The organism is Acidocella sp. (genome assembly GCF_050253495.1).
Lineage (GTDB): Bacteria > Pseudomonadota > Alphaproteobacteria > Acetobacterales > Acetobacteraceae > Acidocella.
Map to the genome: position 1 here is coordinate 1 of NZ_JBFWIX010000016.1, position 57,671 is coordinate 57,671.

Annotated in this window: 51 protein-coding genes and 1 tRNA gene (1 of these 52 running past the window's edge); 25 read left to right on the forward strand and 27 right to left on the reverse strand. The window is 57.4% G+C overall.

Features of this window, described 5'->3' with window-relative positions; genetic code table 11:
- Positions 1–138 precede the first annotated feature (138 nt).
- The 6 genes from AB7D48_RS12265 to AB7D48_RS12290 all read left to right on the forward strand — a co-directional run bounded on the left by AB7D48_RS12265 (position 139) and on the right by AB7D48_RS12290 (position 5,509).
- Positions 139–471, forward strand: coding sequence for a glutamine amidotransferase (locus AB7D48_RS12265; protein ID WP_427979627.1), 333 nt, complete (start codon positions 139–141; stop codon positions 469–471).
- Positions 472–546: 75 nt separating this feature from the next.
- A complete protein-coding gene (locus AB7D48_RS12270) occupies positions 547–1,494 on the forward strand; it encodes a ribokinase (protein WP_427979496.1) in 948 nt (315 codons plus the stop codon).
- A 109-nt stretch (positions 1,495–1,603) separates the two neighbouring features.
- The gene (locus tag AB7D48_RS12275) at positions 1,604–2,593 is read left to right on the forward strand and encodes a ribose-phosphate diphosphokinase (RefSeq protein ID WP_427979498.1); all 990 of its coding nucleotides are present in this window, start codon (positions 1,604–1,606) and stop codon (positions 2,591–2,593) included.
- A 23-nt stretch (positions 2,594–2,616) separates the two neighbouring features.
- On the forward strand, positions 2,617–2,862 hold the full coding sequence (locus tag AB7D48_RS12280; RefSeq protein WP_427979500.1) for a tautomerase family protein: 246 nt from the start codon (positions 2,617–2,619) through the stop codon (positions 2,860–2,862).
- Positions 2,863–2,972: 110 nt separating this feature from the next.
- Positions 2,973–4,340 (forward strand): ammonium transporter, encoded by a 1,368-nt coding sequence (locus tag AB7D48_RS12285; RefSeq protein ID WP_427979502.1) that lies wholly within the window; start codon positions 2,973–2,975, stop codon positions 4,338–4,340.
- Between the two features lie 275 nt (positions 4,341–4,615).
- The gene (locus AB7D48_RS12290) at positions 4,616–5,509 is read left to right on the forward strand and encodes an alpha/beta hydrolase (RefSeq protein WP_427979504.1); all 894 of its coding nucleotides are present in this window, start codon (positions 4,616–4,618) and stop codon (positions 5,507–5,509) included.
- 78 nt (positions 5,510–5,587) lie between these two features.
- On the opposite strand, the gene AB7D48_RS12295 is transcribed toward AB7D48_RS12290, so the two are convergent.
- The 4 genes from AB7D48_RS12295 to AB7D48_RS12310 are packed head-to-tail and all read right to left on the reverse strand — an operon-like array spanning position 5,588 to position 11,238.
- Positions 5,588–6,991 carry an amidase family protein gene (locus AB7D48_RS12295; protein WP_427979506.1) on the reverse strand — a complete coding sequence of 468 codons (1,404 nt, stop codon included), beginning with the start codon at positions 6,989–6,991 and terminating at the stop codon, positions 5,588–5,590.
- A 12-nt stretch (positions 6,992–7,003) separates the two neighbouring features.
- Complete coding sequence (locus tag AB7D48_RS12300) at positions 7,004–8,593, reverse strand: gamma-glutamyltransferase family protein (RefSeq protein ID WP_427979508.1); 1,590 nt, start codon at positions 8,591–8,593, stop codon at positions 7,004–7,006.
- An 8-nt stretch (positions 8,594–8,601) separates the two neighbouring features.
- Positions 8,602–9,780 (reverse strand): M20 aminoacylase family protein, encoded by a 1,179-nt coding sequence (locus tag AB7D48_RS12305; RefSeq protein WP_427979510.1) that lies wholly within the window; start codon positions 9,778–9,780, stop codon positions 8,602–8,604.
- Positions 9,781–9,795: 15 nt separating this feature from the next.
- Entirely contained in the window at positions 9,796–11,238 is a 1,443-nt protein-coding gene (locus tag AB7D48_RS12310; protein ID WP_427979513.1) for an amidase, read from the reverse strand.
- A 383-nt stretch (positions 11,239–11,621) separates the two neighbouring features.
- On the opposite strand from AB7D48_RS12310, the gene AB7D48_RS12315 reads away from it, so the two are divergent.
- The 3 genes from AB7D48_RS12315 to AB7D48_RS12325 all read left to right on the forward strand — a co-directional run bounded on the left by AB7D48_RS12315 (position 11,622) and on the right by AB7D48_RS12325 (position 14,279).
- Positions 11,622–12,545: a 2-hydroxyacid dehydrogenase gene (locus AB7D48_RS12315; protein WP_427979515.1), complete on the forward strand. Its 924-nt coding sequence runs from the start codon at positions 11,622–11,624 to the stop codon at positions 12,543–12,545.
- Between the two features lie 123 nt (positions 12,546–12,668).
- Positions 12,669–12,866, forward strand: a complete 198-nt coding sequence (locus AB7D48_RS12320; RefSeq protein ID WP_427979517.1) for a DUF3311 domain-containing protein — start codon at positions 12,669–12,671, stop codon at positions 12,864–12,866.
- A 12-nt stretch (positions 12,867–12,878) separates the two neighbouring features.
- Positions 12,879–14,279: a sodium:solute symporter family protein gene (locus tag AB7D48_RS12325; protein ID WP_427979520.1), complete on the forward strand. Its 1,401-nt coding sequence runs from the start codon at positions 12,879–12,881 to the stop codon at positions 14,277–14,279.
- Positions 14,280–14,330: 51 nt separating this feature from the next.
- On the opposite strand, the gene AB7D48_RS12330 is transcribed toward AB7D48_RS12325, so the two are convergent.
- The gene (locus AB7D48_RS12330; protein ID WP_427979523.1) at positions 14,331–14,798 is read right to left on the reverse strand and encodes a MarR family winged helix-turn-helix transcriptional regulator; all 468 of its coding nucleotides are present in this window, start codon (positions 14,796–14,798) and stop codon (positions 14,331–14,333) included.
- A gap of 363 nt (positions 14,799–15,161) precedes the next feature.
- On the opposite strand from AB7D48_RS12330, the gene AB7D48_RS12335 reads away from it, so the two are divergent.
- The 6 genes from AB7D48_RS12335 to AB7D48_RS12360 all read left to right on the forward strand — a co-directional run bounded on the left by AB7D48_RS12335 (position 15,162) and on the right by AB7D48_RS12360 (position 23,199).
- Positions 15,162–15,995, forward strand: a complete 834-nt coding sequence (locus AB7D48_RS12335) for an ABC transporter substrate-binding protein (protein ID WP_427979525.1) — start codon at positions 15,162–15,164, stop codon at positions 15,993–15,995.
- A 14-nt stretch (positions 15,996–16,009) separates the two neighbouring features.
- Positions 16,010–16,762 (forward strand): amino acid ABC transporter permease, encoded by a 753-nt coding sequence (locus tag AB7D48_RS12340; protein ID WP_427979527.1) that lies wholly within the window; start codon positions 16,010–16,012, stop codon positions 16,760–16,762.
- Positions 16,763–16,764: 2 nt separating this feature from the next.
- A complete protein-coding gene (locus AB7D48_RS12345; RefSeq protein ID WP_427979529.1) occupies positions 16,765–17,541 on the forward strand; it encodes an amino acid ABC transporter ATP-binding protein in 777 nt (258 codons plus the stop codon).
- A gap of 57 nt (positions 17,542–17,598) precedes the next feature.
- Complete coding sequence (locus tag AB7D48_RS12350) at positions 17,599–19,188, forward strand: gamma-glutamyltransferase family protein (RefSeq protein WP_427979531.1); 1,590 nt, start codon at positions 17,599–17,601, stop codon at positions 19,186–19,188.
- Between the two features lie 108 nt (positions 19,189–19,296).
- On the forward strand, positions 19,297–20,757 hold the full coding sequence (locus AB7D48_RS12355) for a sensor domain-containing diguanylate cyclase (RefSeq protein ID WP_427979533.1): 1,461 nt from the start codon (positions 19,297–19,299) through the stop codon (positions 20,755–20,757).
- Positions 20,758–20,883: 126 nt separating this feature from the next.
- Complete coding sequence (locus tag AB7D48_RS12360; RefSeq protein WP_427979535.1) at positions 20,884–23,199, forward strand: adenosylcobalamin-dependent ribonucleoside-diphosphate reductase; 2,316 nt, start codon at positions 20,884–20,886, stop codon at positions 23,197–23,199.
- A 22-nt stretch (positions 23,200–23,221) separates the two neighbouring features.
- On the opposite strand, the gene AB7D48_RS12365 is transcribed toward AB7D48_RS12360, so the two are convergent.
- The 4 genes from AB7D48_RS12365 to AB7D48_RS12380 are packed head-to-tail and all read right to left on the reverse strand — an operon-like array spanning position 23,222 to position 26,821.
- A complete protein-coding gene (locus tag AB7D48_RS12365) occupies positions 23,222–23,962 on the reverse strand; it encodes an SDR family NAD(P)-dependent oxidoreductase (protein ID WP_427979538.1) in 741 nt (246 codons plus the stop codon).
- Positions 23,955–24,659 carry a GntR family transcriptional regulator gene (locus tag AB7D48_RS12370; RefSeq protein ID WP_427979540.1) on the reverse strand — a complete coding sequence of 235 codons (705 nt, stop codon included), beginning with the start codon at positions 24,657–24,659 and terminating at the stop codon, positions 23,955–23,957. The genes AB7D48_RS12365 and AB7D48_RS12370 overlap by 8 nt, the downstream gene beginning before the upstream one ends.
- Positions 24,637–25,842: an aspartate aminotransferase family protein gene (locus AB7D48_RS12375; RefSeq protein WP_427979542.1), complete on the reverse strand. Its 1,206-nt coding sequence runs from the start codon at positions 25,840–25,842 to the stop codon at positions 24,637–24,639. The genes AB7D48_RS12370 and AB7D48_RS12375 overlap by 23 nt, the downstream gene beginning before the upstream one ends.
- Positions 25,835–26,821: a phosphotransferase gene (locus tag AB7D48_RS12380; protein ID WP_427979545.1), complete on the reverse strand. Its 987-nt coding sequence runs from the start codon at positions 26,819–26,821 to the stop codon at positions 25,835–25,837. Before AB7D48_RS12380 ends, AB7D48_RS12375 begins: the two co-directional genes overlap by 8 nt.
- Positions 26,822–26,977: 156 nt before the next feature.
- Here AB7D48_RS12380 and poxB point away from each other — a divergent pair, with 156 nt between their 5' ends.
- Positions 26,978–28,699, forward strand: coding sequence for a ubiquinone-dependent pyruvate dehydrogenase (poxB, locus tag AB7D48_RS12385; RefSeq protein WP_427979547.1), 1,722 nt, complete (start codon positions 26,978–26,980; stop codon positions 28,697–28,699).
- Between the two features lie 144 nt (positions 28,700–28,843).
- Here the strand turns inward: poxB and AB7D48_RS12390 are convergent, their stop codons facing one another.
- From AB7D48_RS12390 to AB7D48_RS12430, 9 genes are all read right to left on the reverse strand, one after another.
- Complete coding sequence (locus tag AB7D48_RS12390; protein WP_427979549.1) at positions 28,844–30,772, reverse strand: peptidoglycan D,D-transpeptidase FtsI family protein; 1,929 nt, start codon at positions 30,770–30,772, stop codon at positions 28,844–28,846.
- Positions 30,773–30,791: 19 nt separating this feature from the next.
- Positions 30,792–31,640 (reverse strand): N-acetylmuramoyl-L-alanine amidase family protein, encoded by an 849-nt coding sequence (locus AB7D48_RS12395; protein WP_427979552.1) that lies wholly within the window; start codon positions 31,638–31,640, stop codon positions 30,792–30,794.
- A gap of 406 nt (positions 31,641–32,046) precedes the next feature.
- Positions 32,047–33,135 (reverse strand): ACR3 family arsenite efflux transporter, encoded by a 1,089-nt coding sequence (gene arsB / locus AB7D48_RS12400; protein WP_427979554.1) that lies wholly within the window; start codon positions 33,133–33,135, stop codon positions 32,047–32,049.
- Between the two features lie 10 nt (positions 33,136–33,145).
- On the reverse strand, positions 33,146–33,556 hold the full coding sequence (locus tag AB7D48_RS12405; protein ID WP_427979556.1) for an arsenate reductase ArsC: 411 nt from the start codon (positions 33,554–33,556) through the stop codon (positions 33,146–33,148).
- A 75-nt stretch (positions 33,557–33,631) separates the two neighbouring features.
- Positions 33,632–33,988, reverse strand: coding sequence for an ArsR/SmtB family transcription factor (locus tag AB7D48_RS12410; protein WP_427979559.1), 357 nt, complete (start codon positions 33,986–33,988; stop codon positions 33,632–33,634).
- A gap of 64 nt (positions 33,989–34,052) precedes the next feature.
- Complete coding sequence (locus tag AB7D48_RS12415; protein WP_427979561.1) at positions 34,053–35,162, reverse strand: ABC transporter permease; 1,110 nt, start codon at positions 35,160–35,162, stop codon at positions 34,053–34,055.
- Positions 35,163–35,165: 3 nt separating this feature from the next.
- Complete coding sequence (locus tag AB7D48_RS12420; RefSeq protein ID WP_427979563.1) at positions 35,166–36,287, reverse strand: ABC transporter permease; 1,122 nt, start codon at positions 36,285–36,287, stop codon at positions 35,166–35,168.
- On the reverse strand, positions 36,284–38,059 hold the full coding sequence (locus AB7D48_RS12425; protein ID WP_427979565.1) for an ATP-binding cassette domain-containing protein: 1,776 nt from the start codon (positions 38,057–38,059) through the stop codon (positions 36,284–36,286). Before AB7D48_RS12425 ends, AB7D48_RS12420 begins: the two co-directional genes overlap by 4 nt.
- Positions 38,043–39,104 (reverse strand): efflux RND transporter periplasmic adaptor subunit, encoded by a 1,062-nt coding sequence (locus tag AB7D48_RS12430; RefSeq protein ID WP_427979567.1) that lies wholly within the window; start codon positions 39,102–39,104, stop codon positions 38,043–38,045. The genes AB7D48_RS12425 and AB7D48_RS12430 overlap by 17 nt, the downstream gene beginning before the upstream one ends.
- 373 nt (positions 39,105–39,477) lie before the next feature.
- Here AB7D48_RS12430 and AB7D48_RS12435 point away from each other — a divergent pair, with 373 nt between their 5' ends.
- From AB7D48_RS12435 to qhpR, 7 genes are all read left to right on the forward strand, one after another.
- Positions 39,478–40,350: a hypothetical protein gene (locus tag AB7D48_RS12435; RefSeq protein ID WP_427979570.1), complete on the forward strand. Its 873-nt coding sequence runs from the start codon at positions 39,478–39,480 to the stop codon at positions 40,348–40,350.
- On the forward strand, positions 40,347–41,039 hold the full coding sequence (locus AB7D48_RS12440) for a protein glxC (RefSeq protein WP_427979571.1): 693 nt from the start codon (positions 40,347–40,349) through the stop codon (positions 41,037–41,039). Before AB7D48_RS12435 ends, AB7D48_RS12440 begins: the two co-directional genes overlap by 4 nt.
- Positions 41,024–42,445, forward strand: a complete 1,422-nt coding sequence (locus AB7D48_RS12445) for an FMN-binding glutamate synthase family protein (protein ID WP_427979574.1) — start codon at positions 41,024–41,026, stop codon at positions 42,443–42,445. The genes AB7D48_RS12440 and AB7D48_RS12445 overlap by 16 nt, the downstream gene beginning before the upstream one ends.
- 106 nt (positions 42,446–42,551) lie before the next feature.
- The gene (locus AB7D48_RS12450; protein ID WP_427979577.1) at positions 42,552–43,856 is read left to right on the forward strand and encodes a glutamine synthetase family protein; all 1,305 of its coding nucleotides are present in this window, start codon (positions 42,552–42,554) and stop codon (positions 43,854–43,856) included.
- Positions 43,857–43,859: 3 nt separating this feature from the next.
- Complete coding sequence (locus tag AB7D48_RS12455; RefSeq protein ID WP_427979580.1) at positions 43,860–44,273, forward strand: Rid family hydrolase; 414 nt, start codon at positions 43,860–43,862, stop codon at positions 44,271–44,273.
- Positions 44,270–45,556 carry an NAD(P)/FAD-dependent oxidoreductase gene (locus AB7D48_RS12460; RefSeq protein WP_427979582.1) on the forward strand — a complete coding sequence of 429 codons (1,287 nt, stop codon included), beginning with the start codon at positions 44,270–44,272 and terminating at the stop codon, positions 45,554–45,556. The genes AB7D48_RS12455 and AB7D48_RS12460 overlap by 4 nt, the downstream gene beginning before the upstream one ends.
- A gap of 213 nt (positions 45,557–45,769) precedes the next feature.
- Positions 45,770–46,702, forward strand: coding sequence for an AraC-like transcriptional regulator QhpR (qhpR, locus tag AB7D48_RS12465; protein WP_427979584.1), 933 nt, complete (start codon positions 45,770–45,772; stop codon positions 46,700–46,702).
- A gap of 10 nt (positions 46,703–46,712) precedes the next feature.
- Here the strand turns inward: qhpR and AB7D48_RS12470 are convergent, their stop codons facing one another.
- The 4 genes from AB7D48_RS12470 to AB7D48_RS12485 are packed head-to-tail and all read right to left on the reverse strand — an operon-like array spanning position 46,713 to position 50,808.
- Positions 46,713–47,798, reverse strand: a complete 1,086-nt coding sequence (locus AB7D48_RS12470; RefSeq protein ID WP_427979587.1) for an ABC transporter ATP-binding protein — start codon at positions 47,796–47,798, stop codon at positions 46,713–46,715.
- Between the two features lie 9 nt (positions 47,799–47,807).
- A complete protein-coding gene (locus AB7D48_RS12475; RefSeq protein ID WP_427979629.1) occupies positions 47,808–48,629 on the reverse strand; it encodes a carbohydrate ABC transporter permease in 822 nt (273 codons plus the stop codon).
- Between the two features lie 5 nt (positions 48,630–48,634).
- On the reverse strand, positions 48,635–49,507 hold the full coding sequence (locus tag AB7D48_RS12480) for a carbohydrate ABC transporter permease (RefSeq protein WP_427979589.1): 873 nt from the start codon (positions 49,505–49,507) through the stop codon (positions 48,635–48,637).
- Positions 49,504–50,808: an ABC transporter substrate-binding protein gene (locus tag AB7D48_RS12485; protein WP_427979591.1), complete on the reverse strand. Its 1,305-nt coding sequence runs from the start codon at positions 50,806–50,808 to the stop codon at positions 49,504–49,506. Before AB7D48_RS12485 ends, AB7D48_RS12480 begins: the two co-directional genes overlap by 4 nt.
- A gap of 376 nt (positions 50,809–51,184) precedes the next feature.
- Between AB7D48_RS12485 and AB7D48_RS12490 the strand changes: the two genes are divergently transcribed.
- Positions 51,185–51,886 carry an HAD family hydrolase gene (locus AB7D48_RS12490; RefSeq protein WP_427979593.1) on the forward strand — a complete coding sequence of 234 codons (702 nt, stop codon included), beginning with the start codon at positions 51,185–51,187 and terminating at the stop codon, positions 51,884–51,886.
- A 67-nt stretch (positions 51,887–51,953) separates the two neighbouring features.
- Here AB7D48_RS12490 and AB7D48_RS12495 read toward each other — a convergent pair whose 3' ends face one another.
- On the reverse strand, positions 51,954–53,321 hold the full coding sequence (locus AB7D48_RS12495; protein WP_427979595.1) for a mannitol dehydrogenase family protein: 1,368 nt from the start codon (positions 53,319–53,321) through the stop codon (positions 51,954–51,956).
- Between the two features lie 18 nt (positions 53,322–53,339).
- Between AB7D48_RS12495 and AB7D48_RS12500 the strand changes: the two genes are divergently transcribed.
- Positions 53,340–53,600, forward strand: a complete 261-nt coding sequence (locus tag AB7D48_RS12500) for a hypothetical protein (protein WP_427979597.1) — start codon at positions 53,340–53,342, stop codon at positions 53,598–53,600.
- Positions 53,601–54,372: 772 nt separating this feature from the next.
- On the opposite strand, the gene AB7D48_RS12505 is transcribed toward AB7D48_RS12500, so the two are convergent.
- From AB7D48_RS12505 to AB7D48_RS12520, 4 genes are all read right to left on the reverse strand, one after another.
- Positions 54,373–54,447, reverse strand: a tRNA-Thr gene (locus AB7D48_RS12505).
- 131 nt (positions 54,448–54,578) lie between these two features.
- Entirely contained in the window at positions 54,579–55,853 is a 1,275-nt protein-coding gene (locus AB7D48_RS12510; RefSeq protein WP_427979599.1) for an NAD(P)/FAD-dependent oxidoreductase, read from the reverse strand.
- Positions 55,846–56,250 carry a hypothetical protein gene (locus AB7D48_RS12515; RefSeq protein WP_427979601.1) on the reverse strand — a complete coding sequence of 135 codons (405 nt, stop codon included), beginning with the start codon at positions 56,248–56,250 and terminating at the stop codon, positions 55,846–55,848. The genes AB7D48_RS12510 and AB7D48_RS12515 overlap by 8 nt, the downstream gene beginning before the upstream one ends.
- A gap of 93 nt (positions 56,251–56,343) precedes the next feature.
- Positions 56,344–57,671 carry the 3' portion of a [protein-PII] uridylyltransferase gene (locus AB7D48_RS12520; protein ID WP_427979631.1) on the reverse strand. The gene runs 1,462 nt beyond the window's last position, so 1,328 of the gene's 2,790 nt are visible here — the last part of the coding sequence; its start codon lies beyond the right edge, outside the window; the stop codon is at positions 56,344–56,346.

Genomic DNA, 57,671 nt, shown 5'->3' on the forward strand with positions numbered 1-57,671 from the left:
CGCGTCGTTGCCTTATGCGGTTACGCTGGTCGGTGTGCTGGGCGGTGCGCTGGCATTTGGCGCGTTGGGAATATTCCTGGGACCGGTATTGCTGGCACTAGGTATTGCCATGGCCGAGGAATATGCCATGATGACCGCATCGAGAGCTCGCAAGGAGTTACAGTCGAGGTATGCAAACCAGAGCACCCTGCTCTTGGCGGTACACCGGCGGACTGGCCTCAGCTTCTCGGCTATAACAAACTCATCTCGAAACAAAATGCCACGGTCGTGGCGCGGACTGGGGAAGACCCAATGCTTGTCGTCGGCGAGTATGGCCAAGGGCGGACCGCCGCGTTTGCGTCCGATCTGGCTCCGCACTGGGCCCCGCAGGCGTTCCTCGACTGGCCCCACTATGCTGGCTTATGGGCTGCCATCCTCTCATGGACGGCGCAGGCACAGCAGGAGCTGGTCGAGCAGGCATCAAGCATCTGAGCCAAGCGACATGATGCCATCCCCTCAAACAAGCAAGAGAGCGAGAGCATTGAGATGCCGTTCAGCGGATCAAGCATGACCGGGCGGTTGCTTGTGGTCGGTGCCGTGAATGTTGACATGGTGGTGATGGCGCAGAGGCTGCCAGGACCAGGCGAGACCGTTGTCGGGAAAGACCTGCAACGTCACGGCGGCGGCAAGGGCGCGAACTCGGCTGTTGCCGCGGTGCGTTCGGGAGCCGAGGTCCGGTATGTTGGCGCCGTGGGAGACGATGAGTTCGGTAGAACCGCACTGGCCGAATTGCGTGCCGAGGGCATCGATATCGCCGATGTGACAATCAAGGAAGACGTGGCCACGGGGGCCGCCCTCATCGTCGTGGACAGCACTGGCGAAAACCAGATCGCCGTTGCCGCCGGTGCAAACGCCGCCATCACGGCCAAGGATGTCGGCACCGCGCTGGCGAGAGCGGACGGTTGGCCTGGATGTGTGCTCGTCAGCACCGAGATCTCGACCGAAGCGGTCATCAGCGTGGTCGAGGGGGCTTTCGAGAGAGGCTGGCCATGCGTGCTGAATCCAGCTCCAGCTATTTCCTGTATCCGACAGCTTCTCGATCTTTCGCCTATTCTGACGCCGAACCAAGGTGAACTGCACGACATATACCATCTGCTCGGCGGTACGGGGGGGGCAACGGTGGAAAGCGCGGCGGCCATGCTGGCTGTTCGCACCGGGGCGCCAGTGGTTGTTACGCTGGGTGCCGACGGCGTGCTCGTCTGTGATGCTCATGGAGTCAGCACAAGAATCCCAGCAAGGCCGACTTATTGCGTTACAGATACTACGGGGGCTGGCGATACATTCAACGGCGTGTTCACCGCCTGCCTCGCCGCTGGACAGGATATACTCAGCGCGGCCCGTCGCGGCGTGACGGCCGCTGCCTTGTCGGTCGAGACGGCGGGAGCGCGCACGAGTATGCCACGCGCTTCGGCGATCGACGCGGCACTCGCAACCGCTGATCATGTTAGCCCATGATCCGGACCAATCATCCTCAATACTCCAGAAAGGCCGCTACGTCATGAATCATAGTCCGCAGGGGAACGGAGCATTGCATACGCGCCAAGGTGACGCTGCTAAAGGAGCCGTGAGGGCATTGCTGCAACCAGGTTCGAAGCAACTCATGGTATTCTCTGGACGCTCCAACTCGCCGTTGGCGGATGCCATTGCGGATCGTCTCGAACTCGAACTCGGAAAAGTCACGCTTAAGACGTTTTCCAATGGAGAAGTCTATGGCAGGTTTGATGAGTCGATCCGTGGTGCGGATGTCTTTATTGTCCAACCAATGTGCGCGAATCCTAAAACCGGCGTTAATGCCAATGATTCGCTTCTCGAACTTCTCGTGATGGCCGACGCCGCTGTTGGTGCGAGCGCGCATCGGGTGATCGCTGTAACGCCGTGGTATGGATATTCACGTCAGGACAAAAAATCAGCTCCACGTGAGCCCATCTCCGCGCGTGTCGTCGCGCGAGCGCTTGAGGCGACGGGCGTCGACCGTGTGCTGACGATGGATCTGCATGCCGGCCAGCTTCAAGGCTTTTTCGGCATTCCAGTGGACCACATGACGGCTCTCGGCATTTTGGGCGACTATTTTAGCGGCTTCGACGATGACCTGGTGGTTGTCGCTCCGGATGCCGGGCGTGTTAAGCTCAACAAGCAGTTTGCGACTCAGATAGGCGCCAGGCTCGCGATTCTCGATAAGGAACGGCCACAGCAGCAGGTTGCCGAGATCAATACCGTTATTGGTGACGTGCATGGGAAGACCGCGATTGTGATTGACGACATGATCGACACGGCAGGAACATTATGCGCCGCGGGTGAGACGCTCATGAGAGCTGGAGCGCGTCGGGTACTGGCCGCGGCGACCCATGGCGTCTTCAGCGGGCCTGCATTTGAGCGTCTCGCGGCATCTCCGTTCGAGCAGGTTGTTGTTACGGATACCATCCCGTTGCGAGACGGCGCTCCGGACAAGATTAAAGTTCTCTCTTGCGCCACGCTGCTAGCGGAATCAATCAGCAGAATCTTCACTGATGACTCCGTGAGTGCGGTCTTCGGCGGCAAAAACCACACATTCTAGTCAAGACAGAAGGAAAGATTACCATGCCTCATATCGAAGCTTCGTTTTTTGCTCATCGGTTCGATGACGATACGTTTAGCGCGCGGATGATCGAGGCGCTGACCGAAGCGGTTTGCTCGGTTATCGGTGAAGAGGCGGGAAGAGATGCAACGGTTGTCCTCCATGGTATCGACCCATCCCGTTGGGGATATCGTGGCAAGCCGCTGGCAGGAAGAGTGCTCCTCCACAAGGCGGGGCTAGCGGATACCACGACCGACACAAGTGATTAAAAAGCAAGATAACTGATTCAGACTTCAAAAATTATAACCAGGCGACCAATCATGTCATTGATAAGGTCATCGGCGACACGGCTCAACCCTAACAGTTAAAGGAGCTATAAATGGCAAGCGAAGCCAAGATATTTATGGATCAGGTTGCGCTTTCTGGCTATCTGGAAGCCGTTTTCTACATTCTCGCGACGCTGGGAGTCATGATTGCCATCGCCGGAATCATCCTTATCGACGTGAGTCTCGTGAAGAAAGAAAATATCGTCGATACCGCTGTGCAAAAGATCTTGTGCGTGTTCATCGGAGGCGCATCATTCATGGTGGTCGGCTATGCAATCTGGAATTGGCAATATGACCAAGCATTCGCTGTTCCAAATAGTTTAGGACAAGCGATTTCAGATTGGTCAATCTTCGGAACGGCGCTAACGCATTTTTCACAAAATCTCGATCCCGCGGCTTATCCAACCGCAGATACATTTCAGATATTCAGCATATTCTTTTTTTGTTTCGCCGGTTTGGCGGCGGTTCTCTTGCACGGTGCCGGCCTCGAACGGATCAAGCCGCGCGCGGCCTATGCCACCGTTATCATCATGGCCGGTATTGTTCTGCCGGTTGCTGAATATCTAACCTATGGCTCGGCAAGTTTCCTTACGAATATGGGCTTGCATGATTATGTTGGCGCTTATTGCGTTTATATGGTGGTTGGCGTGTGGGCTGTTGTTCTGGCCTGGCGCCTTGGTCCGAGATTAGTTATTCCCAGCGGCCCAAACGATTTTACGATGCTTTCGGTCGGGGTTTTGCTGTTGCTCATTGGCATTCCGCTCTTTGTGGTCGGGTGTGGTTTTCTTGTGCCAGGGCAGGGGTTTTTTGGACCCTCAATGTCCACTTCTGGTCTTGGTATCGTTTTTACCAATGTGTTCTTGGCATTCAGCGGCGGTGCGGTTGCTGGTGGCTTGATTTCCTATCGTACACGCAAGCCAGCCTATATTCTGCTTGGCCCGGTCGCGGGTTATGTTGCATGCACGGCATTGTTCGATATCGCTTTGCCATGGCAAGCTTTTATCATTGCGTTGTTTGGCCCCGTGATCTTGTACGCTGGCGAGGCGGTTTTGAGGCGCTTTAAGATCGACGATGCGAAAGTTGCACCGCTTGCTCTCGGGCCTTCAGTGTTCAGCGCAATCGTTGCCGGGATAATCGGACGGGGGATACCTCAGGGTGGTTATTTTGGTCTCAAGGATGGAAGCTTTGCATTTCAGCATGCTCATATCTCACTGGAAATGCAGCTTCTGGGGATAGCCGTGATTGTAGGTGGCACTGCAATCATAGCTTTCATCGTGACGGTGCTGATTGAGAAGACGATCGGGTTGCGTCTAGCGGAAGGAGAAGAAAAATTAGGACTTGATGCTTCTTTCTGGACCAAGCCAGCCATGCCACAAATGACCGACATGCCTTTTGTGCCTGAGCCAGTTTCAGACAATTAAGACTCGGAAACATCCAGGGTTCGAAAGCGGTGGAGTGACGGCTCCGCCGCTTTTTGGATGGCTTGTGATATGATGACGGCGTTGTTGAAACTATAGCCTTATATCATAAAGCTATTTGCGTGGATGGTGACTATGGTAGTCATGATTCGATCGGCCGCTATGTGCGGCAACGAGTTACATTAGCGATATCGACCAAGAACTGTGTCCCTTTCTTCCAGAGGTCAGAGCAATCGCCACAAGACGCTGTGCCTTCAATTGTTTCTAAGGATGTCCGCATGCCCCTTTATCGTGACTTTAACAGTCAGGAAGAATTGGATTGGGAGTATTGTCCGGAGGCGAGGCTCGATGATCCGAAGGCCTTCGACAAGATTATCGAAAGTCGGAAGATATTGGCGGAAGAGGCCAGGAAGGAATTAACGCATCGGCAGACCGATATATATTACGGCCCTACGTTACTTGAAAAGATGGATTTCTATCCGGCGGTGGCAGGTGGCCCGGTCATGATTTTTATCCATGGTGGCTACTGGTTCGATACGCGCCTCAAGAAGGAAAACTACATATGGATTGCCAAGGGGCTCAATCGAGCCGGTGTCAATGTGTTTATTATCGACTACCAAGTTTGCCCAATGGTGACGGTTGATGAAATCACCCGTCAATGTCGTGCGGCGGTGGCCTATGTGTATCGTAATGCCGGACATTTCGATGTCGACCGGGAAAGGCTTCATGTCACGGGTAATTCAGCTGGTGGCCATCTAGCCGCGATGATGGCAATTACTGATTGGACCGGTGAATACGGACTTCCCGCAGATATTATTAAAAGCGGTTATCCGATCAGTGGTCTTTACGATCTTGAGCCGTTCCAGTGGAGCTGGCTGCAACCGAAGATCCAGTTTAATGGCCAGCAGATTCGCCGCAATAGTCCGATGTTCATGGTGCGTGAAAAATTGCCGCCAATGCTGATTAGTTGGGGAGCGGAGGAAAGCGGGGAGTTCTGGCGCCAGTCGGAGGAGTTTGGGGTAGCCTGGGGTGCCAAGGGGAACGATGTGTTCTTGTATCCCCAACCTGGATGCAACCATTCTTCCGCCATCGACGGTTTCGCCGATGCGGGGAGTGAACTCTGCAGAATGGTTATACACCATATGAAAAAATCGTGGGCTTCAGTGGCTTGAAGAAAATTGCGTATCGCCCACGAAGTGACACGGTCCGTTGCCGGACCGCAGACGAGGTTGTGCGAGATCTTGGCTGGATTAACGCATGGCGATGCTGACCGGGGCTTGGCGGGCCTCGATTGCCTCCGCGGCGGCAAGGATGACGTCTTCCCGGTATTGCCCACCGACGAGTTGGACGCCAATAGGCGTGCCCGTGGCGTCTAGCCCCGTATTCAGGGCCAGGCTTGGCAAACCCGTCACGGGCAGGCCGATCATCGTCATCTGTGCCGTCCATACGCGCGCATAATCTTCCGGGCTTCGCAGATCGAGATCGTCGGCGAAGGGAAGTTCAGCGCTGGGTGGCAACAGCACCACGGAATAGCGCTGCATGAACATGCTCCAGGCGCGGGCGATACCAAGCCGGCGCGACAGCGCGGCCGAGAAATCAGCTAGGCCGACTGAAAGTGCCAGTTCCTTCTGGCCTGCCAATGCCGCGATGGCGCCGGGGTCGCCTTCTTTTTGCGCGGCGGCGACAAGACCGGCATAATCGTCGCCAAACCAAAGCGTGAGTTGCACGCCAACCGCCTCTTGAATAGGAGGTAGGGTATCGCATTCTTCCACCAGCCAGCCCGCATCGCGCAGTTTTTCCGCCGCCTCCAGTAGGGCTTGCTGCAATTGCGCGCATGTGTCCAAACCATCGGGCCGTAGGCAGAGCGCGGCACGCCGTGGCGCGGGTGGTCCCACAAGAGGGGCGGGCACCCACCAGGGGTCACGCGCATCAGGCCGGGCCATGGCCTCCAGTGCCAAGCGCAAATCATCGACCGTGCGTGCCAGCGGGCCTGAAACCGCCATGACCTGTCCGCCAATGCCACGATCTTTCCCCGAGGCGTTATAGGCGGCGACGCGCCCGAGTGAGGGCCGCAGGCCATGCACGCCGCAAGCATAGGCGGGGTAACGTATGGAGCCGGCAATATCCGTGCCGTGACCAATGGCCCCGATGCCGGCCGCCACCGCGGCACCCGCGCCGCCAGATGAGCCGCCGGGTGTGAGATCACGCCGGCGTGGATTACGGGTATGGCCGTGCAGCAGGTTGTTGGTGAACCAGCGATAGCTGAAGGCCGGCGTATTTGTCCGCCCGATGGGCACGGCTCCCGCGGTGAGGAAACCATCCACCACGGGGCTGTTGGTCTTGGCGATCAGATCCTTTTGCGCCCGAATGCCGTTGGTGGTGGCATAACCCTGCTGATCGACCGTGACCTTGATCGTCACCGGCACGCCCGCAAGCGGACCGGGGTCGTGCCCTTCCGTCAACGCCCGGTCGATACCGGCCGCGATTTGCAGCGCTTCGTCCGGACGGTATTCCACAACGGCGTTGAGGGCGGGATTCACCGCCTGTAGCCGCGACAGCGCGGCATGCGTTACCTCCGTGGCCGAGACGGCGCGGGCGCGGACCAGCGCGGCGATCCGGCTGGCGGGGAGACTCCAAAGTTCTTCTTTGGTCATATATCGTTCCTCTCAGGGCAACAGGTCTTCGCCTTCCTCGACGGCATCGGCCCAGGAATGCCAGGGCTCGGTCATGCCTTCATTGATGCCATCCCTGCGGCGCACCGCGCCCAGCGTGGTAAAGCTGTTGGGATGTTCCTGCCGCTCACTCAGCACCAGCGGAAAATGCCGGGCGAGTTGGGCAAGGGTTTCGGCGTCTAGCCGGGCATCCGCCACCAGCGTGGGCGGGGCCGAAAGATCGTAACGCGGTGCTGAAATGGCTTGTTCGAGATCCTGTTTCCCCTCCGCGACATGGATCAGCGCCTGATAGATGGCGGGCAGAATCTTGCGGCCGCCGGAACCGCCGATCGCGATGACATCCTCTCCCGGTCCGGTCATCATCATCGGCGCGTAATTCGCCAGGGCTTTCCGCGCGGGGGCAATGGCATTGATTCGCCCGGGGCGTGGGTCGAACCAGTTCATGCCATTGTTCAGAAGGATGCCGGTACGGGGCGACACCACGCCCGAACCGAACAAGGACAGCAAGGTTTGCGTTTGCGTCACCGCCATGCCGTCCCGGTCGATGACCGAAATATGCGTGGTGCAGCTTGGCAGGGTGCGTTCCGCCCCGTCGCCCAAATGGGAAAAACGGTGTTCCCAGGCCTTGGCCATGGCCTGGGCGCTGGCCAGCACGGCCTGTGCTCCGGTGGCGGGGGGAAAGGCGTTGAGCAGCCGCAATGCCATCGCCACCGTTATCCCGCCATTGAGGTCCGGTACCAGATGCACCGTGTGGCCGCGGAACGCTTCGCGCGTCGCCTCAGCTTCAATGGCGGTGAACCCCGCCAGATCCTCCGTGCCGAGATAACCGCCCAGTTCCCGCACATCCTCGGCCAGCGCTTGAGCAAGGCCGCCGGTATAAAGCGCACCTGGGCCCTCCGCGGCGATTTGACGCAGCGTTGCCGCCAGCGCCTTGTTGGGTAGGCGTAAAACCCGGCCGGTAACAGCGGCGGGCGCGGCGGGAGGCAGACCGCCCGGCAGAAACCAAGCGGCGCAGGCGGTGTTGCGGCGCAAGCGCGCCATGTCCTGAGCAATCCAGAGCGTGGTGGCGGCATCTACCACGGGGCCTTTTTCCGCCAATGCCACGGCGGGCTCCACCAGGGCTGCCCAAGGCAGCCGGCCAAAGCGGCCATGCGCGGCTTCCAGCCCACGCAGCAGGCCTGGAACGCAGATGGATTTCGCGCCGATGACATTGCGGTCCTCCAACACATTCGGCCAGCCGAACAGATCGGCGTCCTTCCCTTCCGTCAGCGGAAAATCAGCTGGGTCGAGCTTGGCGGGAGAACGCGCCCCGGCATCGAAGGAGGTGACGCTTCCTCCCGCCGGGCGAACCAGTAGCGCACCCACGCCGCCAATGCCGCTCATCCATGGTTCCAGCACACCGACCGCGAATGAGGTGGCAATGGCGGCATCGACGGCGGAGCCGCCGGCCCGCAGTATTTCCGCGCCGATATGAGCAGCCTGGCGGTTTTGCGCGGTGACGATGCCGCCCTTGCCGCGCCGCGCGGGTTTAGACAGCCGTAGGCTCCGCGAGAGATTGGGGGACCTGATGTCGGTAATCTGCATCTCTGCTCTCATGTGGGAAGGGAGGTGGCGCTGGCCGAGCCGCGTGTCTCGACAAGCCGTGCCAGCAAGCTGGCACCGATCGGCAGGATGCGGTCGTCCAGAACATAGCCAGGATTGTGCAGTGGCACCTGGCCACCATGGCTCAAGGTGAAATAAGCGCCGGGAACCAGCCTGAGCATATCGGCCATATCCTCGGATTCCATTTGTGGAAGGCTTTTTTCCATGGCGGCATTCTCGCCGACGATGTCCGCCGCCACTTCTAGGCATTTCGCGGCCAGGGGCACGTCGTTTTCCAGCACGTCGAAAACGTTCCAGATTTTCGCTTCGATCTCGCACCCATGAGCGAGGGCAAACCCGGCGCAAATCTGGCGGATGCGCGTGGCGATCGTGGTGCCGGTCTCCTTGCTGAAATAACGCACGGTGCCGCCAAGCAGGGCGGTTTCAGGAATGACGTTATAAGCGAGGCCGGCATTGAATTTAGTGACGGAGAGCACGGCCGGAGCGAGCGGCGCGATATTACGGGAGACGATTCCTTGCAATTCCTTCACCAGCCCTGAACCAATGACGATGGGGTCTTGGCTGAAATGCGGATTGGCGCCATGGCTGCCCCGGCCCTTGATGGTGATGTCGAAAAAATCCGCTCCGGCCATCGCGGGGCCAGGTTTCACGCCGACATGTCCCAGCCTGCCGTCAGGCTCGTTATGCAGTCCGTAAAGCTCATCGCAAGGAAAGCTCTGGAACAGCCCATCTCGGATCATGGCTCGCGCGCCACCGAGCCCTTCTTCCGCCGGTTGGAAAATGAAAACGGCCCGCCCTGCGAAGTCGCGCGTTTCCGCCAGATAACGGGCCGCGCCAAGCAGCATGACGATGTGCCCGTCATGGCCGCATCCGTGAAACATGCCGGGTGTTTTCGAGGCCCAAGGCAGATTTGTCATTTCCTGCATGGGCAAAGCATCCATATCGGCACGCAGGCCAATCGTAAGGCCGGGGCGGTTGCCTTCGAGCAGCCCGACAATACCCGTTCCGCCAATCCCCTTGGTCACCTGGATGCCATGTTTTTCCAGTTCCTCCGCGACGATGCACGAAGTTCTGTGCTCTTGGAAACCAATTTCGGGATAAGCGTGAAGATCATGGCGCAAGGCGGTCAATTCATTGGAATAGCCGGCTATACGATCAATGACGGGCATTGGCGCTCCTTCTGGTCATGGGGTTGATGAACCAGCGCATGGCGCATGGCGTGTCCAGCCTGTTGCCTCATCATAAGCCATGGCGAGTTGCAGAAGCTCAAGCTCTCCGCGTGGCTTGCCGATCAGTTGCATGCCCATGGGCCGGCCTTGTTCGTCGAACCCGACAGGCACGCTCAGGGCTGGCAATCCACCCAGCGTGGCGGGCGTTACCACTTCCATCCAACGATGATAGCTGTCCATTGCCACGCCATTGATGGTGTGCGGCCAATGTGTTTGCGCCGGGAAGGGAAAAACCTGCGCGGCGGGTAGAACCAGATAGTCATAATGCTCGAACAGGTTCAGGGCATGGCGGAACCAAGCGGTGCGCTCATCGATAAAATGCGCGACATCCAATGCCGAGAGACGCAGCCCCTGTTCGGCTTCCCATTGGGCCTCCGGCTTCAGCACGTCCCGCTGATGTGGATTGCGCATCACCGTATCCAGCTTATGGGCGATGCCCCAGGCGCGTAGACCTGACCAGCTCCGCCAGATGCGCTCCTGCGCGAAGCCCAATTCGGTTTCCTCTATCTTCGCGCCCAGCGTCGCGAGGGTTGCCAGAGCGGCCTCGCATAAAGCGAGAATACCAGGTTCGACCTGCAACTGGCCCGCAAGATCGCCAAGCCAGCCAATGCGCCGGCCGGAGATATTGGCGCGCAACTGGTTGCTGAAGGTGAGGCCGCCTTCAGGCCATGAGACTGGAACCGCTTTGTCGGCTCCGGCCTGCACTGAAAGTAGCAAGGCAAGATCGGGGATGTTGCGCGCCATCGGGCCCAATGTGGAAAGGCTGAGTGTGAAGGCGTCGCCGCTGAGGCTTGGAATCAGCCCTGGCGTGGGGCGGAAGCCAAATATATTATTGAAGGCAGCCGGGTTGCGCAAAGAGCCGCCATGGTCGCTGCCATCCGCCAAGGCCAGCATGCGGGTGGCTAGAGCGACGGCGGCTCCCCCGCTGCTGCCGCCAGCCGTTAACGCATGACAATAAGCATTTCGGGTCGGACCAAAGATCTCGTTATAGGTTTGTGAGCCAAATCCAAATTCAGGAACATTGGTTTTGCCGATGATGAGAGCGCCTGCCGCACGCAGGCGCGCGACCATAAGGCTGTCGGATTCAGGAATATGGTCTTTATATAAAAGTGAACCATATGTGGTGCGCAACCCGGCGGTTTCTTCCAGATCCTTGACGGCGAAGGGCAGCCCATGCAGAGGCCCGCATGGTTGTCCGGCCGCCAGTTCCTCATCCGCCCGCCGTGCCATGGCGAGAGCCCGATCTTCCGGCAACAAGGTGATGATGGCGTTGACTAGCGGATTGACCTTATTGATGCGTGCATAGGTCAGCCGCATTAGATCTACGGCGGAAAATGTTTTCGCGCGGATAGCTAGGAGCAGATCCCGTGCCGATGAATTCAACAAATCTCGTGTCAAGACAACATATCCAATTCAGGTGACACGAAGCTATTATGAATGACGGTTTTTAATCAACCCAAGGGTGGGGGAGGAAGGGTTGCTTCAAGAAGGCAGGATTTGCCTAGTAATTGCGCCGGCTTGTTTCGAGTTGGCCGGTTTGGAATGTGGAGTGGACTTACAAAACCAAGAGCATTCATGTTGGTATGGATTATGCTTAAGGTTGTATCGCGGGCCATCCGCCATGATTGGTGGCCTCAGATCCATGAGTTTGATTGATCTTTGTGTTTTTTTCGGGGTGGGTATGAGAAATTCACAAGTAACTGGTTTGCATATGGGTAGTGCACGCCGGAATGCGGTATTTTCATGTGTTTGCCAATGACGACGTTTCTTGAGTCCAGTTTATGAGTTTTCTGTTCAAGTACGGCACGGAGGAGGGGCAGATATGGGCGCGGGCTTTTGCCGAGGCTCTGCCGGGTATCTCCTTCAAATTGTGGCCCGATATAGGCAAGCCAGAGGAAGTCCGGTTTCTGTTGTTTTATGAACCTATCGAGGATTTGTCGATTTTTCCAAATCTCGAAATTCTTTTCACGATGAGTGCCGGTGTTGAGCAGGCGTTGCGTTTGTCCTTGCCGGCGCATCTTAAACTCGTCCGTATGGTTGAACCTGGCCTGACCGCCAGCATGGTCGAGTATGTGGTGGGATCCGTGCTGGCCCTGCATCGAGAGTTTCCGAAATATCTGACAAGACAGACTAAAAAAATCTGGCAAGACGACCCCGTGCCACGTGCTGGAGAACGTCGCGTGAGCGTTATGGGCGCGGGCGTGTTGGGGGTTGCTTGCCTTGAAGCGTTGAAGCCGTTTGGGTTTCCCTTGTCGGTATGGAGCCGTTCGCGCAAGAATATCGAAAATGTGGATTGCCATGCGGGCATGGAGGAATTGTGGAGGTTTCTGGCGCGGACGGACATATTGATCTGCCTATTGCCGTTAACATCCTCAACCCGAAATATTTTGAATGCCAGAACTTTCGGCGGGTTGCCCCGTGGAGCAAGCCTGATCAATGCCGGTCGAGGTGGGCACCTGGTCGAAAGCGATCTTTTGGCGGCATTGGAAACGGGGCAGTTGGACCATGCCATTCTGGATGTATGTGCAGAGGAACCCTTGCCAGGGACATCATTGCTCTGGGACCATCCGCAAGTCTGGATTACGCCGCATATTGCCAGCAATACGCAGGCTGGAACAGGAGCTGATGCGGTGATTCAAAACATCAAGAATTATTTGAATAATCTGCCGCTCACAGGTTTGGTAAACCGGGAGCAAGGCTATTGAAGCCTCGATGTGCCCATGGGAAGATTGTATTTCGATCTCAGGCTGATCCGATGAATGGACAAGCTTGTGCGAATAAATTCATGGGTCTTTCCGGCATAAAGTATTTTTAAAAGGAACCAGGGGATGTTGAAATTTTTTATAGGAATTGGAATTCCGTTCATTGCCGTGGCGGGACTGCTGCCGTTTGTTAATTCAGTGCAATGGACATTCATGAATGTTCCGTTCGCATATTTATGGATCTTTCTGTGGTTTATCCTCACGACGGTTTGCCTGTTCATATGCTGGTTCTGTTTCGACCGTCACTCCACCGAAACGCATTGAAGGGAAATCGTCGTGGCGACATTCGTATTTCTGCTGATCATCGCAGCCTCCCTAGTCGTCGCTTTGCGTGCGAAGACGGGGCATAATACACAAGAGCTGGGCGAGTATCTGGTTGCATCCCGGCATTTTGGCAGTGGCTTGTTTTTCTTTCTTGCCGTTGGGGAAATTTACAGCCTCGGTACCATGTTGGGTTTTCCAGGCGGTATCTATTCCAAGGGCATTACCTATGGCGTTTGGTTCATGGGGTATATTCTGTTGGCTTATCCGGTCGGGTATTTTTTGAATCCTTGGATTTGGCGGGCTGGCAATATTTATAACGCCATGACACTGCCAGACTTGTTCAAGGGCCATTTCAATAACCGTGCTCTTGAGTTGACCGTGACAATCACCGCGGTGCTGTTCATGATCCCTTGGGGACAGCTACAATTCACGGGACTTATCATTGCCTTGCACGCGCTTGGTTGGCATTTGAATCCGGTTGTACTTTCCGTTCTTGCCGCATGCTTGGCTTTTGCTTATATCGCCTCTTCAGGCATTCGCGCTCCTGCGATGGTTTCCATCATCAAGGATATTCTGCTGGTGGCAGCACTGGTGGTGACTGGCGTGGCGGCGATGTCAAGCGTGGGTGTAAGCCATATTTTCTCAGCGGCGAACAGCCACTTTACCAACAAGATGACGGATAAGGAACTGCATTTCTCCATCACGACGATTATTTTTCAGGCGCTTGGATTCTATATGTTTCCATTCAATATTCCTACTGTATTCACGGCCAAAAGCCCAAATACCATTCGCCGTAGTCAGATTATCATGCCGTTATACATGCTGATGTTCCCGTTTCTTGTGGTTTCAGCTTATTACGCGTTGGGGCAGAATATTAAACTGCCTTCCGCCAACCAGGCTTTCATGGCGGCGGCGATAGGGCTTTTGCCCCATTGGTTGCTGGGCATGGTCGCGGCTGGTGCCGCCTTGTCTGGCTTGGTCGTGCTCTCTGGCATTTGTCTGTCCATTGGACCGCTCATCACACGCAATATGATCGGCCATCTTCCGGAATCGACTCAGCGGCGTGGCGCTCAGATCGTGATTTTGTGTTATCTGGCTTTCTCCATCGCGTTTACCCTGTTTACCCCTTCACTGATGGTAACACTCATCAATACCGCTTACTTTGGTATAACGCAGTTTTTTCCAGGTATCATGGCCTTGCTCTTTCTCAAGAAAACCAGTCCTTGGGCGGTTATGGCAGGGATCATTTGTGGGGATATCCTGGCGGTTTCAATGTATCTCATGCATGTGAATATTGGCGGGCTGAATATCGGTTTCATCTGTCTGCTTATCAATATTGCGATTGTCCTGATAGGAACGGCTTTGTTTCCAAAGAACGATATTGAGTCCGTGGCGAGGAAAATGGTGGCCTAGAAGAAGGTTTGGGTATGGAAAACGGAAGCCGACAAACTATGCGGTTGTATTTTAGCCAAGTCGCAACGGTGCACGCCCATATTCATTGCCAGAATCAACAAGGCATTTAAGTGCCGCCATGAAAGCGTGCCGTTCCGCCGGCGCCAGAGCGGCGATGGTACGCTGGTGGGCGCGGGTCACGGCATTGTCCATTTGCGCGACGGTATGTTGTCCGACGACCGTCAGGTGAACGCATTTCAAGCGGTGGTTTTCCTTTGAGCGTGTGCGGCGGAGTAATTTTCGTTTTTCGAGCCGGGCAACGACATTCGCCAGCGTGGTTCTGTCCACGCCGACTTCGTGGGCAAGAGTGGTTTGGTCTAACCCTGGGTATATTGCTGCCACGCTCATGATGCTGAATTGCACGGGGGTGATATCGAAAGCCGCGCATTCCTCAGCAAATAGCGCCTGGTGGATCTGGTGCAGGCGGCGGACCAGAAAACCCGGGCGTTCGGTCAAGGGAGATGTTTCTGGCTTGTTCATGATGGAAGGCTAAACAATCATGTCGGGAAAGACCAGGGCGCAATAAGTGTGCTGATTGAGAAGAGGGCTTATAGACGCTCTGGCCTTTGGCGGCTCGTGGATTGGCGGTGCGGCATCAAGGGGTTTGTGGGTTGATAAAGCAAGTTATGGCGTGGGCTGTGTGATTAAATCATCATCAACATGCACATTTATTCGTCTTGGTGGGCGTGAATGGGTTCTCTGGATGATTTGTATGCTGATTTTGTCCGCAAAATGCCGTTGCTAAATAATGGTATACAATTTACGCCTTTGGTCGGGGTGATGAGTCTGCGTGGCAAGAGGCTGCGCGGCTCATCCGTATAACCAGCATGTGAGTGGATGCAGATGAAGATTTTTCCTAAAATCCAGAAACAGGCTTTGTCGATGGCGGTGGGAGCAGCCCTTGCCTTACCGGGCGTGGCTGTGGCGGCACTACCGGCTTCGATTATGTCCACCAAGACCATTACTTATTGTAGTTCCCTCACTCAACCACCGATGGAGTTCGTGAACGCTCAGCAAAAACCAGAAGGCGCGGATATCGAGCTTGGCGATTTATTGGCCCAACGCCTGGGATTGAAGACAAAATGGGTGAATATTCCCTTCGCGGGGCTGATTCCCGCCTTGCAGGCCGGGGAGTGCGACGCGATCATTTCCCAGCTCTTTATCAAGCCCGCGCGCCTGCAGGTGATCGATGAGTTGCCCTATATGTATTCGCAGGAAATCATTCTCTTTAAGAAGGGCTCGCCCACGGTGGATACGCTGTCCGGGCTTTCGGGTAAGAAAGTGGCGAGTGTTACAGGCACCACGGCAACGGTGCTGCTGCAAGCGGAGAATGAGAAGCTGAAGCAGGCGGGCGCCCCCCTGATCAAGATCGTCGACTTCCCATCCAATACGGCTGCCTTGCAGCAGTTGCAGTTCGGTCAGGTGGCGGCCTATGGCGTCTCATATGAGATCGGACTTTATTATAATCAGACCGCGCCTGGAGAGTTTCAAATTGGAGGCAAACCCTACTTCAAAATCCTCACGGGCATAGGCATTCGCAAGAGCGATTCGGGGCTGCGCGACGCATTGCAAGCCACGCTGGCCGATACGATGAAGGATGGTAGCTATGCCGCCATTTTCAAGAAATGGAACCTTGCCACGGATATGTTGCCGGCGCCGATGAAGGCGCAACCCTGAAACGGATTTGAATCGTGCATTTTGATTGGCCCTATTTCTGGAGCCAACTGATCACACCGAGCAATGCGTTTCTGGTTGGTCTGGGGCTCACGGTCGCAATGGCGGTCTCGGCGGAGATTATCGGTGTCGCGCTTGGGCTTGCCGCCGCCGAGATGCGTCTTTCACGCTATCGTCTGCTGAAGGCGGTCGCTGCTTTTTATGTGTGGGTGATACGGGGCACGCCGTTGTTGGTGCAAATCGTGTTCATCTACACAGGCCTCGCGGCGGCGGGGATCATGCGTTTTCAGGATGTGACCATTGCCGGGTTGACCATCCCGGGTAATCTTCAGGCTGGGATTCTGGCCCTTGCCCTGCATGAGGGCGCCTATATGGCGGAGATTTTTCGCGCTGGGATTTTGGCCGTGGATATCGGTCAGTTTGAAGCCGCGAAGTCGTTAGGCATGCCGCCTTGGATGATGATGCGTCGCGTGATTTTGCCGCAGGCCTTGCGGGTGGTGCTGCTGCCGATCGGTAACCAGTTTAATATTCTACTCAAGAATACCACCCTGGTCAGTGTTATCGGTGTATCGGAAATGCTGTTGGTGACGGAGACGATCAACTCCGCGACCTTTCGCACTTTTGAACTTTACGCGGTCCTTGGCATTTATTTCCTCATTCTCACCAGTGCCTGGACTGTATTCATGAATTGGGCGGAGAAACGTCTGGCGCTTGGCAGCAAGGTGATTGTGCGCGGTGTGCGGGTTTCCGGACAAGAGGCGGAGTCCTGACCATGGCGAAGTCCGATGGCATATTGGTTGAAATGCAGAATGTCGATAAATATTTTGGCGCCAATAAAATCCTCGATAATGTGAATTTCAACGTGCGGCGAGGGGAGGTCGTGGTTCTGATCGGCCCTTCGGGGTCGGGTAAAACCACGCTGCTGCGTTGTATCAATCATCTCGAAAAGATCGAGCACGGGCGCATCGTGGTGAATGGCAAGATGATTGGCTACCGCGAGATTGGCGGGCGGCTGGTCGAGGACAGGGAGCGCAACATCGCCGTGCAACGCCGTGATGTGGGCATGGTGTTTCAGCGCTTCAATTTGTTTGCCAACATGGATGTGTTGCGCAATATTACCATTTCCCCGCGCTTGGTGAGCGGTGTGCCGGAGGCCGAGGCGTTGGCGCAGGCCCGGGCACTGCTTAAGCGTGTTGGGCTGGCGGATAAGGAAAACGCTTTTCCCACGGAACTTTCCGGTGGGCAGCAGCAGCGTGTGGCTATTGCCAGGGCTCTGGCGATGAATCCGGCGATCTTGTTGTTCGATGAACCGACCTCCGCGCTTGATCCGCAAATGGTACACGAGGTTTTGGCGGTGATGCGCGAGATCGCGCGGTCGGGCATGACGATGGTGGTGGTGACGCATGAGATGGGGTTTGCCCGGCAGGTGGCCGACCGCGTGGTGGTCATGGCTGCCGGGAAAATCATAGAGGAAGGAGCACCGGAACAGATATTCACCGCGCCGCGCCACGAATTGACCCGGGCATTGTTGTCAGCCGTCCTGCATTGAAGGCGGGGTGGTTTGTGCGTACAAAACAGCGAATATAAATTCAGGAAACACGGATTCATGCGGGACTTCCACACAGCCGGGCGTGGCCCGGCTTTTGCCACTAACGCCATGGCGGCGACTTCCATGCCGGAGGCGACGCTCACCGCCATCGAGGTGATGAAGGCCGGTGGCAATGCGCTTGATGCCGCCATTGCCGCCGCCGCGGTGCTGGCGGTGGTGGAGCCGCAGTCCACCGGTGTCGGCGGGGATTTGTTTTGCCTCTATTCCCCTGCTGGCAGCGGCAAGGTGATCGCGTTGAACGGTTCCGGTCGCACGCCGGCGGGCTTGTCGCTCGATGCCCTGGCAGCCAAGGGCGTGTCTTCCTATGAAGCCAGCTCCGTCCATGCCATCACCGTGCCGGGAGGTGTCTGCGCTTGGGAAACGCTGGCCAAAACCCATGGCCGCAAAGGGCTTGATGAGTTGCTTGCGCCCGCCATTCGCTTTGCCGAAGGAGGCTATGTCGTGACGCCGCGTGTGGCGGCGGACTGGGCGGAAGCGCCGGTCGTAGCCAAGCTGAAGAAGAATGGCGCTGGAATTTTCTTGCCTGGTGGATCTACGCCGGCTCCCGGTACTGTCATGCGCAACCCGGATCTTGCCGCCACTCTGCGGGCCATCGCCAAGGAGGGCGCGAAAGCTTTCTATACCGGCCCCATCGCGGCGAGGATCGTGAAGGATCTGCAAGCGCGCGGCGGGTTTCATACCGAGGAAGACTTTGCAGCCGGGCTGTCCTTGGCCGAGTTCGTCACCCCCATCTCACGTTCCTTCGCCGGGCACGAGATATGGGAGTGCCCGCCTAACGGCTCGGGTATCATCGCACTGATGCTGATGGGCATCATGGATGGGTTTGCCCCCAGTGCCGATCCTCTGGACCCGTTGCGTCTGCATCGCCATGTGGAGGCGGCACGCCTCGTTTATCGTGATCGCGATGCCTTCCTGGGTGATCCGGCTTTTTCCGAGGTGCCGGTGGCGCATCTGCTGAGCGATGATTACATCTCCGGCTTGCGGGGGTTGATTTCCGATGAGCGGGCGTTGGAGACACTTCCCGCCGCTGGCAGTCTGCACAAGGACACGGTTTATATCGCTGTGGTCGATGCCGAAGGCAATTGCTGCAGTTTCATCAATTCCATCTTCCAGAGCTTCGGCTCGGGCATTGTCGCGGGCGATACCGGGGTGGTCATGCATAATCGTGGTTTCAGCTTCAGCATGCGCCGTGGCCACCCCAATGAGGTGGCTCCCAACAAACGCCCCATGCATACCATTATTCCCGCCATGGCATTTAAAAATAATCAACCGCAGATTGTGTTTGGCGTGATGGGCGGGCAATACCAGCCCATGGGCCAGAGCTGGGTGGTGGCCAATATGCTGAATTATGGCATGGATCCGCAAGCGGCCCTGGACCTGCCGCGTATTTTCCCCTTCGCGGGGCGCGTGGAGGTCGAGCGGGGGATTTCCGCGTCTGCCCGCGCGAAGCTGGAGGCGAAGGGCCACAGGCTGGCGGAGATTGACTTGCCGCATGGCGGCGGTCAAGTGATCAGGCTTGATCATGAGCGTGGCATTCTCATTGGCGGCTCGGACCCGCGCAAGGACGGCTGTGCCCTGGGGTATTGAACCCAGATGACATGGTAATGAGTTGGCCAAGTTGATTTTCTTATATTCTCCCTGGTCCTCGCCAAGACGTGTTTTGACCGCAGGGGCGTAATCTGGGATTGGTGAGCCATGGTTGTCTCGCTTTCCGATCCTGACGATAGCCTCTTCGAGCGGATGCCCGTGGCGTTGTGGGAAGAAGATTTTAGTGCGTTGAAGGCACTATTCGATGGCTGGCGCGCGGTGGGGGTCCAGGATCTCAAGCTTCATCTCCAGACTAACCCAGACGATGTGCGACGTTGCGCGCATTCCATCAAGATCAAGCGGGTGAATCAGCGAGCCCTGGACATGCTGGGTGCTGCCAGCGAGGAGGAGTTGAAAGCGCATCTTTCCGTTATTATCCGTGACGATGCGCTGCTGCCTTATACTCGTGAATTACTGCAGATTTGGGATGGGCAGACGAATTTCACCACAACGACGATGAATTATCGCCTCGATGGCACCAGGATCGACATAAGGGTCAATGGCAGTATCCAGCCCGATGAACAGGATAGCTGGTCCCGCGTGATTGTCGCCATCGAGGATGTCTCGGCCCAGGAGGATGCGCGCCGTGCCTTGCTTGCCAGCGAGGCCGAGGCGCGCGCATTATTCAACGACTCACCGGTATCCATCTGGTTGGAGGATTTCAGCTTGATCAAGGCGCGGCTGGACGAGCTGCGCGGCCGGGGGATTGTGGATTTCCGGACCTTTATCGATGTGCATCCTGATTTTGTCGAGATGTGCATGCGCGATATTCATGTGCTGGATGTCAACCAGCATACGCTTGCCTTGTTCGGCGCGCCGGACAAAGCTTCGCTGCTCAAACGGATCGGAGAGGTTTTCCGCGACGAAATGCGCGGGTTTTTCGCCGGTCAGCTCGCCGCCTTGTGGGAAGGCCGGTTGCATCATGAGCGCGAGGTGGTGAATTACCGTCTTGATGGCGAATTATTGAACTTGATTCTCCAATTCTCGGTCATGCCGGGACGGGAGCGCGACTGGTCCAAGGTTCTGATTTCGCTGACGGATATCACCGCCCGCAAGAAGGCGGAGGCCTATCTCGAATATCTAGGCAAGCATGACGTGCTCACGGGGCTCTATAACCGCTCTTATTATATGGACGAACTCAACCGGCTGGAGCGCCGAGGGCCGTTTCCCGTCGCGGTCATTCTATTCGATCTGAACGGCATGAAGCTGGTGAACGATGAATACGGACATGGCGCGGGCGATGCGATGCTGCGCCGGGTCGGGGAGATTTTGGAGCAGGTGGTCGAAGAACCGGATTGCGCCGCCCGAATCGGCGGGGATGAGTTCGTGATTCTCTTGCCGGGTAAGAGCAGCGCGGATACGAAGGCCGTTCTTTCGGATTTGGCGCGCGTGACAGCCTTGAACAACCAGTTCCACTCCCATGCCACGCCGATCGTTTTTTCGGTCGGCACGGCGACGTGCACGGTGGGAGAAAAGATGGAGACCGCGATCCAGCGAGCGGATCTCGCCATGTATGAGAATAAGCGGGCTTTTTATCTGACCTCGCCGGATTTCGACCGCCGCAGCTAACTCTGAGGCCAGCTTGTCGGTGCTATATGACATATGGCGGTTCAGGGGGGGGCTTGGTATGCTGGCCACCCGGCCGAGTCACCGCGCCCCGTGCCGGCGGCAGGCTGCCAGACCGGAGAGAACGACATGGATATTCCCGCGGATTTTTCCGCCCCAGGGAGCAATCGCGCTTCCGTGCTTGAGACGATGGCGCCCATTTCCGCCCAGATATGGGACGCGAAATACCGCTTGAAGGACGAGGAGGGAGCCCCCCTCGACCGTACGGTGGAGGATATGTGGCACCGCGTCGCGCGGGCTCTGGCCGAGGTGGAGGCGGAGCCTGAGAAATGGGAAACGCCGTTTTACGAGGCGCTTGAGGATTTTCGCTTCATTCCGGCGGGACGTATTCTCTCCGGCGCGGGGGCCAACCGGCGCGTGACATTGTTCAATTGTTTCGTGATGGGGGACATAGAGGACGATCTCGGCCAGATTTTCACGCATCTGCGTGAAGCCGCGCTGACCATGCAGCAGGGCGGTGGAATTGGATATGATTTCTCCTCTTTGCGGCCAAAGGGGGCGTTGGTGCGCGGTGTGGGGGCAGATGCCTCAGGCCCGCTCTCCTTCATGGATGTGTGGGACTCGATGTGCCGCACCATCATGTCCGCTGGCGCGCGCCGGGGGGCGATGATGGCGGTGATGCGCTGCGATCATCCAGACATCGAGGATTTCATCGCCGCTAAGCGTGAGCCGGGACGGTTACGGAATTTTAATCTGTCCGTGCTGGTGACGGATGCGTTCATGCAAGCGGTGGAAACCGGCGCGTCGTGGGATCTGGTCTTTGCCGGTCAGACCTTCCGCACCGTCCAGGCCCGTGCGTTGTGGGACAAGATCACGCGTGCCACATATGATTACGCCGAGCCGGGGGTGATCTTCATCGACCGGATCAATACCCGCAATAATCTTTATTATTGCGAGACCATCCACGCCACCAACCCGTGCGGTGAGCAGCCTCTGCCGCCATACGGGGCTTGCCTCCTGGGGTCGATCAATCTGGCGCGGCTGGTGCGTGCCCCCTTCAGTGAGGAGGCGCGGATCGACGAGGCGGAGTTAACCGCCTTGGTGGGCACGGCCATTCGCATGATGGATAATACCATCGCCGCTTCCGGGTTTCCGTTGGAGCAGCAGCAGCGGGAAGCGTTGGCCAAGCGCCGGGTGGGGCTGGGCATGACTGGCCTGGCCGATGCGCTGATGATGTGCGGGCTGCGCTATGGCAGCGTGGAGGCCGCGGCTCAGGCCGGTGAATGGGCGCGGCTTGTGGAGCGTGCCGCTTATCTGGCTTCGGCCGCTCTCGCGGAGGAGAAAGGGGCCTTTCCGCTCTATGATCGCGCCAAATATCTGGCGGGCGAGACGGTGCGCGGGTTGGATGAGGATGTGCGCGCGGCGATCGCCTCCCATGGCATCCGGAATGCGCTGCTGACCTCCATCGCGCCGACGGGCACGATTTCGTTGGTGGCGGATAATGTTTCCAGCGGGGTCGAGCCAGTATTCGCCCTGGCCTATACCCGCAAGGTGCTGCAACGAGATGGAACCCGCCGCGAAGAAGAGGTAACGGATTACGCGCTGCGTCTCTGGCGGACTAAATTTGGGGATGAGGTGGCCTTGCCGGACTATTTCGTCACCGCGCAGGACCTCACGCCGGCTGAGCATGTGCGTATGCAAGCCGCCGTGCAGCGCTATGTGGACAGCGCTATCTCCAAGACCGTGAACGTGCCCGCTAATATCGGTTTCGAGGCATTCCAGGAAGTATATCTCGACGCTTATCGCAGCGGCTGCAAAGGGTGCACGACCTATCGGCCCAACGAGATCACGGGCTCGGTGCTGGAAGCCGCGCCTCCCGCTGGCGAGACGCGGGTGGCGCAAAAAACGCACCAGCAAGAGGGTGAGGCCGGTTTTGGCCTTTTGGTGCGTGCCGACAGGCTGGTGGGCGCCACCTATAAGCTGCGCTGGCCGGATAGTGAGCATGCCATGTATGTCACGATCAACGACATCGAGCAGGATGGTATGCGCCGGCCTTTCGAGATTTTCGTGAACTCGAAAAATCTGGAGCATTATGCCTGGGTGGTGGCGCTGACACGGATGATCTCGGCGGTGTTCCGCCGTGGCGGCGAGGTGGCTTTCGTCGCCGAGGAACTGAAGCAGGTTTTCGACCCGCGCGGCGGGCAATGGAGTAATGGGCGCTATGTGCCCTCCCTGGTGGCGGCGATTGGCGATGTGATCGAGCGCCACATGATCGAGACCGGTTTTTTGACCCCGGCATCGGACCGGCTGGTGCCGCATGTCAAGAAAACCAGCCCTGGAGCCGCGCCTCTTGGGGGGCTTTGTCCTAAATGCAGTCAGCCGGGTCTGGTACGCGAGGCCGGTTGCCTGAGTTGCTTGCAATGCGGCTGGTCGAAATGCGGCTGAGCCGTGGTAATTGAGGGCTGCCTTATACGTGCTGGCCGCCATTGATATGGATTTCCGCGCCGTTCACATAGGAAGACGCAGAGCTGCATAGGAAGTGAATGGTTTGCGCCACCTCTGCGGGCGTGCCCAGGCGGCGCATGGGCACCTCCGCGGCCACGAGTTCGTCTGTTCCCTCCGATAGGATGGAAGTGCTGATCTCTCCCGGCGCGATGGCGTTGGCTCGCACGCCGCGTCCACCGAACTCATGTGCCATTTCCCGGGTGAGGGCGGCCAGGGCGGCTTTCGAGCAGGCATAGGCCACACCCGCGAAGGGATGCACCCGTGAGCCGGCGATGGAGGTGACATTCACGATGGAGCCCTGGGCGCGTTCCAGCTCCGGCAGCAGGGCGCGGGCAAGCAAGGCGGTGGAGACGAGATTGACGTTCAGCACCTTGGTCCAGAGTGCCGCGTCCGAGGCCATGACCCCCATGCGTTCGCCCTCCCGCCCCTTGGGCGAGATGCCGGCATTATTCACCAGGGCATGCAGCTTGCCGTCGCTCAACCGGGAGCGGACCTCCTCCGCCAGGGCGGGAATCTGGTCGAGATTTTCAAGATCTGCCTGAACGTGGCTTTCCCGGGCGCTGGGCCAGCGGCATTCAGGTGAGAAAGGCTGGCGTGAGACGGTGAGGATACGCCAGCCACGCTCCTGAAACAGCTTGACTGTCGCATGACCGATGCCGCGGCTGGCCCCGGTGAGCAACAGGACGGGTTTGGGATCAGGCATGGTCGGTCTCCTTGTTGATGGCATTGTCCTTGGCCGTGATGAAGGCCAGAATGGCTTGGCCGCCCTCGGTGATGTCCCGCCGGATGGCGCGCGCGGCGGCGGTTGAATCGTGGGCACGCAGGGCTTCCAATACCGGGTAATGATGTTCGATCATCGCCCGTCCGCCCGCAATATAAGTCTGGGCGATCATCGGCCCCATGCGCAGCCAGAGGCGTTTGAGCTGTGCCGCCAGAATGGGCATGCGCGCGATGGAGGCAAGGCGGAAGTGAAATTCCTGGTTGGCCTGTAGCCCGCCGGACCAGTCCATGGCCCGCATTGAGGCCTCATGCCGGGCTAGAAGCTGTTCCAGTCCGGCAATGTGGTCCAGGGTTGTGTATTTTGCCGCCTCCGCCGCCGCCAGTCCTTCCAGTGCCAGGCGGATGGCGCGGATTTCCAGATATTCCGACAGACCAAGGCTGGGAATGCGAATATCCCGCGCGGAACGGAAGCTCAGCGCCTCGTCCTGCGCCAGGCGCAGAATGGCGTCGCGCACCGGGGTGACGCTGGTGCCAAGCTGAGCGGCGAGGTCGCGGATCTTTAGGCGTTGACCGGGGCGGAAACGGCCTTGGGCAAGAGCCTCGGCCAATGTGACATAGGCGCTTTCGCTCAGTGTCTCGTGGGAGAGGGGAGATAGCTCATCCATCGGCCAGCGCGCCATCCAGGGCGGTCAGCAAAATATCCGCGTGTTCCCGGTTGAAAATCAGGGGCGGTCGGATTTTGAGGACGTTTCCGGCGGGACCGGCGCTGCTGATGAGCACACCGCGTGCGCGCATATTGTTCACCACCCGCGCGGCCAGCGCGCCATCCGTCAGTTCCGCGCCGATGAACAGCCCGGCGCCGCGGACGGCCTGGATTGACGGGCGGGCGCGCAACTCCGCCATCAGATAGACGCCGGTGGTGGAGGCGTTGTCCATGAGCTTTTCATCCTGAATCACACGCAATGTTTCAAGTGCCGCGGCCATGGCTACCGGGTTTCCTCCAAATGTGTTGAAATATCTAATGTTTTTCCCGAATTCATCGATGATGTGGCTTTGTGTCACCAGCCCGGCCGCCGGATATCCATTGCCCATGGGTTTGCCGAGCGAGACCATGTCCGGCACCAGCCCGTGGCGGGAGAAACCCCACATGGTATGGCCGGTGCGGCCAAAGCCGGGCTGCACCTCATCGGCCAGGAACAGCCCGCCAGCCTTGTGGATGGTCTCCACCGCCGGGGCGAGAAAGCCTGGCGGATCGGCGAAGACACCATCGGAGGAGAAAATCGTATCCACAACCAGAAGGGCTGGCTTGATGCCGTGGCGTTGCAGATCTTTGATGGCGGAGTCGACGCCTACGGTGAAATCCACGCCTGGAGTGGGGGCGGGCACGGTCCGCACATGTGAGCCGAGTGGCGCCGCTTCGCCCAGCGAGGGGGATATGTCCGCCGTGGCCGCGGAAACGCCGTGATACGCGTTTTCCGTGACGATGATGCCGGTGCCACCTGTCACGTAACGGGCGAGGCGGATGGCGAGGTCGTTTGCTTCACTGCCAGTGCAGGTGAAGGTGGCGCGGTTGAGACCTACCGGAAACGTAGCCAGCAGCGCATCGGCATAATCGAGAATCGTCTGGTGCAGATAGCGCGTATGGGTGTTGAGCTTGGCGCTCTGCTCCGCGACCGCCGCCACGATGCGAGGATGACAATGCCCGGCGGGGACGACGTTGTTATAAGCGTCGAGGCAGGCTTTGCCGTTGGCCTCGAACAGATAGACGCCCTCGCCGCGCACCGGGCGCAAGGGGTCGTCATAGAATAACCGGTAAGAGGGGCTGAGTGATTCGCGGCGGCGAGCGAGCAGGGAGTCAACCATGGTGTGTCCGTGAGAAAAGACCGTTGAAGACATCGTTGCCAGCGGCGAGGCAGCGCATTGCGCCGTCGCGGTAACGCAGAATATAGGCGGCGTTTTGAGGTGTCTGGCGCACGCGCCAGGAGGCGATGGTGACGGTCATTGCCATGCGGGTGCGGATGAGGCGCGGCAGCAAGCGGCGTTCCGCCTCTGTAAGCGGGGAGATATTTTCATAACCCGCAAGCCAGTCCGGTATGGTGTCGCGCAGAGCCGCGTGCGGCAGGCGGTAGGATAGCGCGACGGCGAGATCATTCACGCGCGGCGCAAGGGCAATGTCCCCAAAATCGATCACACCAGTAATGTGGGCTGGATCCTCTTCATCCACGAACAGATTATGAGGGTTGAAGTCGTTATGGATGAGTTGGGCGGGAAGGCGTGCCAGGCTAGGTTTGACGATGGCGGCGAATTCCTCCAGCACCGGCTCGACCTGGGTGCGAAGGCTGGATGAAAGCCCGTCCAGTTTTGGGGCGATGTCCAGGGCGTTGGAAATATCCCAGACTTGTTGGGGGGCTTTCAATGGCGCGGACAGGGTGGATAGCGCCCGTGCCATCTCGGCCATCATCTGGCCCAGGGCAAAGGCCTGAGCCGCGCCGCCATGGCGCTCGTGCAAAGGGGTGCCGGGTAACCAGCTTAGCGCATAGGTCTCGCGTGTCAGCCCGTCTGCATAGGTCAGAGACTGGTTGGCCAGGATGCGCGGCACAGGCAGGGCGGGAGCGGTATTTTTTAGGTGACTCAGCGCATGCAGTTGCAGGGTTGTCATCTCCGCCGTCTCGTCTGGATGGCAGATTTTCAGGATGCAACGCCGCTCATTTCCCGCATCCAGCAGAAAGGTCAGGTCGCGCTCACTGGCCAGCAGGCGTACTTGCCCCTGCAAGGATAGCGCGCGGGCGGCGTGGGCGGCGGCATCGGGTGGAGAGAGCTTGGACACCAAAATATGATGCATCATATTTTGTCGGCTGCAAATGGGGCATGTCTGGGCTGTGAGCCGGTTGGCGCCGGATTGACGCGCGCGCCCCGTGTGCAAATCTCTTCCTCATCTGGCGTGGCTGCGCCAAGGGATCGGGTTTGCGCAAATCCTTTAATCTGGAGAACGGACGACATGGTGGATACGGCGGCTGACTATATCGCTTCCTACTTGGCGCGGGCGGGGGTGAAGCGGATCTATGGCGTGGTCGGAGACTCATTGAATGGGTTCACGGATTCCCTGCGCCGCCAGGGCAAGCTCTCCTGGGTGCATATGCGCCATGAGGAAGCCGCCGCTTTCGCCGCCGGCGCTGAGGCGCAACTGACCGGTGAACTGGCGGTTTGCGCGGGAAGCTGTGGGCCGGGCAATTTGCATCTTATTAACGGGTTGTTCGATGCGCACCGTTCCCGCGCGCCGGTGCTGGCCCTTGCCGCCCATATTCCCAGCACCGAGATCGGCACGGATTATTTCCAAGCGACGCATCCTGAGATTCTATTCAAGGAATGTAGCCATTATTGCGAGTTGGTCTCCAACCCAGGCCAATTGCCGCAAATTCTGGAGCGGGCGGCACGCACCGCCATTGCTCAGAATGGTGTGGCGGTTGTCATCATCCCCGGCGATGTCGCGCTGCAGCCCCTTGCCGCCATTCCGCCAGACTGGGTGGCGCCCGCCAAGCCGCTCATACGGCCGGCCGAACCGGAGTTGGACAAGCTTGCGGGGTTGCTCAACGACGCCAAGCGCACCACCATTCTTTGCGGCGCGGGCTGTGCTGGCGCGCATGAGGAGGTGGTTGCCCTGGCTGGAAAATTGCAGGCACCCATCGTGCATGCCTTGCGCGGTAAGGAGCATGTGGAACATGATAACCATTACGATGTCGGCATGACGGGTTTTATTGGGTTCGCCTCAGGTTATCTGGCGATGAAGAATTGTGATACGCTGCTGATGTTGGGCACGGATTTTCCCTACCGGCAATTCTATCCCGAAGGCGCGCGGGTTTTGCAGATTGACCTGCGGGCCGAGGCGCTGGGCAATCGCTGCAAACTCACCCATGGCGTGGTGGGCGATGTGAAGGAAACGCTTTGCGCGTTGCTGCCCCGTTTGCATGGAGCCGCGGACCGGGGGCATCTGGAGGCTTGTCTCGCTGACTATAAGCGTGCCCGTGCCGGGCTGGATAAGTTGGCCGAGCAGGAGCCGGGTAGTGACATCATTCACCCGCAACGTGTTTATAAGCTAGCGAGCGAATTGGCGGCGGAAGATGCCATTTTCACCTGCGATGTCGGCACGCCGACCGTCTGGGCCGCGCGCTATCTGAAATTGGGTGGCAAGCGCAGGCTGCTTGGCTCCTTCAACCATGGTTCGATGGCGAATGCCATGCTCCAGGCCATCGGTGCGCAATGCACCTACCCGGCACGTCAGATTGTCTCCATGTCCGGCGATGGTGGGTTTGCGATGATGATGGGCGATGTGCTGAGCATCGGCCAATTGGGCCTGCCGCTGAAGATTGTCGTTTTGAATAACGGCACGCTGGGGTTCGTGGAACTGGAAATGAAAGCCGGTGGATTCCTGGATACGGGCGTGGATCTCAAAAATCCAAATTTCGCGCAAATGGCCGAGGCCATCGGCATCAAGGGCATACGTATCGAAAAGCCGGGCCAGTTGGAGGCGGGGTTGAAGGAAGCCTTCGCCCATCCGGGGCCGGTGCTCGTGGATGTTCTGAGTGCTAGGCAGGAGTTGGTGATGCCACCCAAAGCCGGATTGAAGGAGGTGAAGAATTTCAGTCTATTCATGCTCAAGGCCGTGATGGACGGCCGTGCCAAGGAGTTGATCGATCTTACCAAGGTCAATCTGGTGCGTTGAGCATAAGGAAAGCAGACGTGGCATGATGCCCTTGTTGGAAGAAAGGGTGGTGGATTGGCCAGCCGCATCGGCTGTCGCAAGATCTGTTGTGGGTATCGCCCGCGAATTGTTGACGCGTTGATTGTGTGACAAGCCTGAAGTCAATTAGGTTTTGCCAGATAGGGGAGGATAGCTCTGACCGTAAATAGCAAGGCTCGCTTTCTTTAGGGCGGTAAGCTGCGCGATGCGGTCAGGGTGTTTAGGGATCTTTATATGTGCCAAGTCATATGCGAATTGATTGGCACCGGGGGGTAGAGGATTGCCGGGGCCCAATGCGACCGCCGAAGGTGGTGGGGTTGGAGCCAATGGAAATTGCCATTCGGCATTGACCTGCTTGAGCTTTGCGCCAGTAAGGGGACGGATGCCCAGCATGGGGCCGATACGGCTGATGACCCTGCCGACGGCAGGGGCCGCAACATATCCTCCCGTGGTGAAACCAAAAGAAAATTTCTGCATCTTTTTTGTCGGCTTGGGGTGGATCACCAAGGCATAGACAACATAGCGAGGGCGATTGATTGGAAAAGCAGCAACAAAGGATGCGTTGTTCAAGCTCGTATTATATCGGCCGTTGGCACCCACCACCTGCGATGTTCCCGTTTTCCCACCGACAAGGTAGCCTGGGATATTTGCGTAAACCCCTGTGCCGGACAGTACAACATCGCGCATCATTTTGCGCATATCGACCGAGACGGAGGGACGCATGACACGTATGCCTTGTCTTGGAGGCGCGCCTGGCTGGGAAGCTAACAAGGTCGGTTTGAAGAGGATGCCCCCGTTCAAATCGGCGACAATTGCATTCACGAGGATAATGGGCGGCATGGCGATGCCATTGCCAAAACTAACGGACATTGTCGTGAGAAGGCGCCAGTTGTCACGATCATGCCATAGACCGTATTGTGCTCCTGGAAGTTGTATTGGCGAGCGGTTGAAAAATCCCATTTTCCGGAGCCAGGCACGTTGAATTTTAGGTCCCAAGATCGTTGCGATTCTTGAAGCTCCGATATTCGATGAATAGGCCAGAATGGCGGGCATCGCGAGCCAATGATGGGTTGGCTCATAATCCGTTACGGCAAAACCTCCCACGAATAAGGGGTGGGTTGTATTGAATTTGTCCCATACATGGACCAAGCCTGATTGCAATGCGGAAGCGAGCGTCATGAGTTTCATGACGCTGCCAGGCTCATAATCTCCCGAGATGCATCGATTAACGAGTGCATCGGAACTGGCATCATGAAAATTATTGGCATTGTAGGTAGGCAGACTTACCATTGCGACGATCTGGCCGCTCATGTTTTCAACAATGCCGCATGCCCCGCGCGCATCGTAATTTTTCATCGCTCTTGACAATTCGCGTTGCAAAATATCCTGAACGCGTAAATCTATTGACAGCCTTAATGGTTTGCCGGGCTTCTCCAAAAGCTGTTTGTTGAAACTTTCCTCAACGCCAGCAATGCCATTTTGTCCAGGTGTAACGCCGCCTAATATATGTGACGCGACGGATCCATTTGGGTAATGCCGTTGCCAGTAAGGTTGGAAATAGAGACCCGGCACGCCTAATCTGTTGACGGCCATTTCCTGAAGGGGAGATAGGGCCCTGTCGATATAGACAAAGCTTCGGTTTTTTTGCGACAGAAGCTCTTCTGTTATGTGGTCGTTTAGATCTGGGAGAATGTTTTTTAGTTTTTTTGTAACGGATTGCGCATTTTTGATTTGTTTTGGATCGGCATATAGTTCGGCATCAGGCAAAGAGACGGCAAGTATCTTTCCGTTTGCGTCGAGAATGGGTGCACGGTCTGGAAGAGGAGATGAAAATTTTGGCTTGGGTAAGACGGCCGCCAACCATGATGGGGCCGGTTTAACAGGATGAATTGAAGTAACATAAACCACGCGTGCAAGAACGGAACTAAAGGATACAATAAAAAACACAATACAAACGATAATTCTGAAATGATATTTTCGATGCCAGCCAGAAGGCAAAATATAGGCGTCGCTGAAATCGGATGATTTTGGTTTTTTAAAAGGATGTAGGCTCAAGATCTGATTGTTTTCCTGGCTAGGATTCGATGTTTTCAGGGCTGTTCTGACGCGCGAGAAACCAGGTATCGACGGCTTGCTTCATTGATAAGGAGAGGCGCATGCGAAAAGCCCGGGTGCGCAGGGCTGCTTCGTCTTTGGCGTTCGATAGGAAAGCCGTTTCGACAAGAATGCTTGGAATCGCATCCGATTGCAGAACGGCGAATGTTGCTTTGCGTGCCGGGTTTGTCAGCATGTCAACTCTCTCTGACAGGGAGCTTACCATTGATCGCTGCGCCGCGATGGACTCTATTTTTGTGCGGCGACTCATGAGATCAAACAAGATTTTACTCGTTTCCTTCGATACACCTTTAAAGTTTGGCGTTGACAATATTTCCACGCTATTTTCGCTTTGAGCGATTTCCGCCGCCAAGGGATCCGAGGGGTCGGGTGAGAATGTATAAACCGAGGCACCTCTTATATCTGGATGCCCAATGATTGCATTGGCATGAACAGATACGAGCAGCGTTGCATGGTGACGTTCGGCAAAATCAACCCTGTTTTGCAGGGGAACAAAAATATCCTTCTCACGGGTCATCAATGTTCGATAGCCGGCACGGCGGAGCATCATATTCAAATCGAGAGCTGTCGCCAGGACGATATCTTTTTCATAGATATTTCCGTGGCCAATGCATCCCGGGTCTTTCCCGCCATGTCCGGGATCAATGACGATGAGATGGTGTGGATCGATTTGCCAAGGCTGAGGCTTAGAAGATAATGCTTCGGTGTGCTGCTGCATGGCACGGGCGAGGCGTGCCTGCATCCAGAACGGAATAGATAGCGTTATTTTTATCCCTAAGTCGCACAAAATGCGGCGTGAAAAGATCATTTTGCGTGCCTCGTAGCTGAAGGCAGGTTTGCTTCCAAATATTTTGTTAGCAAATTCAATCTGTTGTAACGAACTTCTGTGATATTACTTTAATTTTTATGGTGTGTTAAGGCGGCGTGGGCACTCATAATGTAATTGAGTATGTCCATGTAATTTCATGGAAATATATATGGTTTTGCGCCGGTGGAAATATTGGTGAATCTTTTGCATGAAGCAGGCTATGTCAGTCGCATCATGAGCAAGAGTGACTTGTTTCTGGTTGTAAGCAGGATGGATGCAAAGCTTTGTTACTTTTTAATCAAATCTGGTCTTTGTGGAATTCATTGAGGCTTTGCTCTTCGCGGTTGGTGGCATATAAAATTTTCTGGCTGTTTGAAATAGGTTTCCTCCTGGCGATCTCATGCCGTCAGCCGTGGATATTGGCGCGGCTGGATTGTTCATACCACCCCTTGGATCGTGTTACGAGTTTGACGACCATGAGCATGACGGGAACTTCGATGAGTACACCAACGACCGTGGCCAATGCCGCGCCCGATTGGAAACCGAATAGGCTGATGGCCGCAGCCACGGCGAGTTCGAAAAAATTTGAAGCGCCGATAAGTGCGGAGGGGCAGGCAATATTATGTTTTTCTCCGGCAAGGCGGTTTAGCGCATACGCCAATCCTGAATTAAAGAAGACCTGGATCATGATGGGAATGGCCAGCATGATGATCACCATAGGCTGATGTAAAATAGCCTGTCCTTGAAACGCAAAGAGAAGGATCAAGGTCAACAGCAGGGCTAGAATGGACCAAGGCCCGACCCTGGTCATGGCGGCTGCAAAATCAGACTGTCCCTTGTTTAGCAAATATAGCCGCCAGAGCTGTGCTGGAATGACCGGAATAACGATATAAAGGACCACGGAGGTGAATAACGTACTCCAGGGCACGGTGATGGCGGAAGCTCCCAAGAGCAATCCGACGAGAGGTGCAAAAGCAAAGACCATGATGGTGTCGTTCAATGCCACCTGAGACAGCGTAAAAAGCGGATCGCCGTTGGAGAGTTTACTCCATACGAATACCATGGCTGTGCAGGGGGCCGCGGCCAGCAAGATCAGTCCGGCGATATAGCTGTCGATTTGTTCCGCAGGTAGGAAGGGACGGAACAAATGCCCAATGAAAAGAGACGCAAGCAATGCCATGGAGAAGGGTTTGACCAGCCAATTGACAAATAACGTGACGCCAATGCCACGCATATGTTGCTTGACCTCATGCAGCGCTCCAAAATCCACCTTTACCAGCATTGGAATGATCATCACCCAGATCAGCAGTCCGAGCGGGATGTTAACCTGAGCAATGGACATGTTGCCTATGACGTGGAACAGACCAGGGACGATCCGGCCGGCGGCAATACCGGTCGCGATACAGAAAAAGACCCAAAGGCTTAGGTAGCGTTCAAAATTATTCATTGGTGCACCAGTGGATTTTTTGGCGGTGACGTCACATTGGATGGACATGGCGGGGACCTTACAGGCCCAGAGCCAGACGAACGGCGGGCACGAGGCGGGTGCGAATTTCGTCACGTAGATTCAAGAAATTTTCCAAGGGTTCACCATGTGGGTCATGGAAAGAAATATGAATGCGTGGCACTTGCCTAGGAAAAATTGGGCAGGTTTCCTTGGCGTTGTCGCAGACCGTCACGACGAGATCGAAAGTTTCGTCGATGACGGCGTTGATATCTTTCGGGTAGAGATCTGCTGTTGGTAAACCCGCGAGCTTTAATGCCTTGATCGCGTTCTCCGCGACCCTGGGCTGAGGTTGTGTGCCGGCGGAAAATACGCGAACTATATCATGTAGATCATGTTTGAGGATGACTTCCGCCATTTGCGACCGGCATGAGTTGCCGGTGCAAAGGATGAGAACTGTCTGCTGTGCCATACGCTTTTTCCCTGAAATATATTTACTCTCGCCTGCTGGAGCGGCAAATTTATCCCAATTTTTTTGTAAAATGGGTCATGCGGGTCTTTGTTGTTTTGGCTTTTGCAGTTTTGATCCATCACAGATTTTAACATTGCAAGCCGAGGAGGTTCCCATGCAGCAATTCTCGGTGAGGTAGGAGAGCAGCGCGTTCATGTTGGTGATCTCGGTTGAGTAGATCAGGGAACGGCTCTCGCGCCGGAATGTAACCAGTCTGGCATGGCGGAGTTGACTAAGGTGAAAGGACAACGTCGCCGATGCCAAGCCCAATTGTTCGCCGATCTGACCGGCGGGAAGACCATCCGGGCCAGCCTGCACGAGGAGGCGGAAAATATCGAGCCGGGTCTCCTGGGCAAGGGCGGCCAATGCGGCAATGATGTCTGTTTTCTCCATTATTCCATTTTTATGGAAATATAGATAAAAGGCAAGTGCGATCCGCGCTGGCCGGGGAGATGGGTCAGACAGACTGCTTGCGGAATAGCCAGCCTGCCGCGACCAAGCTTATCACCGCGAGGGCTGTCATGGCGGCAAACTGCGGCAGCAGCATGCTGAAATCAGGTTTTCCAAGGAAACAATCCCGTATGACCACCAGAGCGTAGCGCATGGGATTGATGAGGGTGAGATCCTGCACGAGCACAGGCATATTCGCGATGGGGGTGGCGAAGCCTGAAAGGATGATGGACGGCACCATGAACAGGAAGGCGCCCAGCAGGGCCTGCTGCTGAGTGGAAGCAAGCGATGAGATCATCAACCCGATACCTGTTACCGCGGCGATGAACAGGAATAGTCCGGTATAAAGCAGGACCAGCCCGCCCAGCAGCGGCACGCCGAACCAAAAATGCGTGGCCAGGATGATGACCGTGCCTTCGACCAAACCAATAATTAGGCCGGGTAGGCTTTTGCCAATGACGATGTCGAGCGGTCTGAGCGGTGTAACCAAGATCTGGTCGAAAGTGCCGGCTTCGCGTTCCCGCGCGACGGACAGTCCCACCACCAGCAATGTGATAACCTGGGTGAGCAAGGCCACGATGCCAGGGACGATGAACCAGTGAGAGTCGAGTGTGGGATTATAGAGCGCGCGTGGTATGAGCCGGGCATAGGGTGCCGTGCCGCCGTGCACGGCGCTCCAGCTTTCGCTAACCGATGAAATGATGTTGTTGGCATAGCCCAAAATCAGCAAGGCTGTATTGGAGTTGCGACCATCGACAATGATCTGCACCGGTGCGGGTTGGCCTAGTAGAAGATTGCGGGTGTAGCGCGGATCGATGTCCAGAACCATTTCAACGGTGCGTGAATCAATGAGCTGTTTTATACGGTCTGGGCTATGTAATACAGCAACCTCCTGGAAACTGGCCGAGCCGGCGAAATCGGCCACCAGTTCACGCGAGAGGGCGGTTTGGTCTTGGTCATAAACCGCGAAGGGGACATGGTTGAGATCGAAGCTCGCGGCATATCCGAATACCACGAGTTGGATGAGCGGCGGGCCGATGAGCACCATGCGGCTCTTGGCGTCGCGCAATATGACCAAAAACTCCTTCACGATCAGGGCGATCAGGCGGGCCAGCATGGGTCAGTCGAGCCTTTTGCGGGCGGCTAGTCGTGCCAACCCCAGAAACATCAAGGCCATGACCAGCAGAGCGAACAGATTGGGTAGAATCACCGACCAGACCGTGCCTGCCAGAAACAAGGTTTGCAGAATAGCCACGAAATATCGTGCCGCGACGATATGTGTGAGTAGTTGAACAGGCACTGGCATGCTGGAAATATCGAATATGAAACCGGAAAGGATGAAGGCCGGAAGAAAAGTGGCGATGATGGCGATTTGTCCGGCGACAAATTGTGTCTTGGCCACGGCCGAAATCAGCAATCCCATGCCGAGCGAAGCAAGCATGAAGAGTGACGAGGCCAAGCCAAGCATGCAGAGCGAACCCAGCAGCGGTACGCCGAACAGAAACACCGCGATCAACACGGATACAACCATTCCCCCCATGCCGAGCAGAAAATAAGGGATGATTTTGGAAATCAATATTTCCTGCATGCTTACCTTGGTGACCATCAGTGCTTCCATGGTGCCGCGCTCCCATTCGCGCGCGACGACCAGGGCGGTCAGTAGCGCGCCGGTGAGGGTCATGATGACGGCGATAAGGCCGGGGACCAGATAGTCCCGGCTTCTGACGGCGGGGTTGAACCAGATGCGCGGCTCGACATCGATCGGAACCGAGTTGGAGATGCCAGTTCGCGCGGCTTGACGTTGAATCCAATCCGCCCAGCTTTGCTCGACATAATTTTCGATCAGTCGCGCATTGTTGGCGTCTATGCCGTTGACGAAGAGCGCGATGGCCGGGCTTTGACCGGTTGCGAGTTTACGGGCGAAGTCGCCCCGCAGCCAGATGAACCCTTCTATGGCGCCGGCATTCATGGCCTGTGTGGCAGCCTTTTCATTGGTGAAATCATGAGGCGTGAAGTAGGGGGAATGGCGGAATTCGGCTGTGAAACTAGTAGCCGCGGCGCTTGGCGTGTCGACCACCAGCCCCAGCCCCACATGGCGGGCGTCAAGTGACACGCCATAGCCAAACAACAGCAGCAGCACTGTCGGCAGAATGAAGGCAATGGCGATGGAGGAGGGGTCGCGCAGGATTTGCAATGTTTCCTTGCGGACCAGCCCGCGCAGACGCATCAGCACCGCGTTCATGCCGCTTGTCCGGCTGGTTTGGGATTGCTGCTGGCCATGATGAGGGACACAAAGGCATCTTCCATGGTTGGGGCCGGCTGGTCAGGTGCGCGCGCCGCGTTTTTGAGGGCCTCTGAAGTGCCCGCCGCCAGAATTCGGCCCTGCGCCATGATGACCAAATGGTCGCAATATTCGGCCTCGTCCATGAAGTGGGTGGTTACCAGTACGGTGACGCCTTGATCCGCCAAGGCGTTGATGCGCTGCCAGAACTCACGCCGCGCTAGCGGGTCGACGCCGGAGGTGGGTTCGTCGAGAAACAATATGTCAGGTTCATGCATAAGGGCACAGGCAAGGGCCATGCGTTGCTTGAAGCCAAGAGGAAGGTCGCGGCTGGTGGCATTGGTATAATGGCTTAGCTCAAACTCGTCTAAGGCCCAATTGATGCGCTCAGTGCGCCGAGCGCCGCGCAACCCATAAGCCGAGGCAAAAAAACGTAGATTCTGAATGACGCTCAGTTCGCCATATAAGGAGAATTTCTGAGCCATATAACCGAGTCGCCCCCGTGCGGTGGCGGCCGCTGTGCGCAGGTCAAATCCATCGACCCGCAGCCGGCCGCTGGTGGCGGGCAATAAACCGCACAACATGCGAAAGGTGGTTGATTTTCCAGCACCATTGGCGCCCAGAAGGCCGAAGATCTCTCCACGTTCAACCGTGAAGCTGATATCGTCAACCGCCGTGAAAGCGCCGAAACGCTTGGTGAGGTTGGCAACCTCGATGGCGGCGTCATGTGGGACGGAGGCGGTGACGGTCGGTGGCGTATGTTGCGCCATTGGTACCTGTAGGCCGTTTTTGGCGCGCAGGAGGTCGATGAATCTGTCCTCGAAGCATGGCGGCACGGGGGTGAGTGTGAGGCCGTCGATGTCGGCTGGTTCAATGGCCTCGGGCGCGACGTGCTCATTCAGCACAAGCCGGACGGCTTCTCCTTGGATCAACGCATCGGTAACGCCTGGCGCGGCGGCCAGAGCCGTTTGCAGCGCCCGCTTGGGCACGCCTTCCGCGCGGGCCAGAAAGCTGCGTCCCGTCATGACCTGGGTAAATGTCTCCGGTCTGCCGGAGCCGATCAACTGGCCTTCATGCAGCAGCAGCACCTCATCGCAGCGCTCCGCCTCGTCGAGATAGGCGGTGGAGAGCAAGACGCTCATGCCGGCGCCACGCACCAGCTGGTCGATAATTTGCCAGAGTTCCCGGCGTGAAACCGGATCGACACCAACGGTTGGTTCGTCCAGCAGCAGCAGGCGCGGCGGGCGGATCAGCGTGCAAGCCAGCCCCAGCTTTTGTTTCATGCCTCCTGAAAGGCGCCCGGCTAGACGCGATGTGAAGGGGCGCATACCGGTCATGTGCAGCAACTCGTCATATTGAGCTGGGCGGTTCGCGGCCGGGACGCCCTGCAGGTCGGCATAGAGGTCGAGATTTTCCTGCACGGTCAGGTCTTCATAAAGCCCGAAGCGCTGCGGCATGTAGGAAATCATGCCTTGTACCTTAAGAGGGGCGGCGCTTACGTCGGTGCCGAATACGGAGATTTTGCCTTTGTCGAGCCGGAGCAGCCCGCAGATTAGGCGCATCAAGGTGGTTTTGCCAGCACCATCCGGGCCGATCAGTCCGGTCACCAGCCCTGGCGATGTTTGCGCGGTCACATCTTCGAGTGCTGTGACGATGCGCTTAGCCATGCGAAACCGGCGCGTGACCCCCGCCAGAACCAATGCCTGCTGGGGAGGGTCAGTTTGCGGGAGCATTGGCGCCGTCACAGACATCCGCGCCACGTGCCGCGTCTTTCGTCCGGTTTTGGGCGAGGTCTATGGTCACGGTTGCCGGCATGCCAAGTTGCAATTGGCCTTGCGAGTTGCAGGCATAAACACGAACTTGATAAACGAGTTGGGCGCGCAGGTCGGGGGTTTCGACCGTCTTGGGGGTGAATTCAGCTGTGGGAGAGATGTAACCAATCCATCCACGATAGATTTTGCCTGGGTAGGAATCCGTGCTGACATTTGCCGTCATGCCAAGCTGGATGCGGCCTAGATCGCTCTCGGGCACATAGGCGCGTACCCAGAGAGGATTGGTGAGGGCGATGATGTAAACCGGCGTGGATGGCGAGGTCATGTCGCCCGGTTCCTGGACGCGATCCTCGACGACACCGCTAGCCGGAGCATGGAGTTCGGTGTCTTCATATTCCTGCTGGGCCAGGGCCGCGTTGGCTTTCGCGGCGTTATAGGCGGCCTGTGCGGCGGCAATGTCCTCGTCGCGCGGGCCCTTCACGGCCAGAATATAGGCTTGCTTGGCGGCTTCGTAATTTTGCTTTGCATTGAGATAGGCGGCTCTGGCGTCGTCACGTTGCTGTATGGTTGCCGCTCCGCCGGGAGCCAGCGAGGCGTAGCGGCTGAAATTGGCCGCGTCGTTTTGATATATGGCGGCCAGCGCATCCATTTGTGCCTTGGCCTGGGCGATCTGCTCGGGGCGCGAGCCCGCGAGCAAGGCGGCAAGGATCTCTTTTTGGTTGGAAGCCTGGGCATTGGCGCTGTTAAGCGCATCGGCGAAACGGCTTTTATCGAGTGTGGCGATCAGTTGGCCCTTGCGAACAGCATCGCCTTCCTGGAGCATCATATGGTTGATGCGCCCTGAATCGTAAAAAGCGGCATTGACCTCGCGGATATCGACATTGCCATAAAGCGTGAGGCGAGCCGCATTGGGTGCCGTGCGCCAATGCAGATAGGCGCCAATGCCCAGCAAAACCACCAAAATGATGGCGATTATTGGAACAATATATTTGCGCTTGCTTGCCATGATGTTGCTGCGTTCCAACCGAATGCCACGTGGGTGAGTCGGCAACAGATAATCAGGCCGTGGGTCAAGTGTAAACGCCCGCAGCCCGCGGGCGGTTGCTTACGGGGAGCTGCCTATGCTGAGGGCATGACCGCCTCGTGTTGGGTGGGGCGCGGGTATGACGCGTCGCTCATGCTGTTGGGGTTGAGCAAATGTAAAATGGCGTAAACTGTCAAGAAATGCCGCTATATGCCGCGCTAATGTCCCTGTTGTCGTTTGCTGCTCAATTTATGATCTTTGTTTGGGCAAAAAACAGGAGATATACTTAATGTGCGGAATTGCTGGTCGAATATTAGGCGGGCTGGGGGATGTGGGGACAGATTTGGTAGAGCTGATGGATGCCCAGGCCCATCGTGGCTCTGACAGTACCGGGTTTGCCGTTTATGCCCAGCCTCGTGAGGTTGGTTATGTCGTGCGCGCCATGGGGTTCGAGCGTGCCAAGCTGGGCAAGGATCTGGAGGATTTTCTGTTCATCCTGCGCGAGCATGGAGGGGATTTTCTTGAAAATCCAACCTGGGACGCCAGTGGCGACAAACATTATTCCGTCCGCATGGTGATCAGCGATCCCACCGATATGGCACGTTGGATTCACGATGCCGATACGATCTGTTCACGGCTTGAAGTGCAGTCGGTGGGGCGGTCGCTCGAAATCATCAAGGACATGGGTGGTGCGGTTCAGGTGGCTGAAAAGCACAATGTGCGCGGCATGATCGGTACACACGGGCTGGGTCATGCCCGCCTGGCCACCGAGAGCGCGGTGCGGCCCAATGCAAGCCATCCGTTTTGGGCGCGGCCATTTCCCGATGTCGCCATTGTACATAATGGTCAGATCACCGACTACACCAATTGGCGCTCTCGGCTGGAGCGGCAGGGGTATCGTTTTCTGACACAGAACGATTCCGAACTGATCGCGGTTTGGGTGTCGCATGAGATGAGCCAGGGCTTGAGCCTGCAAGAGGCGCTTGATCTTTCGATCAAGCAGATCGACGGCGTGTTCACCTACATGATTGCGGATATGAACGGTATTGGTTTCGCCAAGGACCGTTTCGCCATCAAGCCCCTGGCCACCGTGCAGGAGGCGGGTACTTTCTGTGCTGCGACCGAAGAGCAGGCGCTGCGCCGTGTTTATCCAGGCGGTGCGAAAATCATCAATTATGACGGTCCGGCGAAAACGGGCATTTGGGGGCGTGGAGCCTTGGCGGCATGAGCGATTATGTGATCGATGTGGGTGCTAGGCCCATCAAGGATGTCGCCGCGGAGATTCAGGAGGCGGCGCGCATCCATCAATCCTTGCGGGTGATCAATACGCTCTCACGTCATAATTTGGGGGTTGGCCTGCCACCCGGCGTCGATGTCAGCTTTGAGGGATCGGTCGGCTATTATTGTGGCGGCTTGAATACGGGCGCGCGTGTGAACATCGAAGGCGATGCCGGGTGGGGCGTGGGCGAGGGCATGGATTCTGGGCATATCACGGTTGGCGGTTATGCCGGCATGTCGGTAGGCGCGGCCATGCGGGGCGGTCTCATTCACGTTAAGGGCGATACCGGGCCGCGCGCGGGCGTGGCCATGAAGGGTGGCAACATCGTCGTTGAAGGTAAGCTCGGTGCCCAGGCGGGTTTCATGGCGCATAGCGGCAAGATCATCGCGCTGGGTGGTGCGTCTTCCTCCTGCGCCGATGCGCTGTGGCAGGGCGAGATCTGGGTCGCGGGCGAGATCGAGAGTCTCGGCGTGGACGCGATAATTGTTGATCCAACGGCGGAGCAGGTGGCCGAGGTGGATGCAATCCTCGCCCCGCTCGGGCTTGTCGACAACTCACGTAACTGGCGGCGCATCGTCGCGGGCCAGCGTCTTTGGTATTTCGAGAGCAGGGATGCAAACGCATGGCTGATGATCTGAACAGCGGCTATAATTATCCGTTCCCCGATCCTTCCGAGGATATGGTCAAGTTTGGCGATGGCGCCATTCCCGGCCGCCCCGCCGGCGTACCGTCTTCTTACGATGTCGGTGGCTCGTTGCGCTGGACGCCGGAGGCCATTTCCGAGGTGCATGCCCTGTCACAATTGGGCCGTTACCAGGTGCGCGGCTTTAACACGTTCAACAAGCGCTTTCCCACGTTTGATGACCTCACCTTCGTGCCCGCCACCATGACGCGCCTGCCTCTTGAAGGGTACCGGGAGAGTTGCGATACCACCACCGTGCTGGGTGGTGGCCGTGGCATTGTCGAAAGGCCCATCGAGCTTAAGATCCCTATTTATATCGCGTCAATGTCGTTCGGCGCGCTCTCGGCCAATGCCAAGGAGGCGCTGGGCCATGGCGCCAGCAAGGTGGGGACCATGACCTGCACCGGAGAGGGCGGCATGCTGGAGGAAGAGCGCGCGGCCTCGTGCAAGCTGGTCTATCAGATGTCACCGGCCCGCTACGGGCTCGATTTGGACCATCTGCGCCGGGCCGATGGGTTGGAAATCGTCGTTGGCCAGGGCGCCAAGCCCGGTACGGGCGGGTTGCTGCTTGGCATGAAAGTCTCGCCTCGCGTCTCGCAGATGCGTACCTTGCCCGAAGGCGTGGATCAGCGTTCCACCGTGCGTCACCCGGATTGGCTGGGGGCCGACGATCTGGCCATCAAGGTTGAAGAGCTTCGCATTGCGACCAATTATCAGGTGCCGATCTTCCTCAAGATGGGAGCCACCCGCCCGCGTTATGACGTGGCGATTGCCGCCAAGGCCGGGGTCGACGTGGTGGTGGTGGATGGCGCCGAGGGGGGCACCGGCGCTTCGCCGGAATTGCTGCTAAACCACACCGGTATTCCTACGATCTCAGCCATTCGCGCGGCACGTGAGGCGCTGGATGAATGCGGCATGTCCGGTAAGGTTTCGTTGGTGGCGGCTGGGGGAATACGCTCCGGTGTCGATGCAGCAAAATGCCTGGCCCTGGGGGCGGATGCCGTGATGATCGGCAATTCCGCCATGATTTCGCTGGGCTGTAACTCGCCCCGTTATCTGGATGATTACAAGAAGCTCGGTACTAGCCCAGGGGCTTGTCATCATTGCCATACAGGGCTTTGCCCGGTGGGCGTGGCAACGCAGAATCCCGAATTGACCGCGCGCATGGATGTGGCGGCGGGGGCCGAGCGCGTGGCACGCTTCCTCACGGCCATGACCATGGAAGTGACGGCGTTGGCCAAGGCGTGTGGCAAGTCTAATGTGCATAATCTCGACATAGAGGATTTGCGCGCGCTCTCCTTTGAGGCATCCGCCTTCACGGGTGTGAAGATGGCGGGCATCGACCGTGCTTATGAATGGTGACGGGAAGCCCTTGCGATTGTAAGGGCGTCTTCGAACTTTCATGAAACTCAGCCCCTTTTTCATAAAGGGGCTTTTCTCGAAATCCCTTCAGTAAGTGGCAATCATCATGACTGACAAACCGATTTTTCCCTTGCCTGAAGGCACTCATACCATTGCCATGGGTGTGGGTGACCTCAACGGCATTATGCGTGGCAAGCGTTTTCCGGCCAGTCATTGGCCCAGTGTTTGTAAATCCGGCAACGCTGTTTCCATCGCCATGATGGCGCTCGATATGACGTGCGATGTCTGGGATACACCGTATGTTAGTTTTTCTAATGGGTTTCCCGACATGCATATATTTCCCCTGCATGCGCCTGTTGCCGTGCCGTGGGAGCCTGGCGTTGCTTTTTGCCTGGGCTATGCCGAGGGCATGAATCATAAACCCGTGCCCATAGATCCTCGCAATGCCCTGCTGCGTCAGATCGACCGTGCGAATGCTCTCGGTTTTGAGATTAAGGTTGGCGCCGAGCTTGAGTTTTATCTTGTTGACCCTGCGACCAAATGTCCCGTTGAAAAGGGTATTCAGGTCTATTCGCTCGCCCGTGCCGCGCAGAATGAATATGTGTTGGGTCCAATTCGCCAGATGATCAATGAGATGGGAATCCCCATCGAACAATCGAATCCAGAATATGCGGCGGGCCAGGCGGAGGTGAATATTCGCTATGCCGATGCTTTGACGTCCGCCGATAATGTCGTCAAATTCCGCAATCTGGTGAAGGAGCTCGCGCACACCAAGGGGCTACTCGCCACCTTCATGGCGAAGCCTTTTATCGACCAGTCCGGCAACGGGTTTCACGCGCATTATTCGGTCTGGAAGGGCGGCAAGAATGTTTTCGCCGATCATGGGCATTTGAGCCGTATTGGGCTTTCTTTCCTCGCCGGGTTGCAAAAACGCATGGCCGAGGTCACGCTGGCGGGCTCCACGACGCCCAATGCCATGCGTCGTCGTTTACCCTATACATTCTGCCCCACCAATGCGAATTGGGGATTTGATAACCGCACTGTTGGGTTGCGTGTGATTGAAGGGGCCGATGCCGCCGTGCGGATCGAGAAGAGAGACGCGGCCGCCGATTGTAACCCGTATTATCTGATGGCGGCCGATATCGCGGCTGGGCTCGATGGGGTCGAGCAGGGGCTTGAGCCGAGCGAGCCTTGTGTGGGCGATGGCTATGCCCCGGGATGCGAGGGAGCGGGAGCGTTACCCAAAACCATGCCCGAAGCGGTTGCGCTGGCCGAAAAATCCGCCTTTTTGCGCAATGCCTTGGGGGACGACCGTCTGACCATTCTCGCTCAGCAGGCGCGGCGTGAAATCGATTTTGTCGCCGCTCAGGTGACGCCTGTTGAGATCGAGCGTTATTTGGGGAATTTCTGAACCATGAGTGTACAAAAATATTTTTCCGGCGGGCGCTTCGAGGTCGTTGGGTCCTATGCGCGCGGCAAGCGTGTGGGGCCTTATGTGTTTATCGCGGGCACCACCGCGGTGAATGAGCAAAACGAGGTGCATGCGCCGAACGATGCTTATGAGCAGACCATCTTCGTCATGAAACGTATCGAACAAGCGTTGCGGGAGCTTGGCGCGGAACTCAAACATGTTGTGCGTACCGTGGTTTTTCTATCCGACATGAAAAACGGGGTGGCTGGGTTCGTCAAAGCCCATGGCGAGGTATTCAAGGGGATCGACCCGGTTTCCACCGGTGTCGAGGCGGGTTTGACGCGGCCAGGCATGATGGTTGAAATTCAGGTCGACGCGATTATCCATGATGAGGACGGAAAGCTGCTCGACAGATGAGCCTGTACCGTAAAATCGATGGCGACACGGATCTTCCCGATGAAGTTGATGTGGTGATCATCGGTGGCGGAATCATTGGCGCCAGCACCGCGCTCGAACTCGCGGAGCGTGGCCATCGCGTGGCTTTGTGTGAAAAAGGCGAGATTGGCGCTGAGCAATCTTGCCGTAATTGGGGGTGGGTACGCCGCCAGGGGCGAGACCCGGCGGAAATTCCCCTTGCCATTGAAGCCAAGCGGCTTTGGCCTGAATTACGACAGCGGGTGGGGGCGGAAACAGGCTATGTTGAAAGCGGCATCCTTTATGCCGCCGCCAATGCCCGCGAGATGGCCAATCACGAGGCTTGGTTCGCCAAGACACGTGCTTTTGGGCTGGAATCGAAGCTGCTTTCCGCCGTGGAGCTTGCGAATATGCTCCCCGGCACGGGGCGCCACTTTCGTGGCGGGTTGTACACCGCCCAGGATGGCCGGTCCGAGCCTTCGCTAGCAACCGCCGCCATTGCCGAAGGGGCAAGGGCAAAGGGCGCGGTGCTGCTCACGAACTGTGCGGTTCGCGGCATTGACACTCAGGCCGGGAAAGTGAGCGGCGTGGTGAGCGAACGTGGGTTGATCAAATGCGGTGCGGCGCTGGTGGCGGCAGGCGCCTGGACGCGCCTGTTCACGGGCAATCTCGGCATTCATTTTAAGCAATTGCTCGTGCGCGCGACAGTCGCGCGAATTGAACACAACCAACGGGTGCCGCAATTCGCCGTCGGTGGTACGGATTTCGCTTGTCGCAGGCGTCTGGATGGTGGTTATTCAATTGCCGTGCGCAATGCCAATATTGTCGAACTGGGGTTGGATAATTTGCTGCTCGCCCGGGATTTCCTACCCGCCTTCCGTGCGGGATGGCGCGAATTGCAATTGCGCCTCGGCCCCAATACGCTGAATAGCTTTATCACGGCACGGCATTGGCCCAGTACCGAGCCGACCATTTTTGAACGGATCCGCATCAACAGTACTGCTCCATATGGCGACTTGCCGCAAAAGGCATTGCAAAATCTGGTTAAAGCCGTGCCGGGCTTCGTGGGGGCGCGAATCACCGATGCATGGTCCGGCATGATAGATACCACTCCCAACGCCTTGCCGGTCATCTCGGCTTTGCCTCTTCCCGGTTTGTTCATGGCCAGCGGGTTTTCCGGGCATGGGTTTGGCATCGGCTTGGCGGCGGGGCGACTGGCGGCTGAGCTGATGACCGGTAAGGCGCCGTTTACCGATCCGGCACCATTCCGCTTTAACGCGGGATGACATGGAATGCGCGGCCTCGCGGATCAGTCATGGGGCTGTTCCTGGCCGCCATATTTTAATGCCTAAGGCAGGTACGAAATTTGCTTGGATGCAGGCATGCGCGATGAAACAAGGTTTGTTTTGCCATCAACCTCCGCGATCAATGCCGGTATAGCCCGCGAAGCGTTGCTGGCGATTACACGGGGGCGGCCGCATTTGGCCCATCTTGGGCAAATGACCGGCGGTTCTGTGGCGTTGGACCAGGCGATGGACGAAGCTTTTCCGCTTGCGACCTTCACATCGCTGCTGGAGGCCGCCGCCATGGAATTGGCCGATACCACATTCGGTCTCAATCTCGGGCGTGATTTTCACATCAGCGCATTTGGTAAGCTGGGCGCGTTGATGCAGGCGGCTCCCAATATGGGGGAGGCCATCAGCGCCTTTGTCGGTTATTTTGGGCTGGTGCAGACCAATACCACCAACCGCCTGAGTGTGAGTAATGGTGTTGCGCGGTTATCTTATGCCATCACCGACAATGCGGTACGTTGCAGGGTCCAGGATGCCAATTTCACCATTGCCATGGAGGACGGGTTTTTGCGCACCTTGCTGGGGCCTGCTTGGCGGAAGCAGGGGGTTGAACTGGCCCATGGACCAGATGACATGCTGGACGCCTATCAGGCTCAGTTTGATTGTCCTTTGCGGTTTGGTGCAACGCATAACGCGATTTTATTTCCGGCGGCGCTGCTGGCCCGCCAGCCTTTGGGGGCCAATGAGGCGCGCTTTAACATGCTGCGCGCGGAACTTGACGATGAACTCAGGTTGCATGAACGTCGCCTCGACTGGCAAAGCGGGTTGGAAGCGTGGATCAATGCCTGCTTATGTCACGGGCTGCGCATGGATATTGAAGACGCCGCGGCGGATTTCGGTTTGAGCCAGCGCAGCCTGCAGAGGCGCTTGACCGAACTGGGGCTGAATTTCATGCAGCTACGCAACCAGGTGCGCACGCGGTTGGGGCAGTCCTTATTAATAAAGACTTCACTGCCCATCACCGCCATTGGTGAGCGGTTGGGCTATAGTGAAACCAGTGCGTTCTCACGCGCCTTCAGGGCTCAGACAGGGCTGTCTCCAGTTTCTTACCGGCGCCGTGGTGGTCTGACGCGGCAATAGGCACAGTCCCTTATGCCGCGCGTAGGGCTTGGCCGGATTTGTCGAACAGGCAAGCGCGTTCAAGCCGGGGGGTGATGCCGACCCGTTCGCCGGGTTTTGCCGGTTGATCCGGCGCGGCCTTCACGATTATGCCCTCCGTGCCTGGGACCTCGACATAAACCAGAGTTTCCGAGCCAAGATGTTCGACGACATCGATCTTGCCATGCAGCAGGCCGTTTGCGTCCAGATCCAGCGTTTCGGGGCGCAGCCCCAGCGTCAACTCCTCACCTGGCGTTAGTTTGGCGGAGGGGCTGGCGACATCGACCGTGGCGCCCCCCGGGAGCGCGAGCGATACGGAAGTTCCGCTCGCCGATGTCACTTTCGTGGAGATCATGTTCATGCGTGGAGCGCCGATGAACTCCGCCACGAAGCGTGTGGCGGGTGTATGGTACAGCTCCATGGGGGTGCCCACCTGTTCGATATGGCCGCCATTGAGCACCACAATTCTGTCCGCCATGGTCATGGCCTCGACCTGATCGTGGGTGACATAGATCATCGTGGATTCGAGGTCGTGGTGCAACTTGGCGATTTCCGCGCGCATCTGCATACGCAGCGCCGCGTCGAGATTAGATAAAGGCTCATCGAAGAGAAAACATTTGGGATGGCGCACAATAGCCCGCCCGATGGCGACACGCTGGCGTTGCCCGCCGGAGAGCATGCGCGGGCGGCGTTTGAGAAGCGCTTCGAGCTGTAGAATACGTGCCGCTTCCTGTACCTTTTCCTCGATCTCCGCTTTGGGGCGCTTGGCCATCTTCAGCGAAAATCCCATATTTTCCGCGACGCTCATGTGCGGATACAGCGCATAGGACTGGAAAACCATGGCCAGTTCGCGCTTATCCGCTGGAATGTCGTTCGAGAGCGCGCCATCAATGTAAAGCTCGCCGGATGTGATCGATTCCAACCCGGCGATCATACGCAGCAAGGTTGATTTGCCGCAGCCGGACGGGCCGACGAAAACAACGAACTCCCTGTCGGCAATGGAGAGATTTATGCCTTTCACGACCTCCGTGCTGGTGCCGTAGGTCTTGCGGATATTGCGTAGTTCGAGAGTGGCCATGAGAGGCTCCTATTTGACCGCGCCGAAAGTGAGACCGCGGACGAGATGGCGTTGCGTGAGGGCTCCGAAGATCAGCACCGGCGCGACCGTAACCACGGAAGCGGCCGATAATTTGGCCCAGAACAAGCCCTCAGGCTGCGAGAAACGGGTGATGAAGGAGGCGAGCGTGCCGGCATGCGCGGCCGTGAGGTTGATGGCCCAGAAGGACTCGTTCCAGGCGAAGATGATGCAGAGCAGCGCCGTGGACGCGATGCCCGGTGCGGCCAATGGCAGCAGCAGATGGATCATTTGCTGGCGGGTGCTGACGCCATCCACCTTCGCGGCTTCCAGGATGGCGTTTGGAATGTCCCGGAAGAAGGAATACAGCATCCAGACCACCAGGGGCAGGTTCATCAACATGTTCAGGATGATCAGCCCGGTGCGTGTATCCAGCAATCCGACATCGCGATAGATGAGATAAACCGGCACCAGGGCACCAACGGGCGGTAGCATCTTGGTGGACAGCATCCAGACCAGAATGCCTTGCGTGCCCTTTCCGGGACGGAAGGCCAGCGCATAGGCGGCTGGGAAGGCAATGACGATGGCCAGAAGGGTGGAGCCCAGGCTGACGATGACGCTGTTAAGAGCGAAATTGACATAGCCGGTTCCGTTGAGCGCCGCGGCGAAGCTGCTAAGCACCGGATGAAAGACCAGAAGCGGCGGCATGGCGATGGCCTGACGTTCTGTCTTGAAGGCGGTGACGATCATCCAGATGATCGGAAAGGCAAAGCAGAGCGCCACGAACCAAGCCAGAAGGGCCAGCAAGCGGGTGTTGAAGGAGTTTTGTCGCATGGTCGTCATTTCGTGATCGTGCGGGCAATGCTGCGCAGCAGAAACAGCCCAACCAGATTGGCGAAAACGATTGCCAGCACCCCCGCCGCCGAGGCACCGCCAACGCTGAAATTCAGCAAGGCGCGGATATAGACCAGGAAGGTAAGGGTTGTCGTCGCATCGCCAGGGCCTCCCGCCGTGGTGGTGAGAATTTCGGCGAAGATCGAGAGCAGGAAGATGGTCTCCATCATGATCACGATCGCGGCTGGGCGGCCGAGATGCGGCAGGATGATGTAGCGCAGCCGCGAGAAGGGGCCGGCGCCATCCATCCGGGCGGCTTCGATCTGGTCGGTATCCAGAGATTGCAGGGCTGTGAGCAGGATGAGCGTGGCGAAAGGAACCCACTCCCATGAGATGATGATGATCAGGGCGCTCATCGGGGCGGTGGTGAACCAAGCAATGGCGGGAAGGCCAAGAAGATGCAGGCACCAGGCGATGAAACCGCTGAGCGGGTCAAGCAGCAGGTTTTTCCAGATCAGCGCCGCCACGGGTGGCATGACGAAGAAGGGTGAGATGGTGAGCAGCCGGGCCGCCGAGCGTCCCGGAAACTCCTGCGAGAGTAGCAGCGCGAGCAAGGTGCCCAGGACGAGCGAGATGATCAGCACGCTGGCCACCAGCACGATGCTGTTGAGGATCGCATCCAATGCCGTTGGGTCGGCGAAGAGGAAACGATAATTGGCGATACCGACGAAAAGATGTCGATGCGGCTGCAAGAGGTTGTAATAATGAAACGAATACCACAACGTCATGGCCAGCGGCACGACGGCCCAAAGTGCTAGGACCGCGATGGCGGGTGACAAGAACGGCCAGCGGGCCGGGAGCGCTGTTCGACGGCTCATTTCTTCAGATACCCCGCGGCTTCAACGGCCAGTTTGGTGGTGCGCTGGGCGCGCGCGAGGGCTTGCTTGACGCTCATCCGCCCCGCCAGGGCGGCTGCCATGTCTTGCCCCACGGTCGTGCCAATGCCGGTGAAAATCGGAATATCCACATACTGGATGCCAATATAAGGCACGGGCAGGGCGGAGGGGTGTGCCGTGTCGGCTGATTTGATGGCTTCTTCCACAAGCGGAGCAAAGGGGGCGGCCTGTTCATAGGCTGGGTTGTCGTAGGTCGATTGGCGAGTGCCGGCGGGAACGCCGACCCAGCCATGGGTTTGGGCGACCAGCCGGATATATTGCTTGGATGTCACCCAGGCGATGAACTTCTCCGCTGCCTGCTTCTTGTGCGAAGTCACGGGAATGGCGAAAGCCCAGGACCAGAGCCAGTGAGAGCCGGCGGTGGTGCTCTCTTCAGGGGCTTGGGCGACACCGGTGACCTTGGCAACGCGGGAACTATGCGGGTCGAACAACGTCCCGGCGGCGACGGTGGAATCGACCCAGATGCCGCATTTGCCGGAAGCAAACAGAGCCAGATTTTCTGTGAAACCGTTGGAGGCGGCGTTGGGCGGCCCATCCTTGCGCAACAGCCTGACGTAATAGGAAATAGCGGTTTCCCATTGCGGGCTGGTGAGTTGCGGTGTCCAGTTCATGTCGAACCAGCGTCCGCCAAAGGCGTTCACCAAGGTGGAAATGAAGGCCATGTTTTCCCCGAAGCCGGGCAGGCCACGTAGGCAGATGCCATAGATGCCGTGTTTCTTGTCGGTAATTTTGTCGGCAAACTGAGCAATTTCGCTGTAGGTCGGATGCGCCGGCATGGTTAGCCCCGCCTTGGCGAAGAGATCCTTGCGGTAATAGGTCATTGAGCTTTCCGCATAGAAGGGCAAGGCATAAATGCTTCCCTTATAGGATAGCTCGTCACGGACGGTCTGAAAAATATCGTTGAGATCGTAGGCCGGGCCAGGATCGGGGATTTTCGCCAGCCATCCCGCATTGGCCCATAACGGCACTTCATAAGGGCCGATCATCACCGCGTCGAACGTGCCGGAATGGGTGGCGACATCCATTGTCACACGCTGGCGCAGTCGGTTCTCGGGCAGCATCACCCAGTTGATGTGAATGCCTGTCTTTTTGGTAAAGAAGGGAGCTAGATGTTCGACGGTGACCATGTCTGGATTATTGACCATCGCCACCGTAATTGTTTCGGCTTTCGCTTGAGCGGACAAGCCGAAAAAAAGCAAGCTGGTGGCAAGAAGCCGTTGCATGGTTGATGTTTTTTTGTACACAGCCATGGGCATGTTGAAACGTGATTAGGCAGTATCGTCAAGTTTTTTTACAAAAAACTTCAATGTTTTTTCTGGAAAATTTTCTGCGCATTGGATATGTTCTTCTGCTTTCCTTCTTTTTTGAAGAAATGCAGAATTCAAAAAGAATATATTTCATTTGTTTCTCAAAAACATCGTATAATTCCTGGTTTCAGTAAAAATCCTTTGGTCCGGCTTGTCCGTGTCGGTTGTCTGCATGAGGGCATTCAACTAAATAGCAGTGAGATATTCTGATCGGTCGCGTGAAATATTTTTCAAGCCGGTTCCATGAATTTGATCCGCCGACATTGAGGCGGGCTGTTTGAAAGGACATTTGATGACGTTGCATGCACAAGGCGCATTACCGATTGAGGCCGTGATTTTCGATATGGACGGCTTGTTGCTGGACACGGAAACGTTGGCCATGGAAGCGCTGGTGAGTGCTGGCAAGGCGCTTGGATACGATATGCCAAATGAGTTCTGTTATCTGATGATCGGCGCGCCGGCGGATAAATGCCGTGCGTTGGTGACGGAGCATTATGGCGCGGATTTTCCGCTTGAGAAATATTTTGCCACCCAGGAAGTGCATTTGCGCGAAATGGTCGATTCAGGAAAACTTCGCCTGAAGCTTGGCGTTGTGGATATGTTGGACGATCTGGAGCGCCGGGGCCTCAAGCGTGCCATTGCCACCTCTTCGAGCCGGGTTAGGACGGATCACCATTTGCAGCTTGCGGGAATCGCACACCGTTTCCCCCATATTGTCACACGTGACGATGTAAGCCGTGGCAAGCCGAATCCCGACCCTTATTTAAAGGCGGCGGGGCTTCTGGGGGTGGAACCGGCGCGTTGCCTGGCATTCGAGGATTCATACAATGGGGTGAGGGCGGCACATGCGGCGGGCATGCGGGTGATCATGGTGCCAGATCTGCTGCCGCCGACCGATGAAATGCATGGCATGGCCTATAAAGTGGTGAGCAATCTGAACGATGCGGCACCCTATATCGGCCTGTTGCAAAACCCTGCGGTTGTCGCCGGGTAACTGAAGCGGGCTGAATAATAAGGATGGGCTCGCTCTGCGAGCCCATCCTTATATTAGTCCCAGTATTTTAGAGGGCGGTATGGCCTCTCTGAGAGAGGAGACGCCGCCGTAGCACCTCGCGAACCGGCAATTTGGCGAGATCCTCCAGTGAGGCGGCCAGCTGCTGTACGATGGTCTCGTGATCGGGCAGTTCCGGCCCAAAAATCTCGGTCTGCGCCAGAAAGCGACGGGCCTGAAGTAATGGATCGGCGGCCGTTTCGTTGAACAGGGCACTCAGAGCATCTTTGCGTGGGTCGGTGACATGCAGATGCGGTGCCTTGGGTCCTTGTGGCGCAAACCAGCGAATCCATGCCGCCATGGTGAGGATCGCACAGGGGGTGGCGCGACCGGCGGAGAGGTTTTCACGCAAGGGGCGAACCAGCCTCGTCGCCATTTTCGTGGACCCGTTACGGCCGATACGGCTGACATCATGCCGGATCGCGGGGTTGCACAGGCGCTCGGTAAGTTGCGCCACATAGCCCGAAAGCTCCGTGGGAGACATCGACAATGTCATGCCTTGCTCGCGAAGCATGAAGCTTTCGGCGAAGGCCGCGAAAAGTGGGTCGCTCATTGTGTCGGCTATGGTCTTGTAGCCGGCTAGACCACCCAGATAGGCCAGCAGCATGTGGGTGCCATTGAGTAGGCGCAGCTTCGCCAGTTCGAAGGGGCGGGCGTCGGCGACGAAGCGGGCCCCGGCGAGATCCCAGCGTGGACGAGCCCCCTGGAAATCCTCGATGATCCATTGTGCGAAGGGTTCCATGGAGACGGGAGCGGCATCCTGCAGCCCGGTCAGGCGCTCTGCATCCTCATGGTCGGCGTGAGTCAGGGTCGGTACGATACGGTCGACCATCGTGCCAGGGAATGTCACATGACTCTCGATCCAGCTCGCCAGTTTATCGTCGCGCAAAGCGGCGAAGTTGGCCACGGCGCGTTGGAGCGTTCGCCCGTTTTCCGAGACATTGTCGCAGCTTATGAACACGGGAGGCTTACGTCCGGCGGCGTGAATCTGAGCGAGGCCAGCGGCTATGGCACCCACCGCGCTGCGCGGCCGTTCTGGGTGGCGCAGGTCATGCTGAATGTCACGGTGGGATTCCTGCAGCCTGCCGGTTGTCGGCTCTAGCAGATACCCGGTGGGCGTGACCGTCAGTGTCACGATTTCCGTGGTGGGAGAGGCGATGCGGCGCGGCAACCCGACCGCATCGCTGGGCGCATGCACAATCTCATTCAGCGTGCCGATAATTTCGGCCTTCACGCCTTGAGCGCTGCGTTCGAGTGCGGTGTAAAGCCCGTCCTGAGGACGGAGCTGGTTGGGAACCGTCGGCCTGGTCATGCTGACGGCGGCAATTCCCCATTTCAGGGCATTTCTGCCCTCTGCCTCGATGGCGCGCTGTGTCATGATGGCTTGGTGTGCGCGGTGGAAAGCTCCGCAGCCAAGGTGAAGAATACCCGACGTCAAACCGCCAATATCAAATCCTGGCCGCCGGACGCCGTCTTTCAAAGACTTCAATGCCATGCGGGAAAGTCTCTTGCGCGCTTTTTGTTGTACATTGCCGGAGATAACTTCGCATTGGTTCAACAAAGCGGTAAGGTTTCCTTTCAAAAAATGAAACGTAAAATTGATTCACCGGTATTAATGCCATATTTCAGACAAAAAGATCAAGAAAAAACGAAATAATTTGAAATATCCTGTATTTTTCGGTTGTTTTTTTATTTCTATTTCAAATCTTTTTTCTCTTTGTCTGGTTGTTGTGTATTTTTCTATGACAAAATGAATCCAGGTCAAATGAGTTTGTGGCGAGTTGTTTGGTTTGATAAAAAAATGACTTAATAGAATATGAAGGTGTTGAAGAAAATAACGAAATTGACTGCGAAAATGCGGATAATGCTTGAAAATTCGCTTTGTTAAGCCACATACTAATCCCAGGGTTTTTCTGGATTGTTGCCGTAACGGTACGATCTTGAACGGGTGCTCCTTGAGTATGGCGATCAAAATTTTATTTTAAAATTATAATGAAAAATTGGTTTTGTGCGCGTTGGCGATTATTGCGGTAATTATGGTTTAGTTCGTTGATATTAAATCAAAAATGAAGAGTGCACATTTTATGCGGACAATCATGTGGGGCAAGCTTGATGGCCATGCCGCCTGGAGCTTGAGCTGTTCCGGTTAAATGGCTAAATTTTAGGCATGATGAGGGTGCGGTGCCAGATATATTGGATTGGCGTGCGGGCCAGCCTGCTCGTACTGCTGGGGTGTTCTGGTTGTGTTATGTCTGGCGGGCAGGGGGAAGCGGCGGCTTCCTCTTGCGGTGAACATGTGGCTCTTGCCTCACCGGGAGGCAAAGCTTGTCTTGGGCGAAATATCAGCCAGAAGGGCGGGATACAAATTCATGGAGGCATGACAGCCAGCCTCGGTCAGCGGCCTTAGCCGCGCCGCAGAGGACGGTTTCTGGTGCCGGGTGAGGGATTTGAACCCCCGGCCTTCGGTTTACAAAACCGCTGCACTACCACTGTGCTAACCCGGCATAGAGGTGGCTCTAATGGAAAATCTGGCACGCATCAACCGGCGCTCAGGAGGAGCGCCTCTGGAGAAGTCTAGCTGGTTCAGGGCTGCGCTCGGGGAAATCGGGCTTGAACAAAACAGCCGCTTTCGCGGTCAGATACCCATCCAATCCCGGAAGCGATACCACCAGGATCCGGCGACAGTGAACGGTACCCGTAGGCTCCGCCCGCCGGGAAAGGGGAAATAAGGCAATCCGGCGAAAACGTCGAAACGCTGTGTATCGCCGGTTACCGCCTCCGCAAGGAGGCGCGCCAGCAAATGCGTGGTGGTCACGCCGTGCCCGCTATCGCCATGGGAGAAATATATATTGGGTGCCAGCCGGCCCATTTGCGGAAACCGGGTGAGGGTCAAGGCAAAATTGCCACTCCAGGCGAAATCGATGCGCGCCTCCTTCAGGGTCGGGAAGGTTTTGTACATTAGCGGCAGGATCTTCGCGCGCACACTTTCCGGGTCTTGTCCACCATAGACGATGCCGCCGCCATACAGGATACGGTTATCTGCGGTCCGGCGGAAATAATCGAGAATATAATTGCAGTCCTCAACGCACATATCGGTGGGCAGAAGGGTGGTGGCTTCCTCACCCAGTGGTTCCGTGGCGAGCACCTGGGTGGAGACGGGCATGATCCGCCCTTCCAGCTCCGGCAGCACCCCGCGCAGATAGGCGTTCCCGCAAACCAGGACGGTTTTGGCCCGAACTTGCCCCTGGGCGGTTTTCACGGTCACCCGGTCGCCGGGTTTTATCTCGATGACGGACGAGTTCTCGTGGATGACCCCGCCCAGCGTCTCGAAGGCGCTGGCCTCCCCCTGGACCAGATTGAGTGGGTGCAGGTGCCCGCCCTTGTGGTCGATCAACCCGCCGACATAGCGTTCTGTCTTCACATGGCGTTGCAAGGCGGACTTATCCATGAGCTCGAAATCCTTGAACCCATATTCGGCCCAGACCTTCATATGGTGGGCTAGCCCCCGCATCTGTGAGCCATTGAGTGCCGCAAAGATGCCGCCGGGCTTCAAATCGCACTGAATCCCATATTGCGCGACACGAGCGCGGATGATGTCGCCCCCTTCGCAGGCCATGGCGCCGATCGCGCGGCCCGCGGTGTCGCCATAACGCGTGGCGATGACGTCGAGATTGCGCGAATAGCCATTGACGATTTGTCCGCCATTGCGCCCGGATGCGCCGTAGCCAATCCGTACCCCTTCCAGCAGGATCACCTGAACGCCGCGCTGAACCAGTTCCAGCGCGGCATTCACGCCAGTGAATCCCCCGCCGATCACGCAGACATCGGCTTCGACATTGCTATTCAGCGGTGGACGCGCATCCTGCCTGTTGGCGGTGGCGGCATAATAGGAATTGGCATGGTCAGTCATTTTGGTCCGGTCCCATCAACATGATGCCGAAAATGGCTCCAATTACGCTCATGGTGATTACCATGAGCCTGATTTTGTAGGCTGCGCTCCGGGCCTGGGCCACGGCTTCGCGCTGCATGTTCCGGCTCGCCATGGCCACGCGCGCGGGCAGGGGGCCGGTGCCGTTGATGACAATGGTGGCGGTGTCGGGGTCCACCGCCTTGCGCAAAGCCGCGATGGCCGCCTGCTGCGCGGTGGGGGTTGGCGCGGTCAGCACTGAATCGAGGGCCTGCTGCTGGTGCAGAATATCCACCGCCGGGGCGGGAATGGAGAAACTCGCGAACGTGCCGATCAGCCCCGGAAACAGGAAGCAGCACAGCATGAAGCCGATGCGGGAGGGCGAGACCTTGCGAGCCATGAAGCATCGCATCGTGTTAAAACGCGTCCATGTCAAATGGAAGTCCCATGACGTCCCGCATGGGGACGTGGGGATTTTGCCGGTCAGACCCGTTCAGGCCGCCGCGGCGGCCTGTTTGGAGACATGTTCCGCGGGGTTTGGTGGATCGTCCAGCCCCGGTTTCAGAGCTTCCAGCAAGGCTTGGCGGAGCTGGGAGAGCTTGCGCTCGTTCTCCACTTTCATGCCGAACACGTCCTTGACGTAGAATACGTCCACGGCACGCACGCCATAGGTGGTCACGTGCGCGGAGGCGATTTGCAGCCCCTGCTCGGAAATCGCGGCCGTCACGTCGTGCAGCAGGCCGGGGCGATCGCGCCCATTGACCTCGATGACGGTGTGGCGGTTGGAGGCGCGGTTATCCACCACCACGCGTGGCGGGACATGGATGGCCCGCGTGCGGCCGGGGATAAGGCTCTTGGTGGCTTTACGGATTTCCGCCGCTAACCTGATTCGGCCGGTGAGCGCCTGTTCCACCACGGAGGAGAGCCGGGCTAGCCTGTGTGAGGATTCGAAGGGGCCGCCATTGGCGTCCTGAATCCAGAACGTATCCAGTGCCATGCCATCGGTCAGGGTATGGATGCGCGCATCCACGATCGAGGCGCCGGCGATGGCCAGGGCACCAGCGATACGGCTGAACAACCCGGCATGATCGGCCGTGTAGATCACCACTTCCGTCACCGCGCGGGCGGGCAGGGGCTCGGTCTGGATGGTAAGCGGGGCATGCCGGGACCTGGCGTCGCGGATCATGCGGGCGTGACGTTCGATGCTTTCGGGGTCGAAGCCTAGCCAGTAGCTGGGATAGCCGAGCGAGAGAAAATCCTCCCGCTCCTGGGCGGGCCAGTCCGCCAGCAGGGACGCCACGACCTCCTTGACCCGGGCGATGCGCGTGTCGCGTTCGGTGGTGGAGAGCCCGCCTTCCAGCACTTCGGCCACGCGGGTGTAAAGCTCGCGCAGCAAGGTTGCCTTCCAGCCATTCCAGACCTTGGGGGAGACGGCGCGGATATCGGACACGGTAAGAATTTGCAGCAACCGAAGCCGTTCTGGGCTTTGAATGGAGTCGGCGAGATCCAGGATGGTCTTGGGGTCGTCGATGTCTCGGGAGAAGGCGGTCTGGCTGAGCAGGAGATGGTGCAGAACCAGCCACGAGACCATTTCGGTTTCTTCTTGGTCCAGGCCCAGGGCTGGGCAGATGGTCAGCGCCAGTTCGGCCCCCAGCACGGAATGGTCACCCCCGCGGCCCTTGGCGATATCATGCAGCATCAGGGCCACATATAGCGCGCGGCGGGACTGGATCTGCCCGACAAGCTCGGTGGCCAGTGGAGCGATGTCCTTGAGACGCCCAGCTTCCAGATTATTGAGATTGCGGATGGCTTGCACGGTAT

Bases quoted from the DNA above. Each gene is read 5' to 3' on its own strand.
- AB7D48_RS12270 (WP_427979496.1), top strand. From the start codon at position 547: ATGACCGGGCGGTTGCTTGTGGTCGGTGCCGTGAATGTTGACATGGTG.
- AB7D48_RS12280 (WP_427979500.1), top strand. From the start codon at position 2,617: ATGCCTCATATCGAAGCTTCGTTTTTTGCTCATCGGTTCGATGACGAT.
- AB7D48_RS12285 (WP_427979502.1), top strand. From the start codon at position 2,973: ATGGCAAGCGAAGCCAAGATATTTATGGATCAGGTTGCGCTTTCTGGC.
- AB7D48_RS12290 (WP_427979504.1), top strand. From the start codon at position 4,616: ATGCCCCTTTATCGTGACTTTAACAGTCAGGAAGAATTGGATTGGGAG.
- AB7D48_RS12295 (WP_427979506.1), bottom strand. From the start codon at position 6,991: ATGACCAAAGAAGAACTTTGGAGTCTCCCCGCCAGCCGGATCGCCGCG.
- AB7D48_RS12300 (WP_427979508.1), bottom strand. From the start codon at position 8,593: ATGCAGATTACCGACATCAGGTCCCCCAATCTCTCGCGGAGCCTACGG.
- AB7D48_RS12305 (WP_427979510.1), bottom strand. From the start codon at position 9,780: ATGCCCGTCATTGATCGTATAGCCGGCTATTCCAATGAATTGACCGCC.
- AB7D48_RS12315 (WP_427979515.1), top strand. From the start codon at position 11,622: ATGAGTTTTCTGTTCAAGTACGGCACGGAGGAGGGGCAGATATGGGCG.
- AB7D48_RS12320 (WP_427979517.1), top strand. From the start codon at position 12,669: ATGTTGAAATTTTTTATAGGAATTGGAATTCCGTTCATTGCCGTGGCG.
- AB7D48_RS12330 (WP_427979523.1), bottom strand. From the start codon at position 14,798: ATGAACAAGCCAGAAACATCTCCCTTGACCGAACGCCCGGGTTTTCTG.
- AB7D48_RS12335 (WP_427979525.1), top strand. From the start codon at position 15,162: ATGAAGATTTTTCCTAAAATCCAGAAACAGGCTTTGTCGATGGCGGTG.
- AB7D48_RS12345 (WP_427979529.1), top strand. From the start codon at position 16,765: ATGGCGAAGTCCGATGGCATATTGGTTGAAATGCAGAATGTCGATAAA.
- AB7D48_RS12350 (WP_427979531.1), top strand. From the start codon at position 17,599: ATGCGGGACTTCCACACAGCCGGGCGTGGCCCGGCTTTTGCCACTAAC.
- AB7D48_RS12355 (WP_427979533.1), top strand. From the start codon at position 19,297: ATGGTTGTCTCGCTTTCCGATCCTGACGATAGCCTCTTCGAGCGGATG.
- AB7D48_RS12360 (WP_427979535.1), top strand. From the start codon at position 20,884: ATGGATATTCCCGCGGATTTTTCCGCCCCAGGGAGCAATCGCGCTTCC.
- AB7D48_RS12365 (WP_427979538.1), bottom strand. From the start codon at position 23,962: ATGCCTGATCCCAAACCCGTCCTGTTGCTCACCGGGGCCAGCCGCGGC.
- AB7D48_RS12370 (WP_427979540.1), bottom strand. From the start codon at position 24,659: ATGGCGCGCTGGCCGATGGATGAGCTATCTCCCCTCTCCCACGAGACA.
- AB7D48_RS12375 (WP_427979542.1), bottom strand. From the start codon at position 25,842: ATGGTTGACTCCCTGCTCGCTCGCCGCCGCGAATCACTCAGCCCCTCT.
- AB7D48_RS12380 (WP_427979545.1), bottom strand. From the start codon at position 26,821: ATGCATCATATTTTGGTGTCCAAGCTCTCTCCACCCGATGCCGCCGCC.
- poxB (WP_427979547.1), top strand. From the start codon at position 26,978: ATGGTGGATACGGCGGCTGACTATATCGCTTCCTACTTGGCGCGGGCG.
- AB7D48_RS12395 (WP_427979552.1), bottom strand. From the start codon at position 31,640: ATGATCTTTTCACGCCGCATTTTGTGCGACTTAGGGATAAAAATAACG.
- arsB (WP_427979554.1), bottom strand. From the start codon at position 33,135: ATGTCCATCCAATGTGACGTCACCGCCAAAAAATCCACTGGTGCACCA.
- AB7D48_RS12405 (WP_427979556.1), bottom strand. From the start codon at position 33,556: ATGGCACAGCAGACAGTTCTCATCCTTTGCACCGGCAACTCATGCCGG.
- AB7D48_RS12410 (WP_427979559.1), bottom strand. From the start codon at position 33,988: ATGGAGAAAACAGACATCATTGCCGCATTGGCCGCCCTTGCCCAGGAG.
- AB7D48_RS12415 (WP_427979561.1), bottom strand. From the start codon at position 35,162: ATGCTGGCCCGCCTGATCGCCCTGATCGTGAAGGAGTTTTTGGTCATA.
- AB7D48_RS12420 (WP_427979563.1), bottom strand. From the start codon at position 36,287: ATGAACGCGGTGCTGATGCGTCTGCGCGGGCTGGTCCGCAAGGAAACA.
- AB7D48_RS12425 (WP_427979565.1), bottom strand. From the start codon at position 38,059: ATGCTCCCGCAAACTGACCCTCCCCAGCAGGCATTGGTTCTGGCGGGG.
- AB7D48_RS12430 (WP_427979567.1), bottom strand. From the start codon at position 39,104: ATGGCAAGCAAGCGCAAATATATTGTTCCAATAATCGCCATCATTTTG.
- AB7D48_RS12435 (WP_427979570.1), top strand. From the start codon at position 39,478: ATGGATGCCCAGGCCCATCGTGGCTCTGACAGTACCGGGTTTGCCGTT.
- AB7D48_RS12440 (WP_427979571.1), top strand. From the start codon at position 40,347: ATGAGCGATTATGTGATCGATGTGGGTGCTAGGCCCATCAAGGATGTC.
- AB7D48_RS12445 (WP_427979574.1), top strand. From the start codon at position 41,024: ATGGCTGATGATCTGAACAGCGGCTATAATTATCCGTTCCCCGATCCT.
- AB7D48_RS12450 (WP_427979577.1), top strand. From the start codon at position 42,552: ATGACTGACAAACCGATTTTTCCCTTGCCTGAAGGCACTCATACCATT.
- AB7D48_RS12455 (WP_427979580.1), top strand. From the start codon at position 43,860: ATGAGTGTACAAAAATATTTTTCCGGCGGGCGCTTCGAGGTCGTTGGG.
- AB7D48_RS12460 (WP_427979582.1), top strand. From the start codon at position 44,270: ATGAGCCTGTACCGTAAAATCGATGGCGACACGGATCTTCCCGATGAA.
- qhpR (WP_427979584.1), top strand. From the start codon at position 45,770: ATGACCGGCGGTTCTGTGGCGTTGGACCAGGCGATGGACGAAGCTTTT.
- AB7D48_RS12470 (WP_427979587.1), bottom strand. From the start codon at position 47,798: ATGGCCACTCTCGAACTACGCAATATCCGCAAGACCTACGGCACCAGC.
- AB7D48_RS12475 (WP_427979629.1), bottom strand. From the start codon at position 48,629: ATGCGACAAAACTCCTTCAACACCCGCTTGCTGGCCCTTCTGGCTTGG.
- AB7D48_RS12480 (WP_427979589.1), bottom strand. From the start codon at position 49,507: ATGAGCCGTCGAACAGCGCTCCCGGCCCGCTGGCCGTTCTTGTCACCC.
- AB7D48_RS12485 (WP_427979591.1), bottom strand. From the start codon at position 50,808: ATGCAACGGCTTCTTGCCACCAGCTTGCTTTTTTTCGGCTTGTCCGCT.
- AB7D48_RS12490 (WP_427979593.1), top strand. From the start codon at position 51,185: ATGACGTTGCATGCACAAGGCGCATTACCGATTGAGGCCGTGATTTTC.
- AB7D48_RS12495 (WP_427979595.1), bottom strand. From the start codon at position 53,321: ATGACACAGCGCGCCATCGAGGCAGAGGGCAGAAATGCCCTGAAATGG.
- AB7D48_RS12510 (WP_427979599.1), bottom strand. From the start codon at position 55,853: ATGACTGACCATGCCAATTCCTATTATGCCGCCACCGCCAACAGGCAG.
- AB7D48_RS12515 (WP_427979601.1), bottom strand. From the start codon at position 56,250: ATGGCTCGCAAGGTCTCGCCCTCCCGCATCGGCTTCATGCTGTGCTGC.